We start from the raw sequence: 57,457 nt of genomic DNA on the forward strand, positions 1-57,457 counted from the left end.
GACGTACCTGCGACGGAACTCGGCCGGCGGCTCGTAGGGGCCGTGAACGTCCATATAGTGTAGCCACGTAAACGTCGGTCGGCCTCCCTCGACGGCCTGTGATCGGAGGAACTCGATACCGCGGTCGGTGATGGTCTCCGCCCGTGCGTAGTGGCGGTTGCGGAGTTTGTCCACGGCCCGCTGTGCAAGCGCGGTCAGCCAGTGCCCGCCCACGAGCATGTCGTCGTCGAAGTGGTCGAACCCATCACCGAAGCCGAACCCTTCCGAGACGAACGGGTTGGAGTGGATACCCGCAGAGCGGGCCGTTGTGCCCTGTAACAGGTGGCCAATCGTCTGTGTATTCCGTCGGAAGCGGTCGGTGGTGGCGGTACTCGGGTACTGCCCGGAGAGGAGGGCGGGGACGGCCTCCCGGGTGTGTGAACTCGGGCTGTAGGCTCGACTGAATTGGATGCCGGCTGTTGCGAGGTGGTCGATGGTGGGTGACACGTCACGGTGGTAGCCGTGACAACCGAGGTGGTCGGCCCGGAGCGCGTCAACCGAGAGGAGAATGACGTGTTCCGGCTCGGCGGTGTCGAAGTCCGTTGCATCGGACTGTTCGTGGGCAAGAGACTTGATCGCGCTGAGAACAGTCGAGTCTGCGTTCTCGGCCTGCCGGTGGCCGTCATCCGCAGTCCCAGTGTCCGGGTGGCTGCTCATACTGTATACGAGCAACCCTACACATAACGCCCGGTATGAGCCTCCGAGTAACGCGCCGGTGTAACCTACGAGTCACCGGCCGTCGTCAGGAGTGCCTCGACCGTCTCGATACAGGTCATCGCCTCTGCTTCGGGGACGGGCTGTGGGCTGAACGTGGCCTGCTCGTAGTTGGTGGTGAGCTGATCGAGGGTGGTGGATAACTCGGGTATCTCAGCAGCGGTCGATTGCCACGAGGCGACTAGCGCCTCGTGATCGCCTCCTCGCTGCTCCTGTTCGCTCGCGTTGCCGAGTGCTTGTATGGCGAGCGTCACACTCCGGTCTGTCGCGCCGTCATCGAGCGCGGCTCTCGCGTCGGTGAGCCGAACCGGTGTCGGCCCGGGCGTGTCAGCCGCTCCGGGCGGATCGGTGTTCGCGCCACCGTCGGTGTAGGGTGCTTTCGAGTGGACGACCCGGGGGCGAAGTGTCGCGGGGTACATCACCGGCTTTGGTTTGGCGTCCGTCTGCCCGAAGCGCCGGTATAGGGCGAGGCCGATGAGCGCGAGTGTCGCGAAGATGAATAGTGCGACGAGCAGGAGCCACCACCACGGGGCGGCCGTTGCTTCGCCTCCGGAGACGACTCGGACGATGCGGGGTGAATCGGCTGATTGCTGGCCACTAGCTCCAGCGGCCTCTCCTTCGACGGCGTCCGCGCCTCCACCAGCCGGCGTGTCGGAGACGACTTCACCGATGCTCCCATTCCCTCCTGCTACAACGGTCGCATTCGTGGTCGCATTTGCCGCTGTATCAGCTGGCGCGTTCGTCTGTGTAAGCGATGACTCTGCCTGCCGAGTCGGGGCACCTTCTTCGACGACGACGGTTTCTGATTGCGAGACGACGACCGGCTCCGAACAGCCGAACGCCCAGCACCAGACCCGATCCACAGCAGCCTTGAGACTGCCGAACAATCCGCCGCTGTTATCGCTACTCCCCGCAGCTTCTCCCTCGCCTCCATCGGTCTGTGCAGCCGAGACCGCGGTGAGAGGCAGACTGACCGTCCCGATGAGGAGGACGGCAAGACAGACAACGGTGAGTGGTTTGAGCCACCCCGCGGCTCGCTGTCGCCACATCGTACTCGCTGTGCTAGCCCCGGCGTCTGTGTTGTTTCGTGTCATGGGTTCGTACCTGTTTGATTCCGGGTCGGGACGAGCCACAGGAGGCGCACCCCCGTCCGGCGTTCGAGCTGCGTGAGTGCCCCTATCTCCGCCTCGGACAGATCACCGATCATCAACAGGGCGCCGACCGCACTCAGGCCGATAACACCACCGGCAGCGACCAACGTGACGACGCCGACGCTGCCACCAGTCACGGCCCGAACGGCGAGCGCCACCAGTACCGTCACGACGACAACACCCGTCGTCGCCTTAGAGAAGGGGTGGACGCCGACCGCCCGGTAGATGACGACCAGTTCGAGCGCGTTGTAGACGCCGTATCCGATTGCCGTCCCGATAGCCGCCCCGAGGATACCAAAGCGTGGAATCGCCCACAGATTCACCACCACGTTAACTCCGACGCCGACAGCCGCCGTCCAGAGTTCGACCCGTGGGCGGTCGATAGCCTTCACCAGATCACCGTCCAATCCAGTCAGCGCCCGAACAAAGAGTCCGGCCGTGAGGACAGCCAGCGCGGGCGCAGCCGGGCTGTACGCGGCCCCAAACAGCAACAGCACGACCGACTCCGCATAGCAGACGAACAGCAGTGCGAGCGGCAGGGTAGCCGTCACGATCCACTTCGTCGAGACAGTGAACAACTCCCCGAGACTGTCAAGCCGCCCGTTACTGAACTGGCGAGTCGCAAGTGGGAGAAACGCGAAACTGGCCGCCGACAACACGAACGTCGTGGATTGTCGGAGCGGCTGAATCGCACGGTAGAACCCGACCTCACTGGACGTGGCGAACACGCCAATCATCAGCACGTCGAGTGTCGAGAGGAGCATAAACATCGACGCCGAGGCTGCAAGGGGCCACGCATGACTCCAGACCGTCCCCAGTGCGTCGGCATCCGGGTACGCCATCAACGGTTCTGTGCGAGTCCGTTGTCGGACGAGAAGATACCCGAACCCGAACAGGAGGATACCGCTCGGGAACATCAACCAGTAGGCGACGGCTCCGAACAGACTCGCCCCGAGCGCGGCAGTGACAGCGAGAACACCGATACCGAGGAGACGAGGGGCGAAATCCCGGACGAGGACGGCCGCCTTCGAGTTGGTGTCTGCACGGATCGTCCCGAAGGCCACCTGTCCGAGCGGATACAATACGCCGAACGGGAGGAGCCACGGTAAGTACGTGGCGAGGGCCGGTTCACCGAGTGCCTCGGCTAGCGGATGCCGGGCAGCATACCCGGCCATGACAAGTAAGCCCCCGATGGTGAGTGAAATGATGAGGCCACTCCCGACGACTGCCCCGGAGCCTTCGCCCCCCCGGCTATTCAGCGTTCGGGCAATTGCATCACCGATGCCGTTCCCGAGGAGCAAGCCGAGCGAATAGATGAGCGTATAGGCAAGCGCGATGGCGCCGTACACCTCCGGTGTGAGTGAGCGAGCGAGATACGTCTCGGCAGCGAGCGCGAGTGCGCTCCCGACGACGATACCGAGGAGGACGGTCGAAGCGCTGCTACCGAGAGACGCAGGCGAGTCCTCGTCCGGAGTAGTGCCCATTCACACACTACTACTGCCAAACGAGGCATACCCACCATCGAACCTCAAGGTTACACGCGCATGTAGCGCATGGGTTACCGACCCCGCTGCGTTTTGTATTTAAATAGATTACCTCAAAGTAACGCATGAGGGTTACCTTGAAGTTAATATCGTGATAGCACCAACAGCCCCCATTCACAGACAAGCAAGCGGCCCGATCACATCATGACTCTCCACCCGAACCAGAACCCGGCTGACTCCGTCGCGCTCGAACTGCTCGGTACGAAGTGGAAACCACAGATCATCGTCCAACTCCACGAACACGGGGCGACGGGATTCGGGGGGCTGAAAGACCGACTCGGCGGCATCTCGAACAAAGTCCTCTCGAACAACGTGGATGACCTCATCGAGCGTGACGTACTCCACAAAGAGGTGCTTCAGGAGTCCCCTCGCCGCGTCGAATACACATTGACGCCCGCCGGTGATGACCTCTACGCGCTCATCGCGGCGACGGCCGACTGGGATAACGAGTACGTCGAGAGCCGCGGGCTCCCGCGGGTACTCGTCGTTGACGACGACCCGCGACAGGTCGAACTCCTCAGTTCGTGGCTCGGCACCGAGTACGAAGTCGTCACGGCAACCGATGGCGATAGCGCCCGGAAGGCACTCGACGACAGCATCGACGTGGCAATTATTGACCGGCACCTGCCCGACATGACCGGCGACCAAATCGTCGAGAACGCACGACGTGTTGGTATCTGCCCCCCGACGGCGTTTCTGAGTTCGGCGGACGTGTCGGTGGCCGCCACCGAACTCCCCGTCGACATGCTGCTCAGCAAGCCGGCAAAACACGACGAGTTGCTCGATGCGGTCAACCTGCTCTACCGAATGAACGAGCTGTCTGCGCTCGGGCGGAAGATTCAGGCGCGTGAACACCGCCACCAGTTCGTCAGGGAGACGCAGGGGCCAGCCGTCGTGACGACGCCGGAGTACGAGCAGGCAGAAGTAGAACTCGAAGCCCTCCGCGCGGAGTGGGAGGAGGAACTGGAAGACCGGGATGCATGGCGTTCGCTCTCCGATGCCGACTCGATAGATGAACTCCTTGCGGATGGGGCCACCGACACTGACGACTGAACATACATGAGCATAGACGGCTATCCCGATACTCGCGACGGGGGGGACTGCGGTAGCCTTGCTTACGTGGAGGACAACGATGCCGATGCGATGATGATCGAGACGGCGATCCAACAGAGCGGGTGCGTAGACGAGCCAACACGGTTCGCCTCCGTTCAGTCATTCCTCGCACATCTGGACGCGGTGGATGCCGGGGAGGCCGTCCGCCCCGGTGGGCTTCTTCTCGACATCAATCTTCCAGATGGGTCTGGCTTCGAGATTTTAGTGGCCGTTCGTCGACGGTTCGGGTTGGACGAACTGCCAGTCGCCGTCTTCAGCGGCGGCGGGAGCGAAGAGGACATCTTACGGGCGTATGACCTCGGGGCGAACCTGTATCTCCACAAGCCAATGGAGTTTCCAGAATACCGTCGTCGTGTAGCTGGTGTGTGCGGATTTTTCAAAAGAGTGAGGCATGTTTCCGAGCGTTCGTGAGCAAACGAAACACCCGAAGTTTTCTATATTTATCTCCCCCCAATAGTAGTGTGAATACCTCGGGCACGAGACGGGTCTTACTGGTCGAAGACAGCGACAGCGACGCACAATTATATGTGACGATGCTGCAGGAGCTTCAAGCAGACCCCGTCAACAATCCGACTGCGACCCCGATGGCAGTCGAACGGGTTGCTGCGCTCGAACCCGGGCTTGTGGAACTCACCGACGGAGAACAGGCATACGATGTCGTCCTGCTGGACTTGACTCTCCCCGACTCAGCCGGGCTGGAAACCGTCGAGCGGGTCGTGGCCGCCGACCCGGATGTGGCCGTCGTCGTCCTCACGAGCGTCGGTGACCAGCAACTCGGCGCTGAAGCCGTCGACACGGGCGCACAGGACTTCCTGATCAAGGATCACGTCACGCCGCGGGTACTGAACAAGACAGTCACCTACGCGCAGACCCGCAAGGCACAGACGAAGCAGATCGAACGCCAACGGAACGAGTTGAGCGTCCTCAACTGGCTCATCAGGCACGAAATCCGCAACGATGCCTCGATAATTCTCGGGTGGGCGAGTGGGCTGGAAGCGGACACCCCGAGTGAACAACGCTCGCTCGACCGCATCGAGGACGCTGGCGAACACATCGTATCGCTCACCAAATCCGTCGGGGAGCTGGTCAGCACGCTCGAAGACGAGACTGCAGACCTCACTGCCGTCGACCTCGGGGCGGTCTTAGACGCCGAGGTGACGCGCTTGCGCGAAAACCACGAATCCGTGTCCATCTCCTCCGCTGAGGAGCCTCCGGATGTGTCGGTGAAGGCCAACCAGTTCCTCGGGACGGTGTTGCGCAACGTCCTGCTGAACGCCATCGATCACAACGATACCGATACCCCGACCCTCGAAATCAGTGTCCAGCTGCCCGGTGTTGCCGGTGCCGAACTGGACGCGACACCGGCGGATGGCGGGACTGAGCAGGAGTACGTCTGGGTGAGCGTCGCTGATAACGGCCCGGGGATTCCCGACGGGACGAAAGACAGTGTGATGGAGAAAGCCTACTCCAGTGATGCCGACGGCACGGGTATCGGGTTGTACCTCGTCAAGCAGTTCATGAACCAGTATGATGGTGTGGTTCGGATCGAGGACAACACACCGCGGGGAGCTGTCGTCAAACTCGGGTTCGTCCCGGCCTCGACGTAGCACCTGTTCTGTCCCGACGTGTCTCGTCACGAAGAGGGCGTTAGCTGTTCGCCTGACAGCACTCTCACCGTGACTGTCTGTGGTCGCCGCTCTGTCTCACCCGTTACCACCTGAACCGGACGCCCGGTTATTTCAGCCACCACAGTACCGAGTAGAGACATGGCGAAGCCGTCACTGCTGTCTTCGGGCCGTACAGCGGTGGATCGCACCCGGATATCGAACATCGCTTCGGCGTTCTCGTCGCCGCTGCGACGTTCGGCTTCCCATTCGGTCACGAGCCCAGTTCGTTGGCAAAGGCCAAGTGCCTCCTCGATTGCCTCGTCAGCGTCACCGGACGGGAGTGCCTCCTGTGTCTGTTCTACCAGCGCCCACCCGACCGTAGGCACCGATACGCCGGCTATCTCGCCGTCGTGGAACGTTCCAGCAGGAATCGGAACAGGTGGAGGGGAGGCGTTCACCTCTGCGGAAGCGTACCAGCGCCGAACCTCGCCGGCTTCCGTCGGCACGTACCACCCATCATCATTGAGATGGAGTTCGCGCTCGATGTCGGCCATCAGTTCGGTGTGAGCGGTCAGCATCGCTTCGTGAAGATCGTTTCCCGACCCGTCCATCGCGTAATCGAACGCGGCGAGCAACAGACAGACGGCTGCGACGGAGAGGAGAAGCGCCCGCTGGCCGGAAAGCGGCAGGGCAGCAAGCATCGAGAGTCCTGCAAGCAACCCGAGGGCGATCTGGAGCGTGGATGCCCGAGCGAACAGACGCCTCCAGCGAGCGACCACCGTGCGGACTCCTCTCTCGGCGCTCATATCGGTACCGTGTACCAGTAGACCGCGACACCGGCGGCCAGTAGCGTTGCGCTGACGACGATAGCAGCTGGCCAGATAACGCCTGCGGTCAGCACGATGAACAGCATCGGGAGGGCAATCATGACCGCTCCGACCAGTAGGTAGCGGTGGGTTCGAGAGAAGCCATCCTCCGTAGGTAACACGAGTGGCGAGAGAACGACCACGATACCTGTGGCCAGCGTAAGCGCCGAGACACCGGAGCCAGCGAGTAGTACCACCATTCCCGTCAAGAAACCGACCATCACCGGCGTCGGGGGATACCGATTCCCGACCAGCAGTACGACGCCCACGAGCAGGCCACCGATACCGAGGCCGAGGACTGCAAGGACAGTTACGAGCGCCACGCACAGGATGTACGGTGAGGGTCGTGTGGGTCTTCGACGCCGCTGGTGTGTTTCGTCCATGATTATCGGCCTCCGATCTGACGGGTCAGTGCGTACTCCGCCGGGCGGTGGGTGTCGTGCCGGACGACACCACGTCGATACAACGGTCGCTCGGTGAGTGAAACGCCCGGTTCAGCAGTAAGCGTCGTCCCAAGCGACTCGCGTGGCTCATCTTGTTCGGGGAGAGATAACAGGTGAACTTCGACGGCCCCACGGCCGGTCGCTGACCGGACGCCAGCGAGCGTGCGGGTGGCTGTTCTTCCACCTGTGATGAGTGACACTGAGGGGGCGTCACCGACCTGCTGCTGTATCCGGTAGAGCGCCGTCGTGAGCGAGTTATCCGGCACGCCACCCCGGCGCTGGAAGGCGGCGACGGTCTTGCCGACCCGTGTCGCCTGCCGAAGCGGTTGTCTCGGCGCGTGGGTGGCCTCTACATCTGAGGGAACGCCATGTTCCTCGGACACGTCCTCGATAGTGCGCTCGATGTGTTCGATACCCGCCTCTGAGGTCTGATACCCGTCCGGGTCGAATGCCAACTCTCCTGACGGGCGGACGACGGCGGCAACGCTTCGCTTGGTGTCACCCCCCTGTCGGAGCTGTTCACGGCAGACGCGCGCCGCAGCCGTCCATGTCGGTTGAGTGAGACTCAGCAGGTCGAGGAGGATCACTCGCACTTTCGGGCGCTCACGCGCCCACTCCCGAACGTGGAGTGACTGCTGCCGTGCCGTTGCTTTCCAGTCGATATGCGAGAGCGGATCGCCAGCGACGTACTCTCTGAGGCCGGCGTATTCGTTGCCGGAGATACTCGATTCCGGTTCTGAATCGTGCTGTCCGAGAGCCGTGACAACATTGGCACTGCTCACACCGCCACCCGAGGCGTACAGTTCCTCCACTGGCACGTCAGCATCGACAACCGTGAGTTCAGCCATACCGACACGCCCGGGGCTGGCAACGCGGACTGCCAGCGTAACCTCGACTCGACTATCTTCGACTGAAACAGGTATATCGAGCGTTGGGAGGGACACCCCCTCTACGGATTCTCCGTTCTCTCCTACCCGTCCCGTGAGCGTGACGTTGTCTACATCTGGTGTCTCCGATGTGGAGGCGGATGCGACACGGACAGATACATCTCTCACCGGTCTTCCAGACGCCCCCGGGGTGATAGTAACCTCGACCAGCTCGGTGAACTCACGCAACCGTAGGGTGACAGTGTAGAGTTCCCCGAGGAGGAACAGGCCAAGCGCCCCACCGAACGCGAGGACGACTCCGCTGTTCGAGAGGACACTCAACAGGAGCGTCCCCCCCGCCGCTCCGAGGGTCAGATACCCGCTCCGAGAGACGCTCACTCTCAGCCACGAGGGGTACGCCGAAAGCACCACCTGCTCCGTCATCAGGCGTCACCCTCTGGCGATGGCCGAACGGTCAGCAGCAACCGCGTCTCACGGTACGGAGACGGGAGGTTCTCTACACTATCCACCGATGCGACCGTCTCCGTCCGATACAAGCGATAGGTGAACCGCACCTCACCGGGTGTCTCCGGGGCAACGAGCGCCGTCCGGAGTCGCCTCGTCTCACCGTCAGCGAGTTCGACCCGCTCTGCCGCCAGTATCACTCCTCCGCCGTCCGCCTGCTCTCGTGTGATTACGAGCGTGTAGTCCTGTGCTGTCTGTTCCTCGTTACGAACCGTCACCACTAGGTCGGCAGATGCCTCCGGAGCGAGCGTCTCTGGATAATCATCGGCGGTGAGTCGCCCCTGTTCTGTCTCCGTCAGCAGGCTCAATTCCGTGTACGTCTGCTGGGGGGCTGGTGCCGCCAGCAGGCCGACGAACAGTATCGTCGCCACACCGACCAGTGCCCACTGCCGCCGCGACCCACCACCCAGAACGACCGAGAGTGTCGGCCGTGGCAGACGGTCGGTAACCTGCCGCCGCGGCGTCCACCCGCCGTCAGCCGTCGGCTGTGACGCACGTCGGCTCGTGCCGAGCGTCTGGAGTACCGACACCCCAAGCAGTCCTCCGGTTACCAGTACCAGTGCCGTGAGCAATCGGCCGAACGCGATCCGCCCTGTGAGTTCGTTCACTACGAGCGCCACCAGTGCGACGAGGGCTGGCGAACTCCCGATAGACACCGCGAGGCGCGTCCGGGAGGAGAGGCGCTCTTCGCCAGCTATCGGGAACAGTACCGTCTGGAGCGCGTAACCGGGCAGGAAGAACACCAGCAGGGTTCCCGCAACGAGGCGTAGCGACGACCCGCGGAGATACGGTTGGAACGCCACCACCGCCGCGAGACTCAACAGCACCAAGCCAGCGGCCTGCCCAGAGCCCTTCGCCCGAGTCACGTCCACTCTACTCACCACCGTCGGTTGCGAGCGGCGTGTCGGATGCCGGTGCCGATACCATCGTGGGAACCGCTGTTGCATCCAACGTCTCTCCGAGCAGTTCCCGTGCGGCCTCTGTGTCCCCCCTCGGGGCCTGTTCGATGGTGAGCCGGTGACACAGCGCGTCGATAGCCACCCGCTTTATATCCTCGGGGATGACGTAGGCTCGTCGCTCGATAGCGGCCCGCGCCTTGGCGGCTCGCTGAACGCCGATGAGCGCACGCGGTGATGGTGCCGCGGCAGCGCGGCTGTCAGTCTCAAGTGACCGCATGAGGGCGACGAGATACTGCTTGATCGGGGCCGAGACGTGAATCGCATTGACGAGTCCTCGTGCGCTGTGAATCGCCTCCGGCGTCAACGTGTACGGCGATGCCTGCCGACGGCGCTTATCATCTCGCTCACGCTCGTCGGCGGTGGTCAGGATATCGACCAGCGCGTCGTCACTACTCGGCGCCGACACCGTGAGATGGAACATGAACCGGTCGAGTTGCGACTCGGGTAACGGGTACGTCCCGGCCATGTCGAGTGGGTTCTGTGTCGCCACCACGAAGAACGGACTCGGGAGCGAGTGTGTTTCACCGTCGACCGAGACACGCCCCTCCTCCATCGCTTCGAGGAGGGCCGCCTGTGCCTTCGGCATCGCTCGGTTGATCTCGTCAGCGATGACGGCATTGCTGAACACGGGGCCACGGCGGAACTCGAACGCGCCTTCTTGCTCGTTGTAGAGTTGCGTGCCAGTGATGTCTGCGGGCAGAACGTCCGGTGTGAGTTGGATGCGCTTCGCTGGGAGTCCAGCCGCGGCGGCAACCCGTGTGGCGATGGTGGTCTTTGCGACGCCGGGTGCCCCTTCGAGTAGCACATGCCCGCCAGCCAGAAGCGCCGTCGTCAGTTGCGTGACGACAGCCTCCTGTCCCACGACTGCCTCACCAACAGCTCGCTGGAGTCGCTCGTGGAGCGTGGCTGGTGCGAGGACAGACGAGGTGGTCGAAGTGGAGGTGTCGTTGGACATCGGGTATGGGCACTCCCTTCTACACTGTTTGTAAGGGTGTATCCCGCGTCACCCGCGAGTAGACGTGAAGAGTTACCTCAAGGTAAACACGAGCCCCCTCCTGTCCGAGGGATTGCCGCCTCGGTGGGCCAACCAGACGCCGAGCCGGACGACTACCATCCCTCCGCACAGGAACGCCGGGAGTCCGAGTAGCGTCCCGAGCGGTGTGTTCAATCCGAGGCGGAGTCGTGTGACAGGTGGAAAGCCGGTCGTCTGCGGGTAGACGAGCATCGCGCCGTCCTCGGTCAATGCGCGAGCTAGTTGTCGGTTGCCTTCGACCTGCCACTGGCCGTTGGTGAGCAGGCTCGCATCGCCCACGACGATTACCTGCCCCGCTCCAACCGGCTCCGCGACCGCGACCGGGTAACTCCCCCGTGGTTCGGCCGCCCCGAGTTGCCCGTCGCCGTCGAGGTCACGCCCGGCCGGGGCCGACCACGCGAGAACCCGTCTCGTCGTGCCGTCGCTAGAGTCGGTGACGCCGAGCGGCTTCGCAGCGTTGACTTGGACACCGGTGAACCCAAGGGCGTCGTCACCCCCATCTGCCACGACAAACTGTGCGGGACTCACTGAGTCCTGCTCTGTCGTGAGGAGATACCCAGCCGCGAGTCGTGTCTCCACATCCAGCGCTGCGAGCAACTGGTTCGACCGTTCATCCTCGGTGAGTACCACGACTCGTCCCCCGCCGTCGAGATGACGGGTGAGCGCAGCCACGTCGGCGGTCGTCACGTCGCCACCGCCTCCGACTATGATTACCGTTTCCGGCGTCGCCTCGCCGTCTACACTGGTGTAGGATAGCACGAGGCCCTCACGGCTAGCATCGACGAGCCGACTCGTTCCCGCGTCACCGTGGTTGTACGGATCGAGGGGCGCATCCGTCGCGGTCAATGCTCCAACGAGCAACGCGAGTACGACGACGGCGAGTCCGGCGGCGAGCAGTGCAACCCACCGCTCGGTTCTGTACCGACTCACCCGAATACCCCGGACTCTCGAACGAGCCGCACTACCTCACTCGCCAACACGAGGGCGACAACAATACCTGCGCCCTGTACCACGCGCCGGACGCGCTGTTCCCACCCGCTTGCTGTTTCCGTCGGGAGCTGTAACTCCGCTACCACCGCACTCAGCACGTACACGACGATGAGATACGCCGGGAGAGACTCGACGCCCACCGCAGCCAGCCCGAGCAGTGCGCACCCGGACACGAGGAACTGAGCGAACAGGAACGACTCCTGTGATCTCGTGTAGCCGCCCGGGCTCCGCACTCGACTCAGCATCTATCACCAGCGACACCGCCCTCTATAGCAACGAGCGGGTATCCTCAAGGTAACACATCCGGATAGGGTTGAGCCGACTCCTTGGCTACTAATACCCCTCTCCATCGGGATGTATGAACAGGTCGAAACGCCGACTCCCCGATGTTGGTGGATTCATCCGCGAAACGGCTACCGCGATTCGTCGGGAGGGGGTGGCCGGACTCTCAGGGCCAGCCCGTACAGTCTATCACAAACTCCTCCAGCAGGGCTCTCGAATCACCCCTCCCGGTCGCTCGATATATGAGGCAGATTGGGACGTACTCGTCGTCCTCGATGCCTGTCGGTACGACCTGTTCGCCGCCGCCGTGTCGTCACCCGGCACCGACTTTGCGTTCATCGACCGTGGCTCACTCACGGCGACCCGTTCGGTGGAGAGTGCGACTCGCCTCTGGATGCGCCGCACGTTCGGCCCCGAGGTCGAGGGGGTCGAACAGACTCACTACGTCGTCGGGAGCCCGTGGTCGTCACAGCAACTCGATGAGTCGTGGTTCGCCTCGCTCGACCCCGTCTGGCAGGATGCGTGGGACGACGACCACGGGACGCTCCTGCCCGAAACAGTGACCGACCGGGCACTCGTCGCCAGCCGCGAGGTGGACTTCGACGCCGGAGAGCGACTCCTCGTCCACTACATGCAGCCACACTGCCCGTTCATCGACAGTCCAGATATTGCCACGCCCAAGGCGGCCGAGGGCTTTACTGACGCTGCCGAGCGTGACATCTGGACGCGACTACAGGCCGCCGAGGTAAGCCTCGAATCGGTTTGGAACGGCTACCGGGCCAACCTCGACCTCGCGCTGGCGGAGGTCGAGAGACTACTGCACGGCATCGACAGCGAGCGGGTGATCATCACCTCCGACCACGGCAACGCAATCGGGGAGTACGGCCTGTACGGTCACCCTGAGTCGATGCCGTTCGACTGCCTACGGGAGGTTCCGTGGTTCGAGACGACCGCCATCGACACGGGAGAACGCGCATCGAGCGAGCGTGTGCGCTCGGAACCCACGTCGGAGGAGCCGACCGATGATGACATCGAGGCCCGACTGCGGGCACTCGGCTACCGGTGATTCCTCATGAGCGAACACTTCCCCCACACCGACGCGGCGACGTTCGACGGCCAACACATCTGCTTCATCACCAACCTCTATCCACCGGAGACGATTGGTGGCGCCGAAACCTCCGTCCGAACGGTAGCAGAAGCACTCGTCGAACGTGACTACGAGGTGTCGGTCATCACGACGGCCACCAGCGACGATGCTCGGGCCGGCGATGGGTCGTTCTGCGAGCGACAGAACGGCGTCTCTGTCCACCGGTTCACACCGTGGAATCTCTACACGCCCTTCGAGTACCGCGAGCAACCCGGCTGGAAGAAGCCATTGATGCACCTGATCGACCTCTGGAATCCACAGGCCGGTCGGACGGTGGATCGCCTGCTCGGCACTCTCGCTCCCGACATCATCCACGTCCACAACTTCGGTGGGCTCTCACCGGCCGTCTTCCGCGCAGCGGCCGGCCACGCACCGGTCGTCCAGACGCTCCACGACTACCGTCTGCTCCACATCGACCCCGGGATGTTCGTCGCCGGGGCACAGCGGGAACTCGGCGGGTTGATGCGCCCGTTCCGTGCGTACAACCGGCGGACGGTCGAACCCTACCTCGACCGCGTGCTGGCCCCCTCACAGTTCATGATTGACCGGCACGAGCGGGCGGGGTTCTTCGAGGACACCCCGACGGCCGTGCTTCGCCTCGGGGTGTCCCGTGACGACCGTGCAACGCCCGGAGCTGTGGCCGACACACCGCGGATTCTCTTCGTCGGCCAACTCGCTCGCCCCAAAGGTGTGGACGTGCTACTCAATGGGCTTGCACACCTTGACTCGGACATCCGGGTGGACATCGTGGGGCGAGGAGAGGCCCGAGAGCAACTCGAAGTGCAGGCGGCTGGCGATGACCGGGTGACATTCCACGGCTTCGTGAGCGAGGCCGACCTCGCGGCGTTCTACCGGGAGGCGACCGTCACCGTCGTCCCGTCTCGCTGGAACGACAACTCTCCGATGGTGATTTACGAGTCACTGGCCCGGGCCACGCCCGTCGTCGGGAGCGACATGGGTGGGATTCCCGAACTCATCGACACGCCAGACGATGACGCACCAACGACGGGACGTGTCGTTCCGTCCGAAGACCCGGTCGCGTTGGCTACCGCTATCGAATCGGTCTGCCAGACGGCGCCGCACGTCGAGAGTCAGGCGGCATATGCACGGGCCGACGACTACACGCTTAGTACCCACCTCGACCGCCTGCTTGCCCACTACGCGGCCTGTTTCGATGAGCCTAGGGTCGGGGTGCCCGACACAGCGGACGGCAGGAGCGAGCGCACAGTACCGCAGAACGGGTCACCAGCGTCGATCCGCTGATGACGAGCGAGCGACCGCCCGAGGCAGAGACGGTATCCCCCTCACTCGGAGCAGTCGCGCTGTACCTCGGGCTGTATCTGCTCACCACCGTCATCGTCTTTCGCGCCGGCTCGCTCGTCCCCGAAATCGCCGGGTACATCTTGCTACTGGCGCTGTTCGTCATCCCCCTCGGACTGGCCGAACGAGGCCGCCTCGCGCCAGCGTGGGAGGTGTTCTTCCTGTTTGCGACGCCCTTGCTCCCTATCCTCATCGTCATCGACCCGTTCGAGACGGGGCTGTTCGGCTACGATGCCTATTCGTTCACCATCCCGGCGCTCGATTACCTCCGGAACGGTGCCTCGGTCGGCGCGTTCGTCAACGCCGATGGCGACTGGCCGGCCTTCTACGCCGTCGCCCTCGCGTTCCAGCAACTCTCCGGCGTCGATACCGGATTTCTGTCAAAGTATTTCCCGCTATTCGTCGTCGCCATCCCGTTCGTCGTCTACGCCGGGGTCGAACTCCTCGCCACTAGACGCATCGCGTTCTACACCGGGATGGCCGTCGCCTCGACCCGCACGCTCGTCCTGTTCGAGGTGAAGTTCGTCGACGAGACGATTGCGGTGTTGTTGTTCTTCACCGCCATCATCTATCTTGCACTTACAACACGCGAGCGTCGAGCAGTCGTCGGGCTCGCAGTCGTAATCGCCGGGTTGGCGCTGACACACCACGCCACCTCTGTCTTCTTCGGTATCCTGCTGGCGTGTATGCTCGGTGCGAGTCTCATCGAGCGAGTGCCACTTACGGGCGTGCTTGCCCGTCGCCTCCCCCCACAGCGGGGGACACCAATCGGTGTCGGTATGACCGGCACCGTCGTCGTGGTGTTCGGTGTCGGGGCCGTGTTCTTTTTTTTGGCCCCACAGGTGACGACGGAGCTGGTGAACACGGCTTACGGGGCACTGTTCGAGGGGCAACAGACCGCAGCCCCCGTCCAGTCCGGCGGAGGTGGCGGTATCTTCTCTGTGAGCGGGGTTCCACCCCGACAGCTCGTCTCCCGGGCGGCGATTCTGGTGTTCGCACTAATGGCCGCCGTGACGGCGCTCGGCGTCCTGACCCGGTACGATGCAGCCTACTGGGAGGTCGGGTGGGTCGGAGCGGCTGGTATCTTCGCGGTGCTGTATTTCGCCTCACTCGTCGGCGGCCGAGTCGTCCCTCTCGACCCGATTCGGATTCTGTTGTTCCTCGTGGCGACGATTACGCCACCGACGCTGAGTGTCATCTCGCGGTTTTACCTCCCGGCTCAACTGTCCCGGCTGGTGTCCAAACGACGCGGCGCCCACGTCATCCGGGGTACCGTTGCGGCCCTGATCGTGACTGCACTAATACTGACACAGGTGGCCGCGTTCGACCCGCACGTCCTCTATACGAACCCTGACGAGACGGTGATCGGAGAAGGCCACCACACGAGCGCCCAGTTCGGAGCGAGTCAGTGGACGGAGCGCCACTACTCGGGTGCGGTTCTCGGTGCCGAGCGGAGTCTCTGGGTCGCATACGACAACAACTATCGCAACCCGATCCACGGCGAGGGGGCGTGTGAATCGCTTCTGACCGTGTGGCGACCGGAGACTGGTGACGCTCGCCCAGCGGACGTGTCGGTTGTCTTCGACAGTGCGGACATTTCGCTGACCCGTTCGGGAGCCGAGCCGTACATCCCCGGGAAAGCCTCGAACACACAGGCATCACCGAACTACAACGCCGGGCCGCCGGAATGTGGCACGTTCGTCCGCTCGAAGTTCGCTAAAGGAGGCTAATGAGCGGGACTCGACTGCTGGTGGAGCCCAAGCGAGAAGATGGGGAATGTAACCCTCGGGTAACGTGACCGACTGGCTTCCGAGATACTCTGTGGTTGTGAGCGTTCCCCGAAACCTTCTGGTAACGAATGGAGGCCACCGACATCCTCGTTTCCGTCGTCCTGTGGGTCGTGTTGAGTCTCTACGTCGCCGGTAACCTCTACTGGGTGTATCAGGTCATAGCGAGAGTCGTGAGCTACAACCCGCCGCCGTTAGAGCATGGAGGCGACGCGGTCGAGGTTCGAATCGTGACTATCGGCAACGAGGCGGTCGTCGCTGAGACCGTCCGCAACCTCCCGACCGAACTCGACCGACGATACGTCATCTCGGAGGAGCCAATCGACGTCCCCGGTGCGGAGGTGTTAGTCGTCCCTGACGAGTTTGAATCCGAGGCTGTCAACAAAGGCAGAGCAATCGAGTGGGCACGCCAAGCCGTCCCCTGCCAGCGCGAGTACGTCCTCTATCTGGACGAGGACAGCCACATGACGGAGTTCGACGGACTCCCCGACAGTGACATCGTCCAGTTTACCGAGCAGCCACGACGGACAACCAGCCTTCTCACCCACCTGTGCGAGATTAACCGCATGGGCTTCCAGATCGAGCAACGAGGGTTCCAGTCGATTTCGATCCCGCTCTACACGTGGGGTGGCGGCGTAGCCATCCGTCGATCCATCGAGGAGCAGGTGACGTGGGAGTATCCGACGCTCATCGAAGATACCGTGTTCACTTGGCGAGCGTTCGTCAACCTGCCCGAGCAGCCGTCGTTCAGTGTCTTGCCGGAGAAGATATCAGGGCAGTCGCCGCCGAGTCTCTCCGCGATGATCCGACAGCGTCGCCGGTGGATCAGCGGTAGTCGAGAAGACAATACGCTTCTGTCGCTCGATCGGGTGATTATGTACGGGCTACGTGACCTCTCGTGGTCAGTCACGGGAGTCGTACCACTGTTCGTTATTCTCGGGAATCTTCCCGGTGTGGACGTGTTCGCGTGGCAGATACACCGAGCCGTGTCACTCGTGCTGCTCTCGTTCGTGTTTCTCTGGGTCGCCGTCGGTGTGAGGCAAGTCCGGCCGACGGCGAGGGTTGCGGTTCTCAGCCTCGTACTGGCCCCGATGACGAGCGTTCTCCACTCTGTTGGTGCGCTATGGGGCCTCGTCTCGCCTCCGGATTCATTCGACGTGACGGAAAAAGCGGATGAGACGTCGGATCAGGAGGCCACACAACGCTCGCAGCCCCTCTCGACCGATGATTGAACAACTAAGACGATCAAACGACCGCGACACGTTCCTCGGCGTCTTCCCCGGCGAGTCAGAGCGTCTCCGGACGCTTCGGGCGTTCAACTCGTGGCTGGAGTGCCCGCTAGACGTGGTCACGACCTTCATCAGAACGGATGTGCCGGCGTCATACCGGCAGGAATTCGTCCACCAGTACCTCACGGCAGTTGCTGATACAGGTCTCGTGCCGATCGTCACGTGGGAGCCGTTCGGATTTCCGAGCACGTCTTCGGACGCTCCCGTCCAATCGATCAACAACGGAAGCGTGGACGAGCATCTGTACGCATGGGGGGCCTTACTCCGGGCGTGGGTACTCGAGTCCCCCGATAGGGGACTGATTTTCCGGCCTGCTCACGAGATGAACGGTGCGTGGTATCCATGGAGCGCCGGCTACGGAACCACACCGACCGAGTACATCCGGATGTGGCGGACTCTCTCGGCAGTGTTCGACGACGTTGGTCTTCCAAGCGACCGGGTCGACTGGATGTGGTGTATCAACGCCACAGATGCCACTCGAACGTCCTCGTTCGACTATTTCCCCGGTGAGGAGTACGTCGACTGGGTCGGCGTGGATGGGTACAACTTCGGTGATAGCCAGCGGTGGAGTTCGTGGCAGTCACCCGCAACCGTGTTCAAGCAGGCACTGACCACTGTCAGAAACGAGACGCGAACACCGATTGCTATCCCCGAGACCGGCTGTTCATCAGCATACAATGGACATCGCAGTCCACGACGGAAGTCTCGGTGGATTCGTCGAGCGCTCGCGCTGTTCAGTAGATACGGGGTTGATTTACTCGGTTGGTTCAACATGACGAAAGAGACGGACTGGGGGGTTCTCGAACCAGTCTCCGCCGATGCTTCGACCCACCGAGAACGGGTGGTGCTAAATGAGCGACGGTACAACGTATACCCACAATTCCGTAACGCGCGGGCTCAGTTCCGGTGAGAATGCTCTGTTCGACTGGGTTACGACGATTCGCCAGAAAAAGAACCATCAGTTAGAGTGCAGGAGCGACGGATGATTCGCCAGTAGAGAGCATAGATACATCTTCATAAAGACGGAGTGCGTGCCGGACGAGTTTTATTTCCGTGTTCAGCGTGTCCCATGTTGCGGCAACGTTCCGAATCTCTCGAACGTCGGCAGCACTCAGGTCTTCCTCTTCTGCTAACCGCTCACGGAAGACTGTCAGTGAGTCCACTTCAAACTCTTCTTGAAGAGACTCGCGCTCCCGCTTGAGGTCTTCCAGCTCTGATTCGAGGCTTTCACGGCTGTTCTGTTTGATGAGGGCCATTATTTCATCAAGGAACAGCCGGACAGGGTCGAGTTCGTAGCCCTGCTGACCATCTACCTGTACCGACCGGACTCGGTTCTCCGCTTCGAGCCGCTCCAACTCCGAACTGGCCGTGTTGCGGGACACGTCCGCGCGGTCGGTGATTTCCACGACTGTAGCTGGCTGATCCAGTGTCTCAACGACGGCACGAACCCGTTCTCGGCCACTCATGTCTTCCGTCCATGAGCCCGGCGATGCTTCTGACATCGTACTCTCCCCTCTGTTCCAAGAGTTCAAATAATCTTTGGAAATTCATATATTTGAAATGGCTTCTACAACCACTCTGAAGAGGATGGAGCGGACGAGGAAGGCAGTTCACCAGTAAAATCAGCCCCCGCAACAAACACAGCAGGAGTAAGATGAGGTAAGGGTCACACTCAGAATACATATGGCTCTCACGAGTTTCGAGCGATTACTGATTATCAGTCGTCATCCAAAGGTGACGAATCTGTCACCTCCTTCCCCGACAGGGCCTCTCTGGTAGCCGAGGTCGTGGTAATCTCTTCCCGTATCTTGTCCTCGCCTTTCCATTTGATGTACTGATACCAGATACTGCTTGCGTCCGGTGACTTCTGATTCAGTCTCCGTCGCTGGCCGGATAGCCTCTCAAACTCGCTCTGAATCTTCTGAATATCAGCGTCATCAGAGGCGAGCGTAACCGTGAGAAAGTCCCGGTACTCATCGAACAACGAGTGGTACTCATTAGCTGATCGACGGAACTCTCCCGGCACGTCATCCAGATTAGTTGCTCTCCGACAGCCAGTAACTGCCGCAATAGCCAGAGCTGGAATAGCAATAAATCGGTTCGGCATCACACTCCAGAAGTTCGTAGCGAGAATGAGTGCGGCACAACCGAACATGGCTGTGTCGAGAAATAGAGAGAGGTTTCTGTAGAAGGTCGCCGCAGCGAAGTGTTGCTTGTAGGTGTAGCAGACTGACTCCGCCTTATTCTCCGAGCGATGCCGGATTCTGCCTCTAATGTCTGGCATCAATTAACATCCTCCCCGACTGCCTCGCCGTACTTTTCAGCTGCTCCCTCGCTGTCTCCGTCTTGACGACGGCTTCGAGCCTCGCGCATGTCTTCCCGCGCATCCTTGGCCTCACTGATGGCTTTTCGACGATGGTCTCTGCTCATGTGTGAATCCAACCTGTCCCCATTTACCGGGTCGCGAGTTCCCCGAGAGATTCGCCGAGGTAACTCCTCAACGAAGCCCTCGGTGAGTTTCGTGGTTGAGGCCTGCTTGTCAGGATGATTGTGTACGTAGTCGTAAGCCATCACCTCCATGTGGTAGGAACTGACCGGTATGTCACGGTTCTCTCTGATTTTCTTCGCCACTCGAGCGACCTTCTGTAGATTGCCTCCCCGGGCCTCATCAACCGCTTCGAACCGCTGTTTGTACCCTCGCGGGTTCGTCTGTACCCACGATCTCCCCTCGTTGTAAGTATCCGGAATTTTGTAACCCCCAGCACCATCTCGAAACGCGGGTGCCACATCCACAGTAAAGTCGTGGAACTGCACGCTGACGACGTTCCGGTCAATGCTCACCTCGGAGTTGGGGTAGTTCTTGTTGAGCGCACGCTTGACTGCGCGTAGACTATTCCGTGACCCATTTTCTCCCTGTTCCCAGTCTCCATGCTCGGTTCTATCTAAGACGAACATCACGTCTGTATCCGAGTCTTCGGTGAGGGGGCCGACCATCGTACCCCTAGTGAACGACCCGAACTGGTGGCTTTCTTCGATCTCCAACTCATCTTTCAGCGCCTGTTCTAACCGCTCTCGGCGCTCTTCTATCGTCTTCCCTTGGCGAACTGTTGGGCCGGTGTCCTCAGCGAAGTCATCTAACTGAGTCTGTCTCCCCTCCGTCTCCGCTTGCTCGTCCTCTTCACCATCCTCCTCACTGGTGTAGCCGGGAGGAGCAATGTCAGTCCCCATCAGGCCCACCCCTTCATGCTACCAAAGGCAGACAGAGGCTGCTGGCTGATTGACAGGGCCGAGTTCAGTTCTGCACTCCACTTCCTGTAGCGGTGAGTAGCCACGGAAAGAGACGAATCCCGTGGGTCTATTTTACGCCGCCACCTCTGACCTGCGGCCCCGGTCACAGAGGGCGGGAAGTCGGACAACTTATTCTCAGACTGGAACCCAATGAGCATCATGTCGTCTGGATCGTATTCGGCTGCGATGCGGTGAACGCGAGCGAGAAGCGCCTGATACCGATACCCGTACGAGAAATACTGGACGCAGTAGAATGCAATCTGTGTCCAGTCCAACTCGTTGAACACCTCATAGCAGAGCCCCCGCTCATACGAAGTCGTGCCCTTCACCAGCGGAATCACGTCAATGCCTGCTTCACGGAACTGCGGAGCGAACTCTTTCAAATCCGCCACATAGACCCGAATCGTCTCAAGCCGTTTCGAGCGATGGTCTGTGTTGTACACGGGCCGGTCAAAGGGGACAACTGCATCCGCATCGACCCGTTCTGCAAGTCTTAGTTCCCGCTCAGGGAACCACTCCTCACACCTCTCATCGTCCATCGTGGACGTCAAGATAACACGGGCGTCCACCTCAGCAAGGTCTACACCCCGCTGCTCCAGTAAGCGAGCATGGCGCAGGTTGAGCATGACCGACTCAATCTCGTCCACCTCAGAGGCGATTCTCAGTTGCTCACGCTTCGCCTCAATTCGAGGTATCGCTCCGGTGAAACAGCTACTCTGCATCGCCCACCCCTCTTATTCCGGATAGACCTCCTCGCCTCATATCGCGTTACAGCACGACCGACGTTGCCGGGGGGTATATAACGGGGTTGACACCACTCGGTTTATTGTGTTATAAACACATGTAGATAATGTTTTGAGTAGCAACCACAATAGTGGTTGTAACTGTGCCAGACACTTACGACCTTGATGAGTCGCTTCAGACCATCATGGATTGGGGAAAATACGAGGCAGCTGCCTATCGAGTCCTCGTCCGGTATGGGCCTTTAGAAGCATCTGACGTGGTCGTCCGCGCGGATATTCCACAGGGCCGGGTCTACGATATTCTGAACAGCCTATACAATCAGGACGCCGTGGTCAAACGGGGAATTCAGCCTACCGAATACGACGCTCAGAGTCCGCGCAAACTAATCGAACCGAACAAGCAGAAATTTGAGAACATGGCAGTTGAGGCGATTGAAGCACTGGAGCCTGCCTACTCTATGAATCTCGAGACTGAGTCGCATCCAGCGTGGGTCACGACCGGCATTGGAGATACTTCAACGAAGGCCCGAGAACTGTTCGATGAGGCTGATGAGCGAATTTGGATACTGGAGCGTTCTTTCTGGCTATCTTCGCCTGATACTGAGTTGCTACAGAGGAAGGCTGAAGCGGGAGTTGATGTGCGAATCGTTGGTTGGAGCGGAAGGCAGGGACTCCGTGAGATGCCTCGTGAGGTTCCGGGTGCAGAGTTCCGAGAGGCTAGCGAGGTGGAAACGTCGTTCTACGTTAGTGACGACGGCACCGTTCTAATCAATCTGAATCAGGGTGAAACAGGGCTGCTGTTCCACGATGTGGCCACAGCAACTATTTTCACTCAGCACTTTGAGTCGATATACAGGACGGCAGAGGAGGTAGAACTATAATGCACAGAAAACTGCTCCCGATGGCACTCCTCCACGCCTGCGGTGGGGATCAGATCGAGGGCAGAACCCGGCTCCAGAAACTCGTCTTCCTAATGGAGCAGGAATTGGATGAAGAAGCCAAGACCGCGCTAAATCTACCAGACTACAATTTCATCCCATACGACTACGGCCCGTTCTCGAAAGCTCTCTACGACGACTTGGACTCATTAGAGGAAGACGGCCTGATTCGCGTTGAAGAAGAAGATATGGCGGACGGGAAAGTCAAGTATACCTACCAACTGACGGACGATGGTAAGTCGTGGGTCGATCAGCGACTACCACAGGATGCCCCAAACTCGGTTCGCGAACGAGCTGAGGCACTAAAATCCGAATTCAATGGTGTTCTGCTTTCTGATCTCATAGACACCGTTTACGCCGAATACCCCAAGTACGCAGAGAATAGCGTGTGGTAGCGAGAATCTGTATAGCTCTGCTTAAGTGGTGGGGTTTGTGAAAAGAACAACACCGAAGTGAGGTCGGTTATGATACAGTGTCGCTATTTTAGAACGGGGCTCGGATTCTCTGGCAGCATTATTAGGGCTACTTAGTCCAAGATATTACTGACGAGGGATCGAGGAGTGTCTCCACGGATACGCCGATGTAGAGCAACAGCCTGCCGCTCGGTCAGTGAGGCAATCAAATCTGCGACGAAACGGGCACGCGGCACGTCACGATCTCTATACCCCTTGAGCCTCTCTCTATATGGCGATGGTATCGCACTTTGCGGCTGTACCTCCGGTGCAGATTGAGAATAAAATTCCTCGAATAGCTCCCTGACGACACGCTTCTGCCCCAACTGTTGTTGCATTAGACCGCTGTTGGTGATGACGTAGAACTTCGTCAGGTGTTTCAGAATTTCTATCTGCTGCTGAACGACTTCCAGCGCCTTCATGTCATATAGTCCGCTGTCAAGTGGCTCTAGCTCGACGTATGGTGTTCCATCAGTATCCTTCCCTTCCAAATATCTAGATACTAGCATTGACACAAACTTGTTCAGCGCAATGCGGTCTTCATCCGAACCTGCGAACCGGGTATACAGGCTGGAGTCGAAGTTTTTAGACTCTGTTAGCCCACGGAAGAACTCCTCAACGCCGATTTCTAGTTCGCCAACTTCATACTCGAACGAGTCTGCGTCCACGAGGAAATCCATGAATTGGTTTATTTCTTCCCGTGAAGCTGTCTGGTACTCATCCTCGGTAGTGACTTCTAAGAATATTCGATTAAGCGGAATCAGTCCTGCTCGGTAGAAGTCAGCAGTATCATGGAGTGCATAGGTGAGATCGTCCGCGAAGTCCATAATTTGTGCCTCTAGTGTCTTCTCTCCATCTCGTTCTGGTGGCAACGGTTCTCGAGCGAATTTGAAGGCGTCCTCATCATCCGGGTAATAGCCCCATTTTGAGTCGTTTGCCTTCCTACTCCACGGATATTTCAACGTAGCATTCAGAGTCGCTCGGGTCAGCTCCAGTCCCCTCGGTGACTTGTGATTCGCGAGTCTGGTGATTATCCTGAATGATTGTGCGTTCCCCTCAAACCCGATTGTCCGTCCACATGACTCCGTTTTCTTAGTGACCAAGTCGTCTAATAGAGTCTCAATGGCGTGACCGAACGGGGGATGTCCAATGTCATGAGCATGTGCGGCTGCTTGTACGACGAAGGGGTCTAGACAATGGTATAGGGAATCTTCTCGCTCAGTCGGTTGGCCACAGACTCCGGGATCGACGTTATTCCGTATCATCAAGACCCGAGAAAGTGCATCACCAACCTGTGCTACCTTCAGCGAGTGGGTGAGGCGGTCGTGGTAGAGAGCCGATTCGTCGGCCCGTGCGACCTGTGTAACGTTCTTTAAACGCCGGAATTCACGCGCATATCTCAGCCGGTCACGATCCTGCCTACTGTGAGAGCGAAACCGCGGCTCTTCCTCAGTCGTTTGCCTATTGTGGCGCTCTGTCCTCTCTTTGTGAGAAAGTAGATTAGACATCGAGTGTGGCCTGCGAGCGATTCACTCAGCCTGTGGGCCAGTAAGAATTCGATAGCTGAAATCGGCTGAAGAACCCAACTCATGTTCTTCATCAATCTCGTTCACGATTTCTCGGGCCTGCTCTCGGGTCACCCCAAGCTCATCTGCCATCTCAGGAATCCGTATACCCCCTGAGCGCTGTAATAACTCGCGGGCCTCGTGTAGCGTTTCGGGTGATATGCTGGTCATTTCTCCTTACAGACTCCGTTGGAACGACGAATAGTTAATACTTTACTACGGTTTGAGATACGCCGGTATTGTGGGTTCTTAACTCGTAAATTTTCACTTTGGACTCAGAAACGCCGCATGTATGGGTTTTATTGAATCAAAAATCTCCGTCCGATAGATGTGATTTGCCTAACGAGCAGATGTCTTACCGACTTCTGAGACGCTACTCTACAGGGTTCCAGACTGCTTTTAAATCCTCTCATATCTATGCCGATTAGAATCTCAGGGATACAGCGAGGACGTCTACTCGGCGTCCCAACCCACACTCGCAGCACTTCTCACCGTTATGTACCTGTCTGAGAGACCACCTGATGAGGTCACACAGAATGCACAACTTGTCCTCATTCCAGAGAGACCTGCTCATAACCGTGGCGGGTATGGGCCCGATTAGCGGTACCGAGATCAAAGATCACATCGAGGAACGATGGGGTGAAGAAGTCAACCACAGCCGCCTCTACCCGAATCTCGAAGATTTAGCGATGATGAACCTCATCCGCATCAATAAGAACACTGGTGGGCGGCACAATCACTACAGCGTCATGCCGATGGGGGAGCGGAATATCACCTCATACCGCGAGTGGGAGTCAAATCATTTAGACGAAGAGGAGGATGCAGAGCGCGAAGAAAATGACGAAATAGAGTAGAGGGGGGACAAGAGCCTTCTATCGACGACTTACAGTGGAAATGTGGGGGGTGTTCGGGAATGTTGTTGTCGAGAAAGGTACGTGGCGCGCCAAGGAGCGCCGCTTCTGACGACACGACCGACTCAACCACAGCCTTGACGAGAGAATCATACCTCCCAAGCAATCTGAGGGGGACTATATCCTCCTGAACACCTACTTCACGCTGCGAGTAACGTGTGGTCGCTCTCGGCGTTCTCCACTTACATTCGCAACGAACCTCATCAGGGCTCTGCTTGGACAGCGCACAGGATACATTCAACCGAGGTAGTCTGATCAAGATCCCTGTTTGGTCCGTTCACACAGAGGTATGCGCCACTAATCAGAACAGACTATTTTCCAACCTCGAAGCCTCCAAAGGATACTTGCAATAGGGGATTGACAAGAATACGTGGACTGTAAGAATATCTCTGTAGACCAGACTAAGCGGGAGCCTGAGTACACCCGAAGTAATGCAATCCCAAAACAAGATTCGGAATACCGATATCTGTTAACTCGCCACTGGGATGATACACGCCCTACCGTCTGTTATATCGGACTGAACCCTAGCACGGCAACGGCAAGTGACAGTGACCCTACGATGACTAAACTGGCAACCGCTGCTAACATGATGGGGTTCGGGGGCATGCTGCTGGTGAATCTGTTCCCTGTCCGCAGTCCAAATCCATCAGATATTGATCGGCATGACTCCCCGAAAGGAAGCGATGCGGACAGTTATATTGAAGACGCAGTCGACAGCGCAGAAGCCGTGTTTGCCGTTTGGGGCGGCAAAGGAAAACAATATACCGACCGGATCGCAGAGGTGATCGATATTATCGATAAGCCAGTATGCGTCTTGGATTATAATAAGGATGGAAGCCCGCTCCATGGGGGCGCTCGTGGAGAGTTCTACAATCGGCTATCACCACAACCGTACTCTCTGTAGTGGATTCCAGTCGCTTTGTAGACTCCAGTAATCAAGTCAAAATCATAGCCCCAGTCGTGCTGTGAGGAGCTGACCGTTTGCTCTGTGTTGATATACACTGACACATCTTTAGCGATATTACCAACTCTAAGTAGGTCTGCCTCTAGTCCTTCGAGTCGTCCCGCTCTACGTACACCGGTGTGACACAGATGATGCCATCCTCTCCTTCGAGCAAGAGCCGCGGGACGGTCTTGTGGAGGGTGTAGTCGTCGGTGTTGTAATGCCCGCCACCACTCAGCACTCGCAGGGCAACTTCGACGTATTCGGCGTGCCAGACAGCCCACACCTTCATACCGTCCAAGTCCATCGGCCGGTCGCTCACGACGAAATCGAACTCCTCACGGAAATCCTCACCAAACTGCTCATTCCATACGGTGTAGGTATCCGGAATCGTGATTTCACCCTGTTTGCGCTCTTCGATATACTCGTCCACGCCCCCGACAACCCATCCGATCCGCCCCGGAGTCAGTGTGAACCCAGCTGCCCCGCCCCATGAGGGGAGAAAGACTAAAGCGCCACTCGTCTTCGGCCGCCGTCGGAATGTTGCGTTCTCGAAATTCGGTGCGAGGTCGACCATCCGGCTCAGGTCGAACCCTCCTTCTGCCGTAATTCCTGTTGCTCGCGGGTCAAAATGGTCGGCAGTCATCGGAATACCTCGTGGTGATCCGGGGTGTCGTGATGTGTCGCCTGTCGAAACACACCGACTGTACTCGTGCAAGGATGCGACCCTGTTCCGCTCTCTCCGTTTGGTTGCGTCCTCATATGAACTGTTCACAGACATCCCGCATAAGCGCTTGGGGCTTCAACCGGCTAATGTGGATTAACAACGTCTCTATGCCTCGAAACCCCTACTTCCGATACTTCCAGTTCGTTCCATACTTCCGATTCTTGTGCTGGCTTGGCTGTTGTCGTCTTGCGCCCTTAGAACGTGCAATAAAGGCTTGTGGCGTCATGGTAGCCCCATGACACTCCCGTAAGAGTACAGAGGAATAACACTTCTCGCTCCCCACTGTCGGTGGCCAGAAGCCCCGTGCCACCGGAATCCGATCTGATACTGACTCCCGCCAGATTACTGTTTCCGGATAGGCGATGAACTCACCCACCCACTCCTCTCGACGCTGACAGACACCCGGAACCCGGCCCCATTCTCACCCCTCTGTTGAAATCGGGCCGGGGTGTAGGGTCTACTATTGACGTTATTTTCGGGGAAGTGTGTGATATGTCTGCTCACAAGTGTCCTCGGGTATCTTGTCAAAGATGTCCGTGGAAACAGAAGTAGCCACAAACCCTTATCAGGGAAGTGACTATAGTTCCGAGTATGGGAGAAATCACGCACAACACACACAAAATCGACGAAGAGAGTCAGCGACTCGCCGGAGAACTGTATCGGGAAGGGTCGCTGACGACGAGCGACGTGCGCGAACTGCTCGCGTGTAAGAACGGCAAAGCCAACGGGAAGATAGACCAGCTAGTCCGACCGGGGTTCGCAGAGGCGCCCACTCCGGAGAAGAAGCCCGGAGAGCCATGGCCGCCGAAGGAAATCGAACTGACCGAGCGGGGGCGTCGGTGGGTGGAGAAGCACCGTCTGCACGAGGAGACGCCCGGTAGCGTCGAAGATCGCATGGACGCTATCGAGAGCCGTCTCAATCGAGTTGAGGAACGCCAGCGACAGATTATCCGGATACTTCGGGGTGGCGAGTCGGCTGCCTACCCGACCGTCCCGCAGGCGGTCGCTGGCGTGTACGGTATTAATCGGTTCCTTAGCGACAGTGTTGACGAGTTCGACGGGGAACTCCCCGACAATATCGAGCGGCGGATGAAAGACTTAGAAGAAGATTTAGACGGGTTATAAATGAGTTATAAAAGACTACGCAACATATCTGGCTTCGACAGACGTTTTGCATATTCTGGGTATTTATCTGAGTCAACTTCCGGATACTCAGCATCTCTAGTCCAGTCGACACTCTCACGATACCGTCGATCCAACTCAACAATACCCTCGACGAGCGAACCCTCTGGCAGTCCCCCGCAAGCAAAGGTAAACAACTCTGCACGAACTCGTGGATACACATACGTACTCTCGTCGGAAGTTGTGTAAACCTCTTTTCGATACTCTCGATAAACCGCTTCAAAGCCGTCTCTGACGCCCTCTGGACGCTCGTCCGTCCATATCGAGTCGAGTGGCTCGTAGTCGGGTTCCTCAGCGTCGTCAGCGGTGTCGTCGGGCCGCTCATCGCCCATCTCGCCACCGTCGTCGGTGGGCGATGAACTCCCGTCAGCGACCGTCTCGTTACTTTCGCTCTTCTGGTCAGACTGCTTTTCCGTTGCTACCGATTCAGGGAGTTCATCGAACATACGACGGGCGTCGGCTGCCAGTCGCTCCCCCTTCGTCGCATGTTGCTCAAGTGCGTCAATCGCGTCCATACAGCGATAGAACTCGTTGTCTAACTCAGCCCGCGACTCTGCTTCCCCGAGTATATCCAATACGGTCTGCGCATACCTCACAAAGGCAGCGTCAGTCGCGGTCTGCCCATCTCCACGGAGAATTTTCACCCCCGAATCCGGGTAGTCAACGCCAGTACCGGAGAGGTTCTTCGCCGGAACCAGTTGGGACAGTACCCTTTCAGTCCACGACTGACGCTTGTGGTCGCTATTAAGTTGGTTCTTCAACGTCGTCCGGATACGATCTCTATCATTCGCAGACCACAACTCCCTACGAAGTCCCGCACGGAACAGGGGGAGCTGCGTCGATCCGAGAGTAGTATTCCGTAGCCGCTTGGATAGCGTCGGACATGTCTAAGCACATCTCGACTCCCCTGTCAGCAGCTTCGCAAACATCCTCAGCCTGCGATTTCGATAATCTCTCGTTGGGATACTGCGGGGTAGAGACTTCCGCCAACTCAGCTGGCGTGTACCAGTCCGGGTACTCATTGGCGTCAGTAGATTTACTACCAGTCGACGTACTGACTGATGTAACCACGCCGCCCCCACCGTCAGGGGTGGCTTCTTCCGCGATCTCACCGTCACCAGAGCTGTCTTTCTTTTTTCTCAGAGAATCAGGGTGGCCCCTTCTTTCCGAAGTGCCCGTATCTCAGCAAGAATCTCCGCGTTCGTCGCCGCCGCGAGTTCTGAATCTCGGGTACGCACATACCCGAGCATGAGAGATTCGACAGTTCGGCCCAACTCGCCGCGCAGCTTCCCGTTCTCTTCCCGCACTGCGTCGCGGAAGCGGTCGCACACGTCAGCGTCCACTTTGACGCTAAAGGTCGTAGTGTCGGTCATTACTGTATATCACGTTATACAACTCCAAGTAATATAAGTGGCGTGCGTAATACTACCATCAGTAAGATAATCAGATAACAAACCAAATAACTCAAATCAGAAATGTAAACTACGACAAAATAACAATAAATAAACAAAATTATTAAATTGGTTAGTCCCTAACAGGGCCGTAGGCCACACGGTGTGTGGCAAGCGTCGGTGTTTACCCGACGCGCCGCACCCACACCGCCGCTCGCCACCGCTCGCGCCGGTTTCGGGTAACCGCGCGTCGGCTGTTGACACCGCGCTTCTACCGCTCTACCGACCGCGTGAGAGGGGCACCCCCTCTCTGCGTGAAAAAAAGAGACATCAGCACTCTCGTCAGTGTCGACGGTGAGTGCGTGAGAAGCGCCGCGTCACTGCCGTACACCCTCTCCACCTATTTACACCTCTCCCGCGGGGTTACTGTATCCACCGCGTAGTTGTCGACGTGTCCGGGGGACGACACCGGTACGACGACATACCGCGGGTATCGGTGTCTCTCTCCGGAAGCGTCTGTCGATGACCACAGAGAGATCGTGTGTCAAGATGGCCGCTATACATGTGCGGGACGCAAGTTATATTCCGGTTTGACGGCCAGCCGTCTCATGGGCAGTCGGTGGGGCCGTTTCCTGCTAGCCCGTTGACGCTGACAACGACTGGTTCGTACGCACACGTCGAGGTAGGAATGGGATGGGCGATGAACGGCTGCTGGCCACCGGGAATGAGGCAGCGTCAGCGCAGAAAAGCTCAGCGTGGAGTCGGCCGTATGCGTGCTTAACGCGCTGGCGGGGCAGATGTCGCGCTCGGAGTCAGTTCGGGGGTGGGGGCTTGCCGTGTGTGTTACAGAAGTTCCCGTCTGTCTCGCACTCCTCACGCGCTCACAAGCACGATAGTTGTTGTTTTCTGTCATAGAGGGGTAAGAATTTCAGACAGATGGATAGTCGAGTTGGAGAACAACTCGCTCACATTCTCCGGCTTGCCCCTGATTTCGGGTCGAACTGCTGCGAGAGCCCGAAGGTACTAGACGGATTGGCAGCAGAACTCGACTATGGTCAGAGTAGACGATTCGGGGGAGGTCACGAAGTGCTGGCTCGAGCCTGAGGAACTCTCCCTACTCGAGGAGGCAGCAGCCCGTGCTGACTGGCAGCGAGAGATCGCGATGATGCTCATGGGACGGTGTGGCCTCCGAGCGGACGAGGTGAACTACCCCGGCGATGCCGAACTCCGGAGGTCGGGGAAAGGCGACTGCTGGTTCGTCGAAGTCCGCGGGAAGAACACGCAGGGCGGAGACCCCAAACTCCGCGACGTATGGATGTCCGATGACGTGCAGGCGGTTATCCGACGGTTCTCCCGTGAACGCGACCGCGAGACGGGTGAGGCGTGGGTACAGGCGTCTAATTCAAGTGTCCGCCGATGGGTGAAGGAATCCGCAAAGGAGGTCGCACAGGATGCCTCGCAGCCAGACCGCTGGCGACACGTGTCCAGCCACGACCTGCGACGGTCGTGGGCGACGTACCATCTTGTAGAACGGCAGGTGGATGTTCGGACGATGATGTCTATTGGGGGATGGAGCGATTACTCGGCTATTGAGCCTTACCTCGCGGAGCCGACTGAAAGACACATAGGAGCCACAATGCGTGGGTAAGGGTTTCCGCCTGCTGATAGATTAGACCAGTCGTGCTGAACACCCTCTCTATTCAATAGCGGTCTCGCCACATACTCATCATCTGCCAGTAGTGGCGTGCGAGATACAGAGGGTGTATTCAGCAGTTCGGCGCTGTCTTATTGCTACCCCCGAACGCTTAATGTTACTATGTCGGTGAGCGGAACGGTTTATTTGTCGAGTCTCCGTGTTGTAGATATGAGCAGCGGAGATGACGCTGAGTTCAGCGATGAGGAGATACGCGGCTACATGAATGATGTCGTCATTCTCATGTCTGGGTTCCTGCTGGTCATCGCTGTCGCTATCCTGTCGGTTGAACTTCTGCTTGGCCCACTCATCGCAGGTGTGATACCTGCGTTCTCGGGGAGTATCATCGACTGCACGTGGACTGGGACTGAATCCGTCTGTACCGGTGGGGTTGGGCCGCAAGCCGCTCTTGCCGTCGCTGTCGGGCTTCCCTTGACCATCATTTGGCTGAACACGTATCAGAACCGAATTCGCCCACTACTTGCTCGGCGAGGCATCGTACCGTAAGCAAAGCACCGAGGACGACCATCGGTTTCACAGACTCCACGCTCGCTCAGACGGGTGCCCGCGACCGACTCGCGCCCTGTATCTTGCACGCACTCTCTGTCAATTTCTGAGGATTTCAACAGAGCCTGACGCACTGTGCGTGTTCGCTGGCGCGATTCAACTGGTTTCCGTGAGACATCGCCTCCGAGAATCCTACGCAACAATTGACCTCCAAATTGAGTACACTGTGTTGCGTAGGAACAACAGCCCCCGTGACCTGAGTCAAGCGCTCGATCGGGGGGAACTCGGGGGACGGTATGGCTCGGGGACGACCACATCGGGTCCGTGTTCGTCCTCGATGATAGCGACGACAGTCGAACCGCCGTTGCGGACTCGCGGTGGGCCCCACTCGATTTGCACTGTGTCGCCGACGGCAATGTCGTTCTCAACCGTCCACAGGTATGGTACTTCGAGGACGTACTTCGCTCGCCCCCGATATTCCGTATAGGGTTCGCCGTCGGTTTCGAGTTCGCCGTGGTGGATGGTCGTGATGGTCCCGTCGGCGTCGATGAAGATGATATCGATGGGGAAGGTCATATCTCGCATGACGTAGGCACGCTCTTTCTCCTGTTTGTGGCGGAAGAACATCCCGTGGCCGGGGTCGAGCGACTCGGTTTCTGAGAGCCCGATGGCCAGTTCGCGCCACGTCGCGGCGACGGGGCCCTCGACAAATTCGAGGTAGCCACCATTTTCGTCGTAGATGGTCGCTGTCGCGTAGTTCGGCGACGTCAGATCAGAGTACATCGTGAATCCGACCCAGCCGACCATCGGCGCGAAGACGATGATGAGGACGGCGAGAACTCGGCGGTCTGTGAGGCGGTCGATGATTCGGCGGGCGGGCGTGTCTTCAGGGAATACCGGGAGATCGGTCGGGTCGATGACCTCCTCATCCACCGCCGTGTGCCCCGGTCGGTGCTGGTCTTCGTGATCGTGATTGTCGGTGTCTGTGCGGTCTGGAGTGTTTGAATTTGAGTCTGTAGTCATGGAGGTGAGACGGTCAGAGGAGAATCCATGCGAGCGTGCTGAACACGTTGCCGCCGATACTCGCCCCGACGAGCGTGAGGCCGATGACGATACCCCGCCGCCCTCGGGCATTGGCGAGCGAGTCGCGGCTGCCGAACGCCCACCAGGTCATCCCGATGATGAAGACGGCGAGGCCTAGTGCTTCAAGTGCGAGACTGAGGGCAGTTGCGAGTTGTGAGATCGAGCTTGCGTGTGAACCCGTGACCGCGCCGTATGGCCAGCCGGCGGGGAGGAATCGAGACCCCAAGATAAACACGAGGACGTCGTAGAGGAGGTCGAGGCCTGTGATGGCGACGAACCCGCTTGCGCCGCCGACAGCCATCCCCCGGTAGCGGTCCATCGAGCGGGCGTTCTTTGAGCCGTAGAACCATCCGATCACGCCGACTACGAGTGCGATGAGCATCCCGTAGCGCCCGAGTACCTCTGCGATCTGGTAGATCCGGAGGAAGGGCTCGACGAAGCCGCCGACGCTACTCATGCTTTCTTCCCTCCGCCGCGTTTGGTCGTGCGGCGGCGCATTCGCACGTACCAGAACGCGAAGATACCGAGGGCAAGCCACTCGACGAAGATGAGGGTGTTATTGATCGCCCCGGAGATGTACTCGCCGACGGTGCCGGCGGCTACGAAGGCAACGTCTCCCGGTGGAAGGAGATAGAGGATGCTGTCACCCTTGTAGTATGGGTTGTCCGGGCCGGTGTCCCATACATCGCCGTCGTACCTGGCTCGGAGGGTCATCCCGTCCCACGTAACTGAGGCACGCCCCTCAGAGTCGGTGGTGACGGTCCAGTTCGTTCCGTCTGCTTGGGTGACGGTGATGGTCTTGTTGTCGAGGAAGTTGCTGTTCGTATCGGTCAAGATGAGTGTGCCCTCGTGCCCTTCGCCGGTGGGTGAGCGATCTATCTCCATCAGCCGAAGGACGGTTGGAGAGTAGGGTTTAGTGGAGACGTTGAGTTGGTCGTCGAGACTGCCTCCGAAGGGGTTGTCGGCAGTCGCCGTGGCCGTCTCGCCAGTTTCGAGGTCGTTGGAATTGAGGGTCACGACGTACTGCGTGTAGAGTTCGGTTGGTGCGTCGTTGTCCGTGTCGCTGACACCGGCAGGGAGCGGTGCTCCACCGGGTCGAGCTGCGACTTGCGTATCGACCGTTCGGAGGTAGCCCCAGCGTTGGGTTTCGACGGAGTCCTGTTGACGTGGGAACTCCATCGTGACGTTGGCGACGCTCGTTTGATAGTGGTAGATGGCTGGCCAGCGGTCGCCTTGTGTGTGGGTTACGTCGTGTATGTTCGACCCGCTTGCCGTCCGGACTTCGACCGCGTCGTTCCGCGAGACGCCGTAGAAGCGCCACGGCGAGTCGATATTGACGACTTTCCCGTTGACGTCAACCTGAATCTGTCTCCACGGGTCGTGGGGAAGGTCCTGGTCGCCCGTCCACGTGATGAGCAGTCGGTCGTCGCCTTCACCGTCAATGTGAACGACGCTGATGTTGAGATTGGGCGAATCGAAGTCGGTGATCGTCACGGGGACGCTGTATTGTGTCGTGTGAGTGTACGTGCTCGTACTGGATTTCGACCATTCGTTGCACCGCGAACTCGTGATGCCCCAGCGACTTTCGACCTCGCTGGTCACCCGGAGCGTGGCGGTGAGGGTGTATTCCCCTCGGGGGTATTCGAGGGGCATACTCGACGGGTCTTCGATAGCAATCCAGGTTGTGTCACCGAATTTCGCCCAGTCGGATTCACCGCTGAATCCGGGGCGGTCGAGCTGGACAGAGGTGACTTCCGCACTAGAGTTGATGAGTTCGTACTCGGCCCACTTCGTCCGGTCGTAGTAGTGCCAGTGGGTACTCTTGTGCGTGTGCGTAGAGTTATCGTGGGTGTGCGTTCGGCGGTGGATGTGCTTTATCTTACACTGGTCATCGTAGCTGTAGTCTGGCGGTGCGATGGCTCGGTGGTCGAACGGGACGTAGGCTCCCCGCGTGGGGGTTCCGCCCACGACGTAACTATCGCGATACCAGACGCCACCGAAGACGTAGTTGATGCCGACCCACGCATCGCGGACGGTGTCGAAGTTCGACTGCCCCCACTGTCGGGACATACTCGCGCCATCGCTGGTCGGATAGAGTTCTCGACCATTCACCGTCGGGATGGCGACGCGGTCGGAGTCTTGGGCGTACCGCGAATACTGGCCGGCGGCGTGGAGGTTTCGGTCTATCGTGTTCGAGTAGTACGCAGTGTGGATGAGCGCTTCCTCTGGGTTTGCCACGTAGAGTTCCTCCGCATTACGGTCCCACCTGACCTCGGCATTATAGACGGGTTGCCATTCACCGTATTGGCTGGTGACGCGGACGAACCACTTTCCGTCGGTGCTCGTCGGGCCGTCATAGGTGTTGTTGCCGTGGACGAGGAGGAACTGCGTCTCCTGGTAGGAGGTGATATCGGCATAGCGCGTCCACCGATCTTGATACGGAACGGCTTGAAAATCGCTGAGGTCTCTGATGTAGACGTCTTGCGTCGCGACGTATCGGAGTGTCTGTGAGGGTGATTGCGATTTGGCTTGGAGCTCGACCGGCCCATATGGATAGTCGTTCTCGAAGTAGCCGTTGTAGGAGATGTCACTCGGGTCGACGTCGTCGTCATTGTTCGCGAGGATACGGTAGGTATCGTCGTAGGACTTCTCGACACCGGGGTCTGGGGACGGGATTGCGGTGATAGCCCCCAGGCCAGCGGCGACGACGCTGACGGACGCGAGCAGGAGCGATCCCACGAGCGCTATCGTAATGCACGCGTGGATGTGCTGTGCGTACCGCCCGTCGGTGCGCTTGGGCCGGGGGAGACTGAGACATCGCTCGGAGAGTCCGGTTCGGAATGCGCGACCAGCCGACGTGACACGCCCTCCCAGCGTGGTGTCGTCCTGGTGCGCTCCGGTCCCAGTCCCGGTCTCGGTCTTTGACTCGTCCTCGGTCTCGGGGTCGACCCGTTGACTGTCAGTATCGGCCCCCTTCCGGGGGAAGTCAGCCTGAGAGGACATGGTCAAGCAGGCGGATGAAGACGGGGAAGGCGAAGCCGATAATCGAGATGACGATGCCTGTAGTCGCCATCATGAATCCGCGCCGTCGGTTGTTCAGAGAGGGGCTGATGAAGTACGCGATGATGCCGACAATCATCGTGATGAGGCCACTCCATTTGAGGAGGGTTCCGACCCAGCCGGGGACCCTGATTGCATCTTTCAAATCGGCAACGAGCGTGCTGAGGTCCGTGCCGGATTGTAAGGGAAGGATCGAAGCTCGCTGTGCATCCGGGGTCGAAAGGAGTGCGTCCGAGTAGAGTACTTGTGCACGCGTGAGCGTCTGTATGAGGTTGAGGTTATTGCCGAGTCGAAACCCGGATCCAAAGCCGAATCCGGGAGGTTGGAGCGGGCTGCAAGCTGCTCGAAGCGACGGGGCGACCGAGGAGGCCACGTCGATGGCTGTGCTGGGTAGTGAGAGAGGCCCGGCGAGGATGAGCCACCGGCTGGCGACATCGATGGCCTCTGGCTGTAGTGCTATCATGGGGAGGGTGTTCTCTCCACGCACCGTCTGGTGTAGCGACGGTGGTGTTTGGTACAGCACGGGAGGCCATCTGCGGCTAAATACCCTCCTCGGTCACATCGGATGTGGTGCTACAGGGACCACATTGAATGTAGAAATGTGGGCGTGAAAACATCTTAGGGTCGGCTGGCTTACGGATGCCGATGGAAAATCCCGGTCATAACCAGTCGGTCGCTCACAATTCGAGCGACTGCCCGCCCACCCGAAATGGGCGCGAGTCTGCGGAGCGTCTCGAGACGCCCGGTGGGACTCGCGACGCTCCGGCGAGCGCCATCCGGGACTCTGTCCACAATCCAAACAACGGGAACACCCTCCTATGCCTGAAATCCAAGTTGATTGGCACTCTCAACAGGAGGCCGACCGCCTACGCGATCTCCGTGACCGACACGGGATGGTGTGGCGCGGCGTCCTACTCGAGGGGGCTAAACACGCAGAAAGTGTAGATTTGCTTAAGGCGCTCACAGAGCTCCACCCAGCACTCGCGACAACGCTCCCCAACCCGACCGGGGACGGCGCGGCCCCGAGCCGGTCGGAGCTGACCGAGGAGTTGCGAGAGCAGATTCGTGAGCAACAGCGCATCCGAGCGACGGCAGAGATCCCACTCTCTGCGTTCGATGATGAAACGGACGCCAACACGCAACGACAGCGTGAGGGCAACATCGAGAGCGACCCTACTCCCGAAGTAGCGGGCGTGGAGGCACAGCCGTCGCGTGTTGATACCGACCGAACGCGGGCGTACAAGCAGTGGGACGTACAGGAAGCCCGTGCCCTCGAAGACGGCGAGGTACTCCATCTCGATGCACACGCGGACGTGGGGGATGTGCTTCGCCACGAAGGGCAAGAGGCCGACCACCCTGATGACGAACTCGAGGAGTGGGAAGTCTATGACGACCATCTGTACGATTATAGCGGGGACTACTGATGGCGGGGAGTACCCGGATCAGAATCACGTCCCAGGAGGAGTACGAATGGCTCGACTCCGTTCGTGTAAAGTACGGACTCACCTGGCGTGGGATGCTGTTGAAGGCCGAGCAGCGGTTGCTCGCCGCCGAACGTCACTGGCCGGAAGAGTTCCAGACACCAGAGCACCTCCGCGCGGGCGGCGTCGCCGGCGTTGCGAGTGACACCGGTGGTGACAGGGACGCGTCGGCAGAGACCGACGAGGTGGTTGGATGAGCAAGGACGTCCCGATGGCGTCGCATTTGCTTTCCTCGAAAGTGTTCGGTGTCTCGGCCCGGAAGCTTGCCGAGTCGTTGGGTCCGCCGCTCATCGTCCCAATCATCCTCTACGCGATTGGATTACCGCTCCTGGTCACGGCGCCGTTCGTGATTCTCGGGGCCATCGCTGGACTCGTTATCTACACACGGACGCCGGAGGGACAACGCCCGATTCGGTATGCAGCAGCGATGGTTCGCCACTTCCGAGGGCGGACAGAGTACCTCTGGAAGCCCCCCGAGGCTGGCGACCACGATATCGCTTCGCGTGAGCCCTTCGAGGGCTGGATCACGGAGCGGCCAGACCCGGCTGGGAGTGGCAGTGTGAGTGAGAACGAGGGCGGGAACGAGAGTTACCGCTCGGATACTGTGGACAGAGAATTGACGGTGAATACGGATTCGGATGCGGATGCTGGGCCCGCTTCGGAGTGCCCCGCTGTGACGACAACGCTCGGAGAGACATACAATGACTGAATACGAAGACGCCGGTTCGACGCTGGACCTCATGGACTTCAAGAATGTCCGTGACGGCGGTGTCGTAGAAACGCCAACGACGTACGCGATGCTCATGCGGGTCCAGCCCCGCGAGTGGCTCATCCTCTCGGAGGAACGCCGGGAGAGCCTCTACCTGTCGTTCATGACGTTCCTTCGCGGGCTACAGTTCCCGACGCAGATTCTCTCGGTGACGACTGCGTACGACCCTGAGCCCTACCTGGGACGTTTTGAGAACGTCGACCGCCCGCTCATCGGGACGAGCGAGGATGGGGGTGACGAAGAGGACGCGCTCGACGAGTCGCCGCTGATGGATTACGGGCGACAGTATCACGCTGAGTGGCTGCGGAACGTCGTCGACGTCGCGGAGATTCGTGACCGCGATTTCTACGTCGCGGTCTCGGTCGCGAAGGATGGAGAGGCCGACGATGGCGTCATGGCCCAACTTCGTGGGTTCCTGCCGGGTGGGAACGATGTCGAGACAGACAGCGAAACGGAAGCCGCGTGTCTCGAAGAAGTGAAAGCCCGCGCCCAGCGTGTGGCCTCGAAACTCCCGCAAACGCAGGTGAAAACAGAACTGCTCGACACGCGAGCGTCTGTCTTGGAAGTCCTCTATGAGGTCTATCACGGACAGAAGCCACCGATCTCGTTCACGCAGGGTAACTACACGCGCCCGGACGACCGCGCTCAGGAAGTTGCTGACGCGGCCTACGATGTCGAGGCGGCGGCCCAGGCGGAAGCGAACGAGGATGGCGACTTCGAGTTTGACCGTATCTCCGAGGAGTACCCCGAGATTGAGATTGAGTCGGATGCCGACCCCCTCGCGGCCGTCGGTGATGGTGGCTATGCCCACCCCGACTTCGTCGAACGGGTGGCGAGCTCGCGTATCCTTCGCTGGTACGCACGGAATATCGGGCCGGTTGGCCACGGTCCCCGCCCGGTCGTCCCGCGAGCCATCTACGCGGGAGTCAGCGTCGGCCTGCTGAGTTTCCTCCTCGGGGCCGTGGCGCTGGGGGGATTCGTGTGGTCGATGGAAGTTCCCCAACGCGGGTCGGACATCTACTGGCTGGCTCGAATGGCCTCGTTCGCGACCGGTGCGGTGAGCCTCCCTGCCTTCCTGTTGAGCCTCGTCGTTCTCTTCCCTTCGGGACGAAAGACGAAGGCGCTCTCGCTGGTCGGCCTCGGCGTGGTCGGCTATGCGATCAGCCTGTTCCTTGAGGCGTACCCCTATGAGTGGGACTCGAATGCGGCTGTGACGACGCTCACGGTCGAAGTGTACGCGGCTGGACTGGCCGCGTTACTGCTCTGTGTCGCCCTCGCAGTGCGGTCCCGGCAGAAGGTGGACCTCTCGAATCTCACCACGCTGCCTGTCGGTGGCGTCGACGGCGAGATGGACCTTGACCCTCTCACCGACGGCGGCTGTACAGAGTTAGACACTGACGAAACGAACGGCGACGCGGTTGCTGACGACCCGCTCACGGCGGCAGACGCGGACACGGACACGGACGCGGAAGTGGACACGACGGACGAGCGAAACGAGGCAGACCAATGAATCCCCTACACAGACTCCTCGGGCGAGACAGTACCGAGGATGACGAGACTGAACGGATCCCGATTGACGACCTCACGGGCGAGGAGACGCAACTCTCACTCGAGTATCTGAATCTGCTCGACCGGGACGCAACTCGGAAGAACATCGAGTGGGCGGCCTACCAGTTACAGGCTGAAGAACTCCCGTTGGTCTCAGCCATCGAATCCTCGAAGAGCGCGGGAAACTCGACAAGAAGCTCGTCGCGCCCCGTGCGATGGAGCGCCACCCCGAGTTCCAGATTCGCAACGAGAAGGTGACGCAGATTATGACCGTCACGGGCTTTCCCCGGAAGGTCAATCTCGGCTGGCTCGTCCCGCTGACGATTGCGGACGTCGACCTCCGACTGTCGTTCCACATCACGCCGCGTAACCCCGCGAAGACTCGCCAACAACTCCAGCGACGCTACACGCAAACGACGACGTCGCTGGCGCTCAAGAGTCGCAAAGGCCGGACGGACACTCACCAAGACGAACTCGAACGCGAAGACCTCCTGCGCATCCTTCAGGACGTGGTTCGGGGGACGACGAAGGTGTACGACATCGCGATCTACATGGAGTTGATCGCGGATTCCCACGAGGAACTCGACGAGATGCGCGAGCGCGTCGACACCATCCTCGCCGAACAGGACGTCGAGACGACCGTCCTTCGCCACCAGCAAATCGAGGGTAACGGGACGATTGTCCCGCTCGCGACGGACACTATCAAGAACGTCCACCCGATTCAGTTGGAAGCGCTGGCGACGCTGTTCAACCTCGTCGAGCCGCCGATTTACGACGCGGACGGCATCATGATGGGGTTCGACGACACGAGTCGGCCGGTCATCATCGACCGCTATGCACACTCCGGGTACGGAATGGTCATCTCGGGGAAGACGGGGTCGGGGAAGTCCTACGCCCGGAAGCTCGAGATTTACCGCCGCTTGCTGGCTGACCCGACAGTCCAGTGTGTACTTTTCGACCCAGCGGGTGACGACTATCCGTTCTTCGCGGAGAAGCTGCGCGGGAAGTCATTCGCTTCGGCGGCGCACAGAAGGTGAACCCGATGGATATCGAACCGCCGTCGGGCGACCTCGGTGCGGCCGAGGATACCTACCCACTGACGGTTCGCTCGGTCGTGGAGATGCTGAACACGCACTACGAAGACCGGGGCGGCCTCCCCGCTGCGGAAGAGGGAATGCTGATCCAGGCGGTCCACTACGCGTATCTCTCGAAGGGGATTGTCCTCGGTGAGTACGAGACGTACGCGAACGAATCGCCTATCATCGACGATCTCATCCGGGGCGTCGAGGTCATCACTCACGGTGGTTATGAGGCGGCGCTCGAGGAGGGCCTCGTCGACGAGGCCGAGTTCGAGCACTTCTGTGAGATGGGCGTGCTCTCTGAGGAGGGCGAGCCAATCACGGACGCCGGGATTTCGGTCCCGATGGCGGTGTTCACGCCCTCGGAAAAGCACCAGGAGGTCGCGAAGTCCCTGGAACCCAAATTTGAGTCGTTCAAGCCAGGCGGTATCAACTACAACTTGAACGGGACGACGAACCTCGAGTTGAACTCGCGGCTGGTCGTGATGGACATGAGTTCCTTCGCAGACACGGGCGAGATGCCGCTCATCCTCCACGCGATGTTGCAGTGGGCGTACCTCGAGGCCAAGCGGTCGCCGAATCGCTTCGACGTGACGTTCGACGAGGCCCACTATCTGTTGGGTCGGGAGTCGACGCGGGATCTCATCAACCTCTTCATCCGCCACGCCAGGCACTACGATGCCGGGCTGACGCTGATGAGTCAGACCGCACACGAGTTCCTGCGGACGGAAGAGCGCCGCGAGATTTACGAGAACTGTGACATCAAGATGCTGTTCTATGCGCAGTCGGTCTCGGACGCGACGAAGGAGTACTTCGACCTCTCGCCGGCTGAAGTGAAGTACCTACAGTCAGCCCCGCGAGGGCAGGAATCCGGGTACTCTGGCTGTCTGTTGTCGACGACGAAACACGGTCGTCGCCGGCTCGAGGTTCACTCTGGTGACTTTGAGCACTACATGATCGACAACAACCTCGACCCGTGGACGTACATCGAGGAGCGCGAGGGAACGCGCCGTCCCGAAGATGCCGGGTCGGTCGAGTCCGAGCTGGACCTGACTGATATGCCGGATATCACGAACCGCGAGTTGGATATGCAACTCACTGGTGAGTTCGCACAAGACCGGGCCGCATCGGAACCGTCGCCGGGGTCGGACTCCGTCGATGGCTCTGTATCAGATGTCCCGGCGTCTGGTGAGCGCTGATGGACCCCACGCTGCTGGCTCTGATGGTTCCGCAGCTCGCGGTGGGGTCGTTGGTGCCGCTCCAGTTGCTCGGTCCCGATTCGGTCGCAGAGGCAATCTGGGGATGGCTCATTGATACGCTCAATTCGGCAGCGTCGGAGATGTCGTCGGCGCTCACTGACGAGCTCCTCAAGGGCCTACTGAAGGTCCCGAACCCACACGGTTCGACGGCGGCGAACGGAGCGTGGACTGGGATATTCGAGATTTCACCAGCCTTGCTCCCGATCATGATCGCGTTGGCGCTCATCGCGTGGCCGTTCAGTGAGGACCGGGAGTCCGGGTTGATGGACCTCGTGGTCCGGACGGTGATGGTGCTGTTGTTCATCGGGGTTTCCCAGCCTGCCTGGGGATTCGCGATTGACGCGACGAACGCCGTCACGATGGCGATTCTGAACCTCGACCCCGACCCGGGGTGGCGAACTATGGGTACGGAAACGGTCTCGTCGGCGCACCCACGACGTTCGCCACGTGGACGCTGAAGTTCATCGTCTCGATAGTCGCCGCGATTCTTGCGGTGCTGTCGCTCCTACTGGCGTTGTTCTTCCTGCTACTGCGCTGGTTCATGATTTGGATGGCCTACATCGGGACACCGTTTTTCGCGGTCGTCTGGTTCGTGGGCCGTGGTCCCTTCAAGTCGGTGGGGAGCGTCGGAGCGACGTTCATGCGGATGGGCGTCTTCGCGCTGTTAGCCGGCCCGATTATCGCTATCATCGTGTTGGCCTTCCAAGTCATCGAACACGGTGGTATCCTCCAGGCCACGGGCGGGAGTTCCGAGAGCGCCGGGGCGATGATTCAGAATGTCGCTGGCGAAACCGGCCTGATCTTCGCCGAACTCGCGTTGATGTTGCTCTTCCCAGTCGTGCTCATCGTGGCGATCTGGAAGCTCATCTCGTGGGCGGGCCAGCCCATCGGGGTTGGTGAGGCGGCGGCAGTCGCGACGATGGCTGTCACGGCCGCTGTCGGCGGCGCCGTCGCTGGCGCGACCGGTGGTGCGGCTGCTGGTGGGTCCGGCGGTGCGGCCTCCGGTGGCGCATCAGGCGGTGCATCGAGCGGTAGCGCCGCTGGCGGTTCGAGTGCGGCGGCCTCGGGCTCGGGAGCGAGCGCGGGGACTGCCGGGAGTGCGAACGTCGGGGCCGGCGGGTCCGGCCTCTCGAGCCGCATGACAGCGCGGGCGAAAGGCGCTGTCAGCAGCGTCAAGCAGAGCGCACACCAGCAGGCGACGAAACGTATCGGCCACTATGGAACGTCGGGGAAGTTGGATTCGGCACAGGCCTCGTTGTCTGAGGCGCAAACCGATCACAAAACCGCGTCGTCACAGGCGAGGTTCATCCAGAACGCGATGGTGAACGAGGAAATGGACATGGCCGAGGCCAAGAAACAGGGCTTCCTCGACGCCGAGCCGATGGAGAACCAGATGCCGGAGTTCAAGACCGACCCCGATACCCTCGACCGGAAGATGACGTATATGGGGACGGATGGAGCGAGTCGGTCGGTCAACCTCTCGCGGAAGTTCCGGGCGGCCAAGGCCGACCAGCAGGATGCCAGCGAGCGCATCACGACCGCCGAGAGCGACATCGCGAAGAACGCTGCACGGAACCGCCGTGTGGAGACCGGCAAGAAGGGGGTGAGAACCGGGAAGAAAGCAGGGACGATCACGGCGAAGACTGGCGCGGCCGCGATGATTGGCGGGGTTGGTGGCAACTCCTACCTCGCGTATTCCGCGGGCCGCCGGGCTGGTGGGCCGATGATCGGCTCGAATGGCTCGGAGTTCGGGAAAGCAGCGGGCGGCCAGAGCAAGCCACCCAAGCCCGACGATGGAAACGGGCCGGAGGTATAGATTCAGCACTGAGTCGAGAGGGCTCTGAGCCGCTCTGTCTTCGCTCTCGCGGAGATTTAAATACGGGTATGGGGCTAAGAGGTGTGTGATTCAGAGGGACCGTCCCGCGATGCTGTGAGGGCCACAGACGGACCGTGGATTCATCTCGCGTAATCGCAGTCGGCCCTCTCGTCGATTTACACCATACAAAATCGCATCACCTCCGACCCCGCCTTCGGGCGACGCATGGCCACTCACCCATCGACATCACCAACAACAAACCATGTCACCACCATATTACGGGGACCTCGCCACTGGAACTGTGGCAATCATCATCCTCGACCTTGCATACGTCTACGTCCGCCCCCGCTTACCGACCCCCGACGGCGGTCGTCGCGAGCGCGCACTCGAAGCGGCCATCGTCGCACTTCTCGTCTCGGGCTGGGGATTGCTCGCGTATCCGGCTTTGTTCACTCCAGCGTGGCACGGAGCAGCGGGAATCGCGATGTACGGACTTCTCACGGTCCCTATCGTGGGCGTCCTCTTCTTCCTCGGGAAGCCGCTCATCCCGCCGATTGGAGCTGGCGGTGTAGTATTCATCCTGATGGTGATCGGACTCGCATTCCTGAATATGCTCCTCCCGGGGACCAACGGGGGGAGAGAGCTCTCGAATCTCCTGTCCGCACCGTTCCTGCTCGCTATCCCGGTTGGCCTCTTCATCGGCGTGTACGTTGTAGGGATCCTCCAACAGGAGATTGCTGAGGACGACGAGCCAGAGTATGACCCAATCGGCTTCGCAGGGGGACCGACCTCTGAGACGCCGGACCCGAACAGCACGGGCAGTCCGTCCTCGAACACCTCTCCCTCGTCCCACACGCCGAATCCGCCGAAGCGCGTCTCGATTGACGAAGTCCCACAAGACCTTCGAGAACAATTCCAGCTCGGGGATTCGTCTCCCACAGAACGAATTCCGCTGGAGGAGTACCGCTATGACTGGCGATATTCAGAGACATCGTTCGACACTATCGGCGGCTACTACGACCTGAAGGACGCCCTCCACGAAGACGTGCTCAAGCCACTCCGAGCGACACAGCGAGGAGATGATCGCTACTCACGATTCGGTATCGAACCGGAGCGCGGCATCCTCCTGTATGGGCCTCCGGGGACAGGGAAGACGATGTTCGCGAGAGCGCTCGCCGGAGAACTAAACATCCCGTTCGTGGAGCTGTCGCCGGCGGACGTGACGAGTATGTGGGTCAACGAAAGCAGCGACCAGGTCAAGACGCTGTTCAGCGAGGCCGACGAGATCGGGCAGTGTATCATCTTCCTCGACGAGGCGGAACATCTCTTCGGCGCTCGCGAACACACCGCCAAGAGTGCCCACGCCGAAGACCGGAAAGTCACGAGTGAGTTCCTTGCGCAACTCACGCGGGATGACCGCGAGGCGATTGTGGTCTCGGCGACGAACCGACCGGGCGATATCGACCGGGCGATTCTCCGACCGGGTCGCCTGACGGCACACTTCGAGGTTGGCCTCCCCGACGAAGAGGCCCGCCACGCGATTCTCAAGACCCATCTCAAGGACATACCCTCGAGAGTGTCGGGCGATGAGTTCGCGGCGCTGGCCCGTCACACGGCTGGGTTGACTGGCGCTGATCTCGCCAATCTCGTCGGACAGGCTCGCCGGAGTGCGGCACACCGGGACGCGAGCGCGGTCACCCGCGAGGACTTCCCCTCAGAGGACGCTCTCGAGGAGCTGTCGGCAGAGTTAGCAGTGGCGAACGAGACGGGCGAACTCCCAGACGCCGACGACGGGTCGGATACTGAGACTACCGACTCGCCGGAAGCGAAAACGGGCGTGCGAGCGGATGATGAGGGTGATTCCGGACCCGACGGCCCTGCTCGCGGCTACCAGTAGGGAAGACGCTCTCTCACGAGGCCGGGGACTCGGAATGGCGGTGACGGGTTTTCTGTGGCGTAGCAGCGCGAGGGCGGCCAGGGGTTTGGTCCTACGCAACAACTGAACCGGCTACTGACTTCACTCTGTTGCGTAGGAATCATTGGCTCGCCGTTCCCCACCCGGCGGCTCTGTTCGCGACGTCGGGGGTCCCTCGGTTCGCATACTCCCCCACCAACCGCTGTGCAACGGTCGGTGGCAGTACGGTACTCCGGCGTGGCTGGCAACGAGGCCACGTATCGCGATGATTCGATCTCGTCGTCGACTTCACTTCGATAGAGGGTGTGTCCGCATTCGTGGCTCGTGACGCTCGGTGGAGATATGCGGGATTGTGGGGAATGGCGACGAAAACTGCCCGATTACGCCCGATTTCGCTGTCTCGTTTTATAGCGAGATAGAGCGTATAGTTGAGTGGACATGAACACCCTCCGTGAAGATGCCCAACTACTCCACGAGCAGGTGGCCCCCACCTCTCGGACGACCAAGCAGATGACTACGACGTCGACGCTCTCGAGACACTGTTCGACTCCTACGTGAACACGTATCGAGTGCCGAGAAACGCGGCCTTCGACAGCGTCCGTAACCACGTCCTCAAAGAGGCGGATGTGGATACGGAAGCGTTCTGGGCCTCACTCCGAGGCGGCGACCAGGGAACGACCGAGGAACCGCTTCCGCTCTCTGAATGCACCACCGACGGCGCATGGGTGACGGTGCGAGCGAAAATTGTCGAACTCTGGGACCCCCGTGAGGACTCGATCCACCAGGTTGGTCTGGTCGGTGACGAGAGCGGCCGGATGAAGTTCGTCGCGTGGACGAAGTCGAACCCCCCAGTCCTCGAGGAGGACACGACGTACACGTTCAAGGACGTCGTCGTCGATGAGTACGACGGCAATTACTCGCTGAAGATTAATTCGCGGAGCGAAATCATCGAGCACGCGAGGGACAGTCCGGAGGCCATCGGCACGGTCGGGACGATGACGACCGTCTATGAGGGTGTGTTCGTTGCGATACAGAGTCAGTCGGGCCTCATCAAGCGATGCACAGATCCGGAATGTACGCGCGTGATTCAGCAGGGCGAGTGTAGCGAGCACGGCCCGAACGAGGGTGAGTTCGACCTCCGAATCAAGGGCGTCCTCGACGATGGGGAGTCCGTTCAGGAGTGTCTGTTCACCGCTGGAATGACGGAAGTCGTGACGGGCATCGACCTAGAGACGGCGATGGAGATGGCGTCGGACGCGCTCGACCTCACTGTGGTTGAGCGGCGACTGACCGAGATGCTCATCGGCCGCCGATTCACGGTCGAGGGGCCGCTTCTCGGTCGGTATCTCCTTGTCGACGAGGTGACGGATTCATCGAACCGGGCGTTCGCTCAGGGCTACCACGATGCGGTTGATGACCTGCTTTCTGAGTACGGCTATTATGGGCCGGGCCTGACGGCCGAGAACATCGAGGATCTCCCGCAGACCTATGACGCGCCGGTCGCGGCAGGAGGGAACTAAGACCAATGGCAGCAGCAGACACCACCCCCCAGCAGACGGACGTACCGACTCGCGAAGTCGCCAAGCGCGTCTTCGCCGCAGAGCTGAACACGGCGACCTACACGTTCAAAACCTCACAAGATGAGCGCGCCCCGGTCTACGTTGCGCTCCCGACGGGCGAGCGGGCCAACCGCATCTGTATCGCGGGGACGGTCACGGATATCGAAGACGTCGGAGAGAGCGCAGAGTACCTCCGCGCTCGCGTCGTCGACCCGACCGGGACGTTCTGGGTGTACGCTGGCGAGTACCAGACAGACGCGCTCAAGCAACTCAAAAAGGTTCAGGCGCCGGAGTTCATCACGATCGTCGGAAAGCCACGGACCTACAAGACTGACGACGGGTCGGTGAACGTCTCGGTTGTTCCCGAAGACGTCGGCGTGATCGACCTGGAGACGCGGAACGCGTGGGTGTACGAAACAGCGGCGCGGACGCTCGAGCGCGTTCACTCTGCGCGGGAGACGTCGCCGAAAGTAGCAGCACTTGCTCGCGAACAGTACGGCCACGATGGGTCGTCGTTCGCGCACGTCGCGGCGTTCGCCCTCCAGGACCTCCTCAATGTGAGCGGTCACGACGCGATGAGCGGGACGAGTCTCGACGAAGAGGCGTTCGAGAAGCGTCTGCTTGAAGTCGAGTCTGAGGACTCGGCAGAATCCTCGGGCGGCGACGTCGACGACGCTGCGGATCTCGAGAACGAGTCGCTGTCACCGGAGGAGCTGGGGAAGCAACTCGGTGACCCATCCGGCGTCGACAGCGAATCCGACTAGTCATGTTCGGACGGCGTTCCGGAATCAACGGTCGGTTTGATGACCCGCGAGCTCACGACGGGAAGTACCCGCCGGACTGGGATGCTCGGCGGAAGGCGGTCTATGAGCGCGATAATTATACCTGCCAGCAGTGCGGGCGACGGAGTGGTCCCCACGCCGGTGATGGTGGGGTCGTGTTGCACGCTCATCACCGGCAGTCGCTTCGTGACGGTGGCTGGCATCATCTCGGGAACTTGGTGACGGTCTGCCAGTACTGCCATGACGGGATTCACGGTCACCCGACGGGGAGTGGCTACGGAGTGGGTGGGTTCAACGGGCTGCGCGTCCTTCGAGCGGCCGGTCGAGCCTTCCTGCGAGGCCTCCGGTGGGTGCTGCGATGACCGAGACGATGACCGCGATGTCCGAGAGGAAGCTGGGCGTCCTGGCACTGAGCGTCGTAGTCCTACTCGTGGGCGCGGTACTCGTCTGGTATTCGTATCAGTTCACGGTCTGTCTCCTCGACGCCGTGGGACCGAATCCACCACCGGGACGTGTGCACCGAGTATGCGCTTTTTCCTCCCGGGGATCATCGCGATAGTCGCCGGCGGTGCCGGACTCGTGTATAGTCTCGCCTCGAGATTCGCGTAGGAAGACACCACATAATCCAGATCAGGATTCTCGACTAGGCCGTGAACTGGTTCTCGCTATGTCAGGCGACGCGTGTGCCGCCAGGGAGTGGCACAGTTCGTGGGCCGGGTTCTGCCATCACGATGTCGTCATGGGGTGCTGACCGGACGGCGAAGGTACAGCCGACGACGGGGTCGAGTTCGTTCATCAGTCCCGGTTCCGTCCGGTAGTAGGCGAACGCGAGTTCTACAATCTGCTGAACCTCGGCGCGCATTAGTTGCGAGTGTATCCCGGGAAGGAGTCGGTCTTCGTCGAGCGAGGAGATCGTGAAGTCGATATCGAGGGCTTCGTCGATGTCCATGTCGGCGAACCCATATCTTGGGCGTCTGTTCTCGTTCTCGTTCCTATCCCCGGCTCCGTCGGGGTCGTCATCGGTGACGTTCTCTTGGGCTCGCTGCAAGTGGTCGTCGTCGACGCCAAACGATGAGGGCGACATTGGGTAGGGGTGTCCCGTGGCGGGGCCCTCGAACTCGGGCATCGCGATGCCGATGGCGTCGGTGAGGATCGTCTTTGCGTAGGGCCCGCTGAAGAACAGGAGGTCCTCGAGGCGGGTTCGGTCGGAGATGCGGTCGACGTCGAGGACCTCGAAGCGGTCGGCCTGTGGTGCGAGCTGGTCAAGGAGGAAGTGGCCGTCGTTGGCGGCGGAGATAGCGAGTTGAAATTCATCAAGAGCTCGAGCGACGGTGGTGACGTACTCGGGAGGGTATCCGAGGTCGGTCACGGCGTGGTAGATGTTCGTGGCGGTGACGGGAGAGTACAGCGGCGTGGTGGATGGCGAATCGGTGTCGAACGGGTCGGTTGGAACGGGGGAGGTCATCGGCGAGCGGTCTAGCCGCGTAATCGCTTATAAACCTCAGCAGGGCAGAAATCTCGAACCAGAGTGGGAAGGTGTCGGAAGAGATGTCGATCAAGGTCGGACACCCCCACCCCTTTTTCGAGTTGTAACAGAACGAGGGTGGGTAGGGGGTCACTGCCGCGTTGCGGCTCGATCAGGCTGTATTTCACGATTCCAGCCGTTACAAACACCGTATCGTCCATTTTCAAGAGCGTACTACAATAAAGGAATCTTTATGTAGTGCGGTGGCATACCACAACCGCACTAGACAATACCTACGAACGATACGTAAGCTTGCTTACGTATCCGTGAGTGGTGAGGGAATCGTGGGTTAACATCTAAGAACCGCGCTCTGACAACCTCTCCCGTTTGTCCTTAGTGTTCTCGTCGTGTTCGACAGCTTCTCTCCCCGTGTCATCGCTATCCGTTACAACTCGAAAAAGGGGTGGGGGTGTGGGTTGATTCCTCGAGGACGCTTCGTGATCTCCACCGAGTGCTGTTCGTGGTTTGCCCTGTGGTCCTGTACTCGAGGCTCGTGTGGAACTCGTTCATCCTATTCTCACCATCTGATACAATCGTCCATCGCATAATTCTCAAAACTGTGTTAGAGGCTCCCAATCCGTTACAACTCGAAAAAGGGGTGTGTCTCAATATTATATTCTTCTTTTGACAAGACGTTACAACTCGAAATAGGGGTGTGCCGGCCCGTCGACAGCGGTTCGAGCCTGGAAAAGAAGAGATAGCCGACTCAGTCACTCCATCGGTTGAATCCTCGCGTTTACAAATCGAAATCGGTGGCCTTCAGTTATTTATACTGGGGCTACAGAGGATGGAGACATGGGTGATGGATCGCCGGATATAGATCATCAGACGGAACAGTCTGGTTCTATAGACGAAGTTCCGAGAGATGGAGGGAGCAATTCTGACGGGTCCGACACCAGTCAATCTACGTTCGGTGATTCGGGGAGCGGCATCTCGATCATGGATGAACTCCAATCCGAATCTGTCGAAACCGTCTTCGAGAACAAGGATTTGGTTCGCCCCGACACCATCATCGACGAAGATCGAATCGTTGGTCGTGATGACCAGCTGAAGACCGTCATCACGAATCTAAAGCCCGCACTCCAGGGTCAGGGGATTCCGGATATGTTGTTGACCGGACCGTCTGGAACCGGGAAGTCGCTGATTATCCACGCGGTCTGTAAGAAAATCGTTGAGCTGAGCGAGGCTCAGGGAATGCGGTTCGGTGTGTTTTCGATAAACTGCGAGGGACCCGGCACCACCAGTCGCGCTGTCTATCGTCTGATCCAGGAAGCGACGATGAATATCGAGGAGGAACCTGGTGTTCCCGAAAGTGGTGTCTCGACAGACCAGAAACTCGAGCGCCTCTGGGAAATCATGCGCGAGCACTACGATGGCGTCATCTTCGTTCTCGACGAAATCGACATGCTTGATGGTCCATACTCTGAACCAGAGTACAATTCGCTTCTCTACCAGTTGTCGCGAGCTCGCGATCTCGGTCGCTTTGACGGTCCCGTCTCTGTGACTGCGATTACCAACTACGTTGATTTCATGTCTGATCTCAACAGCCGCGCAAATAGCTCGTTCAATCCTGACGAGGTTTTCTTCGAGGATTACGACGCGACCCAGCTACGACATATCCTCCGAAACCGCGAAGACGCATTCAAACAAGAAGCTCTCGCGAGAGACGTCGTTCCGCTCGTGGCTGCGTTCGGCTCGCAAACCCATGGTGATGCACGGAAGGCTATCGACCTGCTTCGGTGGTCCGGCGAATTAGCCGATAAACAGGGGGATGAACGGGTATTGGAAACCCACGTCCGGACTGCTCAGGAACGATACGACTCCGATCGCAAATTGCGACACATCGGCGGGCTGTCGACTCAAAAGAAGCTCTGTATTTTCGCCGTGGCCGCAACGGACTATTATTCAAATGTGAGTGTCGACTGGATCCCCGCTGGCCCTTCCTACAGTCTCTATCAGTACGTCTGTGATGTCCTCGATACGGACTCCTATGGCCGGGAAACCTTCGTCAACCACGTCACTGAGCAGGCAACCTACGGCATCCTCGAGTTTGACCGACGTGGTCGTGGGAGGGGCAAAGGTATCCACATGCACTTTGATCTCGCCGAGGACCCTGAGTCAATCATGGAACGAATACTGGAGGATGACCGCTTCTCAGAGTTAGAGCGCGAAGAGGAGATGATGCGATCGGTCGCCAAGTCGCAGATGAACTCGTTCCTGAACTGAAGCGCGATTGCGACTTTCCCCACCCTCCGGTGTTTACAACTCGAAATAGGGGGGTCATCGGACAATACCCTTCGATAGCCATGCCGAATGTCGCGTTACAACTCGAAATAGGGGTGTCCACCACCCTGTCCGCTGTTCTTGTGGGTGTCATCTTCGCTTACAACTCGAAATAGGGGGGTTGTCCTTCGAGCAGGCTAGCGATTCAACCCTTCCGCTGATTCTCATACCCCTTTGTTTCTACTCGACACTTTGAGCCAACGACTTCAAAACAAGAAACCAGCTTAGATGAGCTGGCAGCCACGAATTCCCTATATTTACAACTCGAAAAGGGGGTGTGTTACAACACGAAATAGGGGTGTCTGGCCACGTCCCTATCCCCTTCACAACGCGAAATAGGGGTGTGGTCAGCTCCAGTTCGTGATGCCAACCACACGAGATCCATCGAGTTCTCGTCGAATGTCGGTCCGATCCCAACCGAGCGGAGACAGTATACTCTCGACCGCTCTGACGAGCTGAACCTCGTAGTAGGAGGCGTCGTAGGCGTTGATATCTTCGTGGGCGAGGGCCACCCGGTCTCGCGAGGATTTCTCGTTGTCGACGACCACGTACTCGATATCCTGGCCCGGGTGGACTGCAAGGTCCTGATCGCGAGCTCGTTTCAGCGCTGCCACGTTCAGGGTGTTCTGTGTGTACCCCTCTAGCGGCTTAGAGACTCGATTTCGCTCGACGAGCCGATCCACTGCGACGGTCCCCGACCGCAACTCGGTGATTGCTCGTTCGAGACGCCCGAGTACCGCGTCCGGTGACCGTGTGGTATCGAGACGGTCGAGACAAGCCCGCTGGATATCCTCGATGAACGGCGAGGTCGAGCGTTGTCGGGCTTCGATGCCTCTGATCTTGAACTCCTCACTGTCCGCTTCTTTGCCGAAATACTTCGTCAACGCGCCGGAGTCGCTCTCACGCTGCGGGACGAACGCGACCCAGTCGTAGTGTGCCTCGTGTTCGAGCCGAATCTCGACTGCATCAGAAATCTCCGTCGCGAGCGTCTCGAGATCCTCGCGGCCATCATCGGCGACGTCGGGATTTGGCGTCACCCAGATGGAGTCGACGATACCGTGGACAACGCGCCAGCCACCGGCCTCCAGACGCTGTTTCGCCGTCAGCAGAATCTCGCGAGCAAACGCGTTGATCGCCTCGTGGCACTCGATACGGCCGAACTTCGCGTTGCTGAACCCTTGATAGCCGAAGCAGGCGACGAGGATCCACTTCAGCGCTCCCGACCGTCCTTCGAGTTCCGCCAGTCGGTCTTCGTTGGGGTCGTCTCGATTTCCCTCTCGACGGATTTTTGCTTTAATCTCGTCACGGGCATCGATAATCGGCTGGAGGACGTCGACGAGATAACCGCGCTCGTCGCAGATCGAGTATCCAAGGCCGGGGACGTCGTCGCGGTCGTGACAGTCACACCGGATGACATCCGGTGAGACGTTCCGCGTACAGATGATATTCGGATAGAGGCTCGAGAAATCGAGTTCGTGAACGTTCTCGTGGAGACCGACCTCGGGCGCGAAGATGAAGCCGCCACGGTCGGCATCGTGGAGCGTTCCCATCGATTTATAGAACTCGTGGCGCCAGGAGTTCCACGGCACAAGGACGCCGCGGTCGTGTGCCTCACATATCTGGATCGCTGTGAGGACGTTCCCGATTGACGCCCACGCGAGTTCCTGGACGGGCTTCTTCGAGCGCGACACGAGGTCGAGGACGCCGTCGAGGTTTGTCTCCCGTAGAAGAACGTGTTCGACTCGTCGATAATCGCACGGCCGGGCACGTTGTACCGCGCCGGAGAGTGCCCAACCCGGCCGTAGCTCGAGTACGTCGACCGCCTCGCGAGCTGCTGATAATCAACGCCCGGCCACCGACTCAACGAGAAGTCGTCGACGCCGGCGTCCGTCGCCATCTCGTAGAGCGTCGGAACAATTTCACTTGTCGAGCAGACCAAGACGTCCGGGTTGTGTACTTCAAGTGCAGTCACTACGGCCGACAGAATGTCTGACTGCGAACCAGTGACGGTGTCGCCGGCGACGGACAGCTCTCCATAGCTGTCGTTGCTCGATTCGGTCAGCGGGACGCTGAGTCGGAGTGTCGACAACTCACTCGCCGGCGTCGGATCGATGTCTTCCTCCAGGCAATACCGAAATTCCTGTGAGAAGTCGACGTTGAAACAGGCGAGATCACCGACTGGATACTCCGACAACTGGCGCGCTTGCCGGGCGAGCGAGGTGATGCGGTCGATGTGCGTAACGTCGACCGCGAGGACTGTCTCTTCGTCCCGTCGAAAGCTGGGCCGTCGTGCAACCGTCTCGGTCGCGACGACGTCCGGATGCGGGTCGTACACCGACTGGAGTGTCGTGAGATCGATGTCGGCGTCAGGATTACGAGGGGCGACGTAGAAGCGTGGCGTGTAGTCCTCGCGTTCGGTCGCGACAGCTCCGTCGGGGGTTGCCTCCCACTCGAGGACGCGCCCATCGTCGAAGAAATCGATACTGAACGGCATCGTCACGAGTTCGAGTCAGGTGGAGCAGCCTCCTGGTCATCGTTTGCTGCGACCGCGGCTTCGAGTTCATTGAGACGTTCTTCGTGGTCGTCGAGACGGGTTTCCTGTTCCAGATGGATGCTGAACAGTGCCGGTAATAGCGGATTCTGGTGGTTCAAAAGCCCGCTGGCGTCGGCGTGTTCGCGGGCGTACTCGAACAGCCGGTCAAACCGCGGTTGGTCGCGTCGCCGCAGTGCCCGTCGGAAGTCCGACCAGCGCTCCTCGATGACCCGCAGTGCATCTCGGTACGTCGGGTTCGTACGCCCCATCGCTACCGGCCTCCTGTGCCGGTCGCCGTCCACGCATCGAGCAGGGGATCCGTGGTCATCGCCAAAGTCTCACCGTCAGCTGTGACGCCTGTCCCGACGCCCTCCGGAGTCGGCGTCGACGGCGTCGGCGTTGACGGTTCCACGCCCACCTGCGAAGCGCGTGCCGCGAGCAGTTGCCTCCAGTACGCGAACGTCGTCTGGTAGTACGCACCGTCGTCGACGGGATAGACGAGCGTCTCGAAGTCCTCGCTGACGATCCGCGGCCCCATCCGGGTCTGCTTGCACTCAATGTGGTGGTCGGCGGCTGTCGCGACCGATGTCGTGAAGTCGTCGTCTCGGGTCCGGGTAATGAGCACAGGATGTCGTATCCGTCGGCGTAGGTTGCCAACCGGGCGAGTGTTCGAGCCTGCAAGGTTTTCGCGTGGGTCTCGCCGAGGCTATCGTCAGCGCGATACTGGGCGTCGACGGCCGGTGCGACGATAAGGGCGGGTGTGTGGTGGGATGCGTCCTCGTCATCACTTGGTGACCGCCGGCCGCGTGTCCCGACATCGGCGGTGGACTTCTGGAATGTCTTGTTCACTGCTGTTGAGAGATCGCGGACGGCGCCGTAGTGCTGGTAGGCGGTGAAGCCCCGTGCGACGTGGATCCTATCGAGCAACCGCTGGCTCGGGGCGATTTGCGAGAGCGTGGTCGTCGTCGCGTGGCCGTTTGCATCGACCCAGAATGAGGGTCCGTTGTGTAGGAGGAGATGGTCGAGCACGAGTGACTGCAGAATCGGAACCCCAGGGCCGCCCTCCACGTCGAGCAGCGTGATACCGTCCTCGAGCGACGGTAGCAGCATATCGTCTGTTGGTGAGTCGGCTTGGCCCGCGAGGGACTGATTGCGGTCGGCGCTCCGAGTCGGCTGGTTCACCACGAGACGGTTCGATGGAACTGTCGATTGGTCGGGCATACTCGTGTGGATGCCCACAAACCCGATAAGCCGCGGCGTGTCGCTTCCGCGTTTCAGGGAACGCGAACGGGGCGTACCCAATCAGGGTAAAGTCTCGGGAATCCTCTGTTTAGAGACTGTTTCCGAGAACGGTTCCAGAATCGAGAGCCACCTAATATTAACCAACAGTTCCACCCCTTGCATCGGAATGTTGGTTAATAGAACACGGCCGTAGAGGCTCCGATTCTCTCGCTCGGAATGTTAATGCTTGACACCACGTTGTAAGAGGTGCTCAATGAGCTATCCACGAACCTACGTCAATCACCGCGATCCGAATCATCACGAAGCAATCCACCCGACTCGAAACATCGGGAACTCTCACGTTGTTGCGGGAGAATTCCTCACCTCGCGGTTTCACGATGCTCTCCAGACCGTTCTCCACCCACTTGGGGAGTCTTTGGACACTCAAGACCAACACGCGCTCAACGATCTCGGGATCGTTCATGCCGATGGCTCGCTCAACGATATGTCTCCTATCGTCCGTCGATACGTCAAGCTCGACGAGTATTGGACTCGAACCCATCGTACTGCCCTCAACGAGTTATTCGCCGACCGACGTGCTCACGTCCTAAGCTGTTGTACGCGGTGCCTTCCTGAGTTCTCTCGACGCGCATTCGAAGTCGAAACTGGGCGGTCTGGTGCTGCACTCGATACTACCCTCGCCCCACTTCTCGAAAGTGGATTTATCTCACATAACGATGACGAGCAAACGTCCTATACCGTCGATGAACACCATGCGCTGTATCGGCCGACGGAACGACTCTTCGACGCACTTCTTGATCAAGCAGCTGTTCTCTGTGATCTTCTGCCACCGACCGAGCTCTAATCGAACGAGTCAGGGCTTTCGGACATCCAGATACGTTGAATAATTCCCCGGTCGAACCAGAGTGTATGTGTGGCCGGAACTCGCTCTTCATCGACCAGGCCGACCTTGAGGCCCGCTTCAACGCGGAGGTTGTCACGGATGGGGGCTATAGACCCCGATACAACATCGCACCTGGCGAGGACCTCTACATCATCACGAACGAAGCTTCCGACGAGATCGACGCCTACCACTGGGGATTGATCCCGTTCTGGGCGGACGAGCCCGAGGAGGGCATCATTAACGCTCGCTCCGAGACTGCCGACGAGAAGAGCGCGTTCAAGGGGGCGTGGGAATCCCGCCCCTGTCTGGTTCTCTCGTCAGGGTTCTACGAGTGGAAATCGCCGAACGGCGGGTCGAAACAGCCCTACCGGATTCACCGAGAAGACGACCCTGTCTTCGCGATGGCTGGCCTCTGGGATGTCTGGGAAGGCGACGACGAGACAATCTCGTGCGTCACGATTCTCACGACGGAGCCGAACGACTTGATGAACTCAATCCACGACCGGATGCCTGTCGTCCTCCCGCAGGACGCCGAATCCGACTGGCTCACCGCAGACCCGGCTACCCGCAAGGAACTGTGCCAGCCTTATCCGAAGGACGACCTGGGCGCCTACGAAATCTCGAC

General features: G+C 59.7%; 53 protein-coding genes and 3 pseudogenes (2 of these 56 only partly in view). 30 read left to right on the forward strand and 26 right to left on the reverse strand.

The genetic code is table 11. The annotated features are described in order from the left end of the window. The 3 genes from N0B31_RS22210 to N0B31_RS22220 all read right to left on the reverse strand — a co-directional run. Window positions 1-696: the 5' portion of a sulfatase gene (locus N0B31_RS22210; RefSeq protein ID WP_260644073.1), read on the reverse strand. Its footprint begins 738 nt before the window's first position; only the first 696 of its 1,434 coding nucleotides appear in the window; its start codon is at window positions 694-696; its stop codon lies off the left edge, out of view. A 65-nt stretch (window positions 697-761) separates the two neighbouring features. Continuing rightward, window positions 762-1,802: a hypothetical protein gene (locus N0B31_RS22215; RefSeq protein WP_260644074.1), complete on the reverse strand. Its 1,041-nt coding sequence runs from the start codon at window positions 1,800-1,802 to the stop codon at window positions 762-764. A gap of 41 nt (window positions 1,803-1,843) precedes the next feature. Further along, window positions 1,844-3,388 carry a lipopolysaccharide biosynthesis protein gene (locus N0B31_RS22220; RefSeq protein WP_260644075.1) on the reverse strand — a complete coding sequence of 515 codons (1,545 nt, stop codon included), beginning with the start codon at window positions 3,386-3,388 and terminating at the stop codon, window positions 1,844-1,846. A 204-nt stretch (window positions 3,389-3,592) separates the two neighbouring features. On the opposite strand from N0B31_RS22220, the gene N0B31_RS22225 reads away from it, so the two are divergent. From N0B31_RS22225 to N0B31_RS22235, 3 genes are read left to right on the forward strand one after another with little or no spacing between them, the layout of a single operon-like run. Beyond that, window positions 3,593-4,501, forward strand: coding sequence for a winged helix-turn-helix transcriptional regulator (locus N0B31_RS22225; protein WP_260644076.1), 909 nt, complete (start codon window positions 3,593-3,595; stop codon window positions 4,499-4,501). A 6-nt stretch (window positions 4,502-4,507) separates the two neighbouring features. Beyond that, window positions 4,508-4,972 carry a response regulator gene (locus N0B31_RS22230; protein WP_260644077.1) on the forward strand — a complete coding sequence of 155 codons (465 nt, stop codon included), beginning with the start codon at window positions 4,508-4,510 and terminating at the stop codon, window positions 4,970-4,972. Window positions 4,973-5,022: 50 nt separating this feature from the next. After that, window positions 5,023-6,168 carry an ATP-binding response regulator gene (locus N0B31_RS22235; protein WP_260644078.1) on the forward strand — a complete coding sequence of 382 codons (1,146 nt, stop codon included), beginning with the start codon at window positions 5,023-5,025 and terminating at the stop codon, window positions 6,166-6,168. A 26-nt stretch (window positions 6,169-6,194) separates the two neighbouring features. Here the strand turns inward: N0B31_RS22235 and N0B31_RS22240 are convergent, their stop codons facing one another. The 7 genes from N0B31_RS22240 to N0B31_RS22270 all read right to left on the reverse strand — a co-directional run bounded on the left by N0B31_RS22240 (window position 6,195) and on the right by N0B31_RS22270 (window position 12,095). Beyond that, the gene (locus tag N0B31_RS22240; RefSeq protein WP_260644079.1) at window positions 6,195-6,974 is read right to left on the reverse strand and encodes a DUF7982 domain-containing protein; all 780 of its coding nucleotides are present in this window, start codon (window positions 6,972-6,974) and stop codon (window positions 6,195-6,197) included. Beyond that, window positions 6,971-7,357, reverse strand: a complete 387-nt coding sequence (locus N0B31_RS22245; protein ID WP_260644080.1) for a hypothetical protein — start codon at window positions 7,355-7,357, stop codon at window positions 6,971-6,973. Before N0B31_RS22245 ends, N0B31_RS22240 begins: the two co-directional genes overlap by 4 nt. Before the next feature lie 62 nt (window positions 7,358-7,419). Then, entirely contained in the window at window positions 7,420-8,787 is a 1,368-nt protein-coding gene (locus N0B31_RS22250) for a DUF58 domain-containing protein (protein ID WP_260644081.1), read from the reverse strand. Then, window positions 8,787-9,815, reverse strand: a complete 1,029-nt coding sequence (locus tag N0B31_RS22255; protein WP_260644082.1) for a DUF1616 domain-containing protein — start codon at window positions 9,813-9,815, stop codon at window positions 8,787-8,789. Before N0B31_RS22255 ends, N0B31_RS22250 begins: the two co-directional genes overlap by 1 nt. Further along, window positions 9,742-10,782, reverse strand: a complete 1,041-nt coding sequence (locus tag N0B31_RS22260) for an AAA family ATPase (RefSeq protein ID WP_260644083.1) — start codon at window positions 10,780-10,782, stop codon at window positions 9,742-9,744. Before N0B31_RS22260 ends, N0B31_RS22255 begins: the two co-directional genes overlap by 74 nt. Before the next feature lie 72 nt (window positions 10,783-10,854). Further along, window positions 10,855-11,790 carry a DUF4350 domain-containing protein gene (locus N0B31_RS22265; protein WP_260644084.1) on the reverse strand — a complete coding sequence of 312 codons (936 nt, stop codon included), beginning with the start codon at window positions 11,788-11,790 and terminating at the stop codon, window positions 10,855-10,857. Then, window positions 11,787-12,095 (reverse strand): DUF8044 family membrane protein, encoded by a 309-nt coding sequence (locus N0B31_RS22270; protein WP_260644085.1) that lies wholly within the window; start codon window positions 12,093-12,095, stop codon window positions 11,787-11,789. Before N0B31_RS22270 ends, N0B31_RS22265 begins: the two co-directional genes overlap by 4 nt. Window positions 12,096-12,502: 407 nt before the next feature. Between N0B31_RS22270 and N0B31_RS22275 the strand changes: the two genes are divergently transcribed. From N0B31_RS22275 to N0B31_RS22295, 5 genes are all read left to right on the forward strand, one after another. Next, a complete protein-coding gene (locus N0B31_RS22275) occupies window positions 12,503-13,198 on the forward strand; it encodes an alkaline phosphatase family protein (RefSeq protein WP_260644086.1) in 696 nt (231 codons plus the stop codon). 6 nt (window positions 13,199-13,204) lie between these two features. Continuing rightward, a complete protein-coding gene (locus tag N0B31_RS22280) occupies window positions 13,205-14,542 on the forward strand; it encodes a glycosyltransferase family 4 protein (RefSeq protein ID WP_260644087.1) in 1,338 nt (445 codons plus the stop codon). Next, a complete protein-coding gene (locus N0B31_RS22285) occupies window positions 14,542-16,329 on the forward strand; it encodes a hypothetical protein (RefSeq protein WP_260644088.1) in 1,788 nt (595 codons plus the stop codon). The genes N0B31_RS22280 and N0B31_RS22285 overlap by 1 nt, the downstream gene beginning before the upstream one ends. A gap of 128 nt (window positions 16,330-16,457) precedes the next feature. Continuing rightward, the gene (locus N0B31_RS22290) at window positions 16,458-17,618 is read left to right on the forward strand and encodes a glycosyltransferase family 2 protein (protein ID WP_260644089.1); all 1,161 of its coding nucleotides are present in this window, start codon (window positions 16,458-16,460) and stop codon (window positions 17,616-17,618) included. Beyond that, entirely contained in the window at window positions 17,611-18,585 is a 975-nt protein-coding gene (locus N0B31_RS22295; RefSeq protein WP_260644090.1) for a glycoside hydrolase family 26 protein, read from the forward strand. The genes N0B31_RS22290 and N0B31_RS22295 overlap by 8 nt, the downstream gene beginning before the upstream one ends. A gap of 52 nt (window positions 18,586-18,637) precedes the next feature. On the opposite strand, the gene N0B31_RS22300 is transcribed toward N0B31_RS22295, so the two are convergent. The 4 genes from N0B31_RS22300 to N0B31_RS22315 all read right to left on the reverse strand — a co-directional run bounded on the left by N0B31_RS22300 (window position 18,638) and on the right by N0B31_RS22315 (window position 21,685). Further along, window positions 18,638-19,141: a winged helix-turn-helix domain-containing protein gene (locus N0B31_RS22300; RefSeq protein ID WP_260644091.1), complete on the reverse strand. Its 504-nt coding sequence runs from the start codon at window positions 19,139-19,141 to the stop codon at window positions 18,638-18,640. Window positions 19,142-19,392: 251 nt separating this feature from the next. Beyond that, window positions 19,393-19,959, reverse strand: a complete 567-nt coding sequence (locus N0B31_RS22305) for a hypothetical protein (RefSeq protein ID WP_260644092.1) — start codon at window positions 19,957-19,959, stop codon at window positions 19,393-19,395. Beyond that, window positions 19,959-20,903, reverse strand: coding sequence for a CBASS oligonucleotide cyclase (locus N0B31_RS22310; protein ID WP_260644093.1), 945 nt, complete (start codon window positions 20,901-20,903; stop codon window positions 19,959-19,961). Before N0B31_RS22310 ends, N0B31_RS22305 begins: the two co-directional genes overlap by 1 nt. Next, complete coding sequence (locus N0B31_RS22315; RefSeq protein ID WP_260644094.1) at window positions 20,903-21,685, reverse strand: hypothetical protein; 783 nt, start codon at window positions 21,683-21,685, stop codon at window positions 20,903-20,905. The genes N0B31_RS22310 and N0B31_RS22315 overlap by 1 nt, the downstream gene beginning before the upstream one ends. Before the next feature lie 164 nt (window positions 21,686-21,849). Between N0B31_RS22315 and N0B31_RS22320 the strand changes: the two genes are divergently transcribed. Further along, on the forward strand, window positions 21,850-22,587 hold the full coding sequence (locus N0B31_RS22320; protein WP_260644095.1) for a TrmB family transcriptional regulator: 738 nt from the start codon (window positions 21,850-21,852) through the stop codon (window positions 22,585-22,587). Next, a complete protein-coding gene (locus tag N0B31_RS22325) occupies window positions 22,587-23,039 on the forward strand; it encodes a PadR family transcriptional regulator (protein WP_260644096.1) in 453 nt (150 codons plus the stop codon). Before N0B31_RS22320 ends, N0B31_RS22325 begins: the two co-directional genes overlap by 1 nt. 131 nt (window positions 23,040-23,170) lie before the next feature. Here N0B31_RS22325 and N0B31_RS22330 read toward each other — a convergent pair whose 3' ends face one another. Further along, a complete protein-coding gene (locus N0B31_RS22330) occupies window positions 23,171-24,604 on the reverse strand; it encodes a deoxyguanosinetriphosphate triphosphohydrolase family protein (protein WP_260644097.1) in 1,434 nt (477 codons plus the stop codon). A gap of 593 nt (window positions 24,605-25,197) precedes the next feature. Between N0B31_RS22330 and N0B31_RS22335 the strand changes: the two genes are divergently transcribed. Beyond that, the gene (locus N0B31_RS22335; protein ID WP_260644098.1) at window positions 25,198-25,515 is read left to right on the forward strand and encodes a helix-turn-helix transcriptional regulator; all 318 of its coding nucleotides are present in this window, start codon (window positions 25,198-25,200) and stop codon (window positions 25,513-25,515) included. A 427-nt stretch (window positions 25,516-25,942) separates the two neighbouring features. Continuing rightward, window positions 25,943-26,476 (forward strand): DUF1643 domain-containing protein, encoded by a 534-nt coding sequence (locus N0B31_RS22340; RefSeq protein WP_260644099.1) that lies wholly within the window; start codon window positions 25,943-25,945, stop codon window positions 26,474-26,476. A 142-nt stretch (window positions 26,477-26,618) separates the two neighbouring features. Here N0B31_RS22340 and N0B31_RS22345 read toward each other — a convergent pair whose 3' ends face one another. Beyond that, window positions 26,619-27,161 carry a hypothetical protein gene (locus N0B31_RS22345; RefSeq protein ID WP_260644100.1) on the reverse strand — a complete coding sequence of 181 codons (543 nt, stop codon included), beginning with the start codon at window positions 27,159-27,161 and terminating at the stop codon, window positions 26,619-26,621. A gap of 672 nt (window positions 27,162-27,833) precedes the next feature. On the opposite strand from N0B31_RS22345, the gene N0B31_RS22350 reads away from it, so the two are divergent. Beyond that, entirely contained in the window at window positions 27,834-28,367 is a 534-nt protein-coding gene (locus N0B31_RS22350) for a hypothetical protein (RefSeq protein ID WP_260644101.1), read from the forward strand. A 5-nt stretch (window positions 28,368-28,372) separates the two neighbouring features. On the opposite strand, the gene N0B31_RS22355 is transcribed toward N0B31_RS22350, so the two are convergent. Continuing rightward, window positions 28,373-29,185, reverse strand: a complete 813-nt coding sequence (locus N0B31_RS22355; RefSeq protein WP_260644102.1) for a hypothetical protein — start codon at window positions 29,183-29,185, stop codon at window positions 28,373-28,375. Between the two features lie 378 nt (window positions 29,186-29,563). Next, entirely contained in the window at window positions 29,564-29,797 is a 234-nt protein-coding gene (locus N0B31_RS22360; protein WP_260644103.1) for a hypothetical protein, read from the reverse strand. A gap of 1,069 nt (window positions 29,798-30,866) precedes the next feature. Here N0B31_RS22360 and N0B31_RS22365 point away from each other — a divergent pair. Together N0B31_RS22365 and N0B31_RS22370 are read left to right on the forward strand one after the other, a co-directional pair. Beyond that, window positions 30,867-31,463, forward strand: coding sequence for a site-specific integrase (locus N0B31_RS22365; RefSeq protein ID WP_260644104.1), 597 nt, complete (start codon window positions 30,867-30,869; stop codon window positions 31,461-31,463). A gap of 216 nt (window positions 31,464-31,679) precedes the next feature. Continuing rightward, on the forward strand, window positions 31,680-32,015 hold the full coding sequence (locus tag N0B31_RS22370) for a hypothetical protein (protein WP_260644105.1): 336 nt from the start codon (window positions 31,680-31,682) through the stop codon (window positions 32,013-32,015). A 261-nt stretch (window positions 32,016-32,276) separates the two neighbouring features. On the opposite strand, the gene N0B31_RS22375 is transcribed toward N0B31_RS22370, so the two are convergent. From N0B31_RS22375 to N0B31_RS22390, 4 genes are all read right to left on the reverse strand, one after another. Continuing rightward, the gene (locus tag N0B31_RS22375) at window positions 32,277-32,948 is read right to left on the reverse strand and encodes a DUF192 domain-containing protein (RefSeq protein ID WP_260644106.1); all 672 of its coding nucleotides are present in this window, start codon (window positions 32,946-32,948) and stop codon (window positions 32,277-32,279) included. A gap of 103 nt (window positions 32,949-33,051) precedes the next feature. Beyond that, window positions 33,052-33,555, reverse strand: a complete 504-nt coding sequence (locus N0B31_RS22380; protein WP_260644107.1) for a hypothetical protein — start codon at window positions 33,553-33,555, stop codon at window positions 33,052-33,054. Continuing rightward, window positions 33,552-36,101, reverse strand: coding sequence for a hypothetical protein (locus tag N0B31_RS22385; RefSeq protein ID WP_260644108.1), 2,550 nt, complete (start codon window positions 36,099-36,101; stop codon window positions 33,552-33,554). The genes N0B31_RS22380 and N0B31_RS22385 overlap by 4 nt, the downstream gene beginning before the upstream one ends. Next, window positions 36,085-36,621 carry a hypothetical protein gene (locus tag N0B31_RS22390; protein WP_260644109.1) on the reverse strand — a complete coding sequence of 179 codons (537 nt, stop codon included), beginning with the start codon at window positions 36,619-36,621 and terminating at the stop codon, window positions 36,085-36,087. Before N0B31_RS22390 ends, N0B31_RS22385 begins: the two co-directional genes overlap by 17 nt. A 355-nt stretch (window positions 36,622-36,976) precedes the next feature. Between N0B31_RS22390 and N0B31_RS22395 the strand changes: the two genes are divergently transcribed. The 13 genes from N0B31_RS22395 (at window position 36,977) to N0B31_RS22455 (ending at window position 48,728) form a co-directional block, all read left to right on the forward strand. Next, entirely contained in the window at window positions 36,977-37,582 is a 606-nt protein-coding gene (locus N0B31_RS22395; protein WP_260644110.1) for a hypothetical protein, read from the forward strand. After that, complete coding sequence (locus tag N0B31_RS22400; RefSeq protein ID WP_260644111.1) at window positions 37,582-37,836, forward strand: hypothetical protein; 255 nt, start codon at window positions 37,582-37,584, stop codon at window positions 37,834-37,836. The genes N0B31_RS22395 and N0B31_RS22400 overlap by 1 nt, the downstream gene beginning before the upstream one ends. After that, on the forward strand, window positions 37,833-38,348 hold the full coding sequence (locus N0B31_RS22405) for a hypothetical protein (RefSeq protein ID WP_260644112.1): 516 nt from the start codon (window positions 37,833-37,835) through the stop codon (window positions 38,346-38,348). The genes N0B31_RS22400 and N0B31_RS22405 overlap by 4 nt, the downstream gene beginning before the upstream one ends. Next, on the forward strand, window positions 38,341-39,918 hold the full coding sequence (locus N0B31_RS22410; RefSeq protein ID WP_260644113.1) for a cell division protein CdpA domain-containing protein: 1,578 nt from the start codon (window positions 38,341-38,343) through the stop codon (window positions 39,916-39,918). Before N0B31_RS22405 ends, N0B31_RS22410 begins: the two co-directional genes overlap by 8 nt. Beyond that, complete coding sequence (locus N0B31_RS22415) at window positions 39,915-40,214, forward strand: hypothetical protein (RefSeq protein WP_260644114.1); 300 nt, start codon at window positions 39,915-39,917, stop codon at window positions 40,212-40,214. Before N0B31_RS22410 ends, N0B31_RS22415 begins: the two co-directional genes overlap by 4 nt. Then, complete coding sequence (locus N0B31_RS22420) at window positions 40,172-40,993, forward strand: putative type IV secretion/conjugal transfer ATPase (RefSeq protein ID WP_260644115.1); 822 nt, start codon at window positions 40,172-40,174, stop codon at window positions 40,991-40,993. Before N0B31_RS22415 ends, N0B31_RS22420 begins: the two co-directional genes overlap by 43 nt. 5 nt (window positions 40,994-40,998) lie before the next feature. Continuing rightward, window positions 40,999-42,234: a putative type IV secretion/conjugal transfer ATPase gene (locus N0B31_RS22425; protein ID WP_260644116.1), complete on the forward strand. Its 1,236-nt coding sequence runs from the start codon at window positions 40,999-41,001 to the stop codon at window positions 42,232-42,234. Further along, a complete protein-coding gene (locus tag N0B31_RS22430) occupies window positions 42,234-42,752 on the forward strand; it encodes a hypothetical protein (RefSeq protein ID WP_260644117.1) in 519 nt (172 codons plus the stop codon). Before N0B31_RS22425 ends, N0B31_RS22430 begins: the two co-directional genes overlap by 1 nt. After that, window positions 42,686-44,110, forward strand: coding sequence for a hypothetical protein (locus tag N0B31_RS22435; protein ID WP_260644118.1), 1,425 nt, complete (start codon window positions 42,686-42,688; stop codon window positions 44,108-44,110). The genes N0B31_RS22430 and N0B31_RS22435 overlap by 67 nt, the downstream gene beginning before the upstream one ends. Before the next feature lie 301 nt (window positions 44,111-44,411). Next, window positions 44,412-46,007, forward strand: coding sequence for an ATP-binding protein (locus N0B31_RS22440; RefSeq protein ID WP_260644119.1), 1,596 nt, complete (start codon window positions 44,412-44,414; stop codon window positions 46,005-46,007). A gap of 587 nt (window positions 46,008-46,594) precedes the next feature. Continuing rightward, window positions 46,595-47,545 carry a replication factor A gene (locus N0B31_RS22445; protein ID WP_260644120.1) on the forward strand — a complete coding sequence of 317 codons (951 nt, stop codon included), beginning with the start codon at window positions 46,595-46,597 and terminating at the stop codon, window positions 47,543-47,545. A gap of 5 nt (window positions 47,546-47,550) precedes the next feature. Further along, window positions 47,551-48,348 carry a DNA-binding protein gene (locus tag N0B31_RS22450; RefSeq protein ID WP_260644121.1) on the forward strand — a complete coding sequence of 266 codons (798 nt, stop codon included), beginning with the start codon at window positions 47,551-47,553 and terminating at the stop codon, window positions 48,346-48,348. Between the two features lie 2 nt (window positions 48,349-48,350). Further along, entirely contained in the window at window positions 48,351-48,728 is a 378-nt protein-coding gene (locus N0B31_RS22455; RefSeq protein WP_260644122.1) for an HNH endonuclease, read from the forward strand. Between the two features lie 308 nt (window positions 48,729-49,036). Here N0B31_RS22455 and N0B31_RS22460 read toward each other — a convergent pair whose 3' ends face one another. Then, window positions 49,037-49,831 carry a hypothetical protein gene (locus tag N0B31_RS22460; protein WP_260644123.1) on the reverse strand — a complete coding sequence of 265 codons (795 nt, stop codon included), beginning with the start codon at window positions 49,829-49,831 and terminating at the stop codon, window positions 49,037-49,039. Window positions 49,832-50,830: 999 nt separating this feature from the next. Here N0B31_RS22460 and N0B31_RS22465 point away from each other — a divergent pair. Continuing rightward, window positions 50,831-52,117, forward strand: a complete 1,287-nt coding sequence (locus N0B31_RS22465) for a Cdc6/Cdc18 family protein (RefSeq protein WP_380628635.1) — start codon at window positions 50,831-50,833, stop codon at window positions 52,115-52,117. A gap of 404 nt (window positions 52,118-52,521) precedes the next feature. On the opposite strand, the pseudogene N0B31_RS22470 reads toward N0B31_RS22465, so the two are convergent. The 3 genes and pseudogenes from N0B31_RS22470 to N0B31_RS22480 all read right to left on the reverse strand — a co-directional run bounded on the left by N0B31_RS22470 (window position 52,522) and on the right by N0B31_RS22480 (window position 55,817). Beyond that, a pseudogene (locus tag N0B31_RS22470) lies at window positions 52,522-54,668 on the reverse strand (type B DNA-directed DNA polymerase). Between the two features lie 2 nt (window positions 54,669-54,670). Next, window positions 54,671-54,976 (reverse strand): DUF8156 family protein, encoded by a 306-nt coding sequence (locus tag N0B31_RS22475; RefSeq protein WP_260644221.1) that lies wholly within the window; start codon window positions 54,974-54,976, stop codon window positions 54,671-54,673. Between the two features lie 2 nt (window positions 54,977-54,978). Further along, a pseudogene (locus N0B31_RS22480) lies at window positions 54,979-55,817 on the reverse strand (hypothetical protein). 1,041 nt (window positions 55,818-56,858) lie between these two features. On the opposite strand from N0B31_RS22480, the pseudogene N0B31_RS22485 reads away from it, so the two are divergent. Next, a pseudogene (locus tag N0B31_RS22485) lies at window positions 56,859-57,457 on the forward strand (SOS response-associated peptidase) (it continues 90 nt past the right edge of the window).

Source organism: Salinirubellus salinus (assembly GCF_025231485.1).
GTDB classification, from domain to species: Archaea; Halobacteriota; Halobacteria; order Halobacteriales; family Haloarculaceae; genus Salinirubellus; species Salinirubellus salinus.

Coding starts and splice junctions, on each gene's coding strand:
- N0B31_RS22230 (WP_260644077.1), top strand. CDS start 4,508: ATGAGCATAGACGGCTATCCCGATACTCGCGACGGGGGGGACTGCGGT.
- N0B31_RS22225 (WP_260644076.1), top strand. CDS start 3,593: ATGACTCTCCACCCGAACCAGAACCCGGCTGACTCCGTCGCGCTCGAA.
- N0B31_RS22455 (WP_260644122.1), top strand. CDS start 48,351: ATGTTCGGACGGCGTTCCGGAATCAACGGTCGGTTTGATGACCCGCGA.
- N0B31_RS22425 (WP_260644116.1), top strand. CDS start 40,999: ATGGATATCGAACCGCCGTCGGGCGACCTCGGTGCGGCCGAGGATACC.
- N0B31_RS22410 (WP_260644113.1), top strand. CDS start 38,341: ATGACTGAATACGAAGACGCCGGTTCGACGCTGGACCTCATGGACTTC.
- N0B31_RS22400 (WP_260644111.1), top strand. CDS start 37,582: ATGGCGGGGAGTACCCGGATCAGAATCACGTCCCAGGAGGAGTACGAA.
- N0B31_RS22405 (WP_260644112.1), top strand. CDS start 37,833: ATGAGCAAGGACGTCCCGATGGCGTCGCATTTGCTTTCCTCGAAAGTG.
- N0B31_RS22390 (WP_260644109.1), bottom strand. CDS start 36,621: ATGATAGCACTACAGCCAGAGGCCATCGATGTCGCCAGCCGGTGGCTC.
- N0B31_RS22420 (WP_260644115.1), top strand. CDS start 40,172: ATGGAGCGCCACCCCGAGTTCCAGATTCGCAACGAGAAGGTGACGCAG.
- N0B31_RS22215 (WP_260644074.1), bottom strand. CDS start 1,802: ATGTGGCGACAGCGAGCCGCGGGGTGGCTCAAACCACTCACCGTTGTC.
- N0B31_RS22465 (WP_380628635.1), top strand. CDS start 50,831: ATGGATGAACTCCAATCCGAATCTGTCGAAACCGTCTTCGAGAACAAG.
- N0B31_RS22305 (WP_260644092.1), bottom strand. CDS start 19,959: ATGCCAGACATTAGAGGCAGAATCCGGCATCGCTCGGAGAATAAGGCG.
- N0B31_RS22350 (WP_260644101.1), top strand. CDS start 27,834: ATGGGAGAAATCACGCACAACACACACAAAATCGACGAAGAGAGTCAG.
- N0B31_RS22380 (WP_260644107.1), bottom strand. CDS start 33,555: ATGAGTAGCGTCGGCGGCTTCGTCGAGCCCTTCCTCCGGATCTACCAG.
- N0B31_RS22295 (WP_260644090.1), top strand. CDS start 17,611: ATGATTGAACAACTAAGACGATCAAACGACCGCGACACGTTCCTCGGC.
- N0B31_RS22395 (WP_260644110.1), top strand. CDS start 36,977: ATGCCTGAAATCCAAGTTGATTGGCACTCTCAACAGGAGGCCGACCGC.
- N0B31_RS22345 (WP_260644100.1), bottom strand. CDS start 27,161: ATGACTGCCGACCATTTTGACCCGCGAGCAACAGGAATTACGGCAGAA.
- N0B31_RS22240 (WP_260644079.1), bottom strand. CDS start 6,974: ATGAGCGCCGAGAGAGGAGTCCGCACGGTGGTCGCTCGCTGGAGGCGT.
- N0B31_RS22475 (WP_260644221.1), bottom strand. CDS start 54,976: ATGGGGCGTACGAACCCGACGTACCGAGATGCACTGCGGGTCATCGAG.
- N0B31_RS22365 (WP_260644104.1), top strand. CDS start 30,867: ATGGTCAGAGTAGACGATTCGGGGGAGGTCACGAAGTGCTGGCTCGAG.
- N0B31_RS22330 (WP_260644097.1), bottom strand. CDS start 24,604: ATGTCTAATCTACTTTCTCACAAAGAGAGGACAGAGCGCCACAATAGG.
- N0B31_RS22335 (WP_260644098.1), top strand. CDS start 25,198: ATGCACAACTTGTCCTCATTCCAGAGAGACCTGCTCATAACCGTGGCG.
- N0B31_RS22325 (WP_260644096.1), top strand. CDS start 22,587: ATGCACAGAAAACTGCTCCCGATGGCACTCCTCCACGCCTGCGGTGGG.
- N0B31_RS22300 (WP_260644091.1), bottom strand. CDS start 19,141: ATGAGTGGCCGAGAACGGGTTCGTGCCGTCGTTGAGACACTGGATCAG.
- N0B31_RS22290 (WP_260644089.1), top strand. CDS start 16,458: ATGGAGGCCACCGACATCCTCGTTTCCGTCGTCCTGTGGGTCGTGTTG.
- N0B31_RS22430 (WP_260644117.1), top strand. CDS start 42,234: ATGGACCCCACGCTGCTGGCTCTGATGGTTCCGCAGCTCGCGGTGGGG.
- N0B31_RS22360 (WP_260644103.1), bottom strand. CDS start 29,797: ATGACCGACACTACGACCTTTAGCGTCAAAGTGGACGCTGACGTGTGC.
- N0B31_RS22260 (WP_260644083.1), bottom strand. CDS start 10,782: ATGTCCAACGACACCTCCACTTCGACCACCTCGTCTGTCCTCGCACCA.
- N0B31_RS22315 (WP_260644094.1), bottom strand. CDS start 21,685: ATGCAGAGTAGCTGTTTCACCGGAGCGATACCTCGAATTGAGGCGAAG.
- N0B31_RS22250 (WP_260644081.1), bottom strand. CDS start 8,787: ATGACGGAGCAGGTGGTGCTTTCGGCGTACCCCTCGTGGCTGAGAGTG.
- N0B31_RS22285 (WP_260644088.1), top strand. CDS start 14,542: ATGACGAGCGAGCGACCGCCCGAGGCAGAGACGGTATCCCCCTCACTC.
- N0B31_RS22280 (WP_260644087.1), top strand. CDS start 13,205: ATGAGCGAACACTTCCCCCACACCGACGCGGCGACGTTCGACGGCCAA.
- N0B31_RS22450 (WP_260644121.1), top strand. CDS start 47,551: ATGGCAGCAGCAGACACCACCCCCCAGCAGACGGACGTACCGACTCGC.
- N0B31_RS22415 (WP_260644114.1), top strand. CDS start 39,915: ATGAATCCCCTACACAGACTCCTCGGGCGAGACAGTACCGAGGATGAC.
- N0B31_RS22460 (WP_260644123.1), bottom strand. CDS start 49,831: ATGACCTCCCCCGTTCCAACCGACCCGTTCGACACCGATTCGCCATCC.
- N0B31_RS22370 (WP_260644105.1), top strand. CDS start 31,680: ATGAGCAGCGGAGATGACGCTGAGTTCAGCGATGAGGAGATACGCGGC.
- N0B31_RS22255 (WP_260644082.1), bottom strand. CDS start 9,815: ATGCAACAGCGGTTCCCACGATGGTATCGGCACCGGCATCCGACACGC.
- N0B31_RS22220 (WP_260644075.1), bottom strand. CDS start 3,388: ATGGGCACTACTCCGGACGAGGACTCGCCTGCGTCTCTCGGTAGCAGC.
- N0B31_RS22310 (WP_260644093.1), bottom strand. CDS start 20,903: ATGGGGACTGACATTGCTCCTCCCGGCTACACCAGTGAGGAGGATGGT.
- N0B31_RS22385 (WP_260644108.1), bottom strand. CDS start 36,101: ATGTCCTCTCAGGCTGACTTCCCCCGGAAGGGGGCCGATACTGACAGT.
- N0B31_RS22270 (WP_260644085.1), bottom strand. CDS start 12,095: ATGCTGAGTCGAGTGCGGAGCCCGGGCGGCTACACGAGATCACAGGAG.